This is a genomic window from Methylotenera sp., from assembly GCF_030653755.1.
Taxonomy (GTDB): domain Bacteria; phylum Pseudomonadota; class Gammaproteobacteria; order Burkholderiales; family Methylophilaceae; genus Methylotenera.
Window position 1 is genome coordinate 1 of record NZ_JAURYU010000026.1, and the last position, 45208, is coordinate 45208.

General features: G+C 41.4%; 44 protein-coding genes and 3 pseudogenes. 15 read left to right on the top strand and 32 right to left on the bottom strand.

Translation table 11 applies throughout. From position 1 onward, the window contains the following. From Q7U33_RS04825 to Q7U33_RS04830, 3 genes and pseudogenes are all read left to right on the top strand, one after another. Nucleotides 1-128: pseudogene (locus tag Q7U33_RS04825) on the top strand (IS1595 family transposase); the annotation flags it as partial. A gap of 45 nt (nt 129-173) precedes the next feature. Next, nucleotides 174-434, top strand: a pseudogene (locus Q7U33_RS12060) (glycosyltransferase); the annotation flags it as partial. Nucleotides 435-518: 84 nt separating this feature from the next. Beyond that, complete coding sequence (locus Q7U33_RS04830; protein WP_304858460.1) at nt 519-935, top strand: hypothetical protein; 417 nt, start codon at nt 519-521, stop codon at nt 933-935. A 6-nt stretch (nt 936-941) separates the two neighbouring features. On the opposite strand, the gene Q7U33_RS04835 is transcribed toward Q7U33_RS04830, so the two are convergent. The 11 genes from Q7U33_RS04835 to Q7U33_RS04885 all read right to left on the bottom strand — a co-directional run bounded on the left by Q7U33_RS04835 (nt 942) and on the right by Q7U33_RS04885 (nt 10966). Next, nucleotides 942-1967: an NAD-dependent epimerase gene (locus tag Q7U33_RS04835; RefSeq protein WP_304858461.1), complete on the bottom strand. Its 1026-nt coding sequence runs from the start codon at nt 1965-1967 to the stop codon at nt 942-944. Nucleotides 1968-2101: 134 nt separating this feature from the next. Beyond that, nucleotides 2102-3268 carry a nucleotide sugar dehydrogenase gene (locus Q7U33_RS04840; RefSeq protein ID WP_304858462.1) on the bottom strand — a complete coding sequence of 389 codons (1167 nt, stop codon included), beginning with the start codon at nt 3266-3268 and terminating at the stop codon, nt 2102-2104. 97 nt (nt 3269-3365) lie between these two features. Then, nucleotides 3366-3974, bottom strand: coding sequence for an adenylyl-sulfate kinase (gene cysC / locus Q7U33_RS04845; protein WP_370651985.1), 609 nt, complete (start codon nt 3972-3974; stop codon nt 3366-3368). 73 nt (nt 3975-4047) lie between these two features. Then, nucleotides 4048-4602 (bottom strand): hypothetical protein, encoded by a 555-nt coding sequence (locus Q7U33_RS04850; RefSeq protein ID WP_304858463.1) that lies wholly within the window; start codon nt 4600-4602, stop codon nt 4048-4050. Between the two features lie 242 nt (nt 4603-4844). Further along, nucleotides 4845-5090: a phosphopantetheine-binding protein gene (locus tag Q7U33_RS04855; protein WP_304858465.1), complete on the bottom strand. Its 246-nt coding sequence runs from the start codon at nt 5088-5090 to the stop codon at nt 4845-4847. After that, nucleotides 5083-6132, bottom strand: a complete 1050-nt coding sequence (locus Q7U33_RS04860; RefSeq protein WP_304858467.1) for a hypothetical protein — start codon at nt 6130-6132, stop codon at nt 5083-5085. The genes Q7U33_RS04855 and Q7U33_RS04860 overlap by 8 nt, the downstream gene beginning before the upstream one ends. Nucleotides 6133-6271: 139 nt before the next feature. Beyond that, a complete protein-coding gene (locus Q7U33_RS04865; RefSeq protein ID WP_304858468.1) occupies nt 6272-6670 on the bottom strand; it encodes an RNA-binding S4 domain-containing protein in 399 nt (132 codons plus the stop codon). A 30-nt stretch (nt 6671-6700) separates the two neighbouring features. Further along, complete coding sequence (locus Q7U33_RS04870) at nt 6701-8809, bottom strand: Lon protease family protein (RefSeq protein ID WP_304858471.1); 2109 nt, start codon at nt 8807-8809, stop codon at nt 6701-6703. Nucleotide 8810: 1 nt separating this feature from the next. After that, the gene (moaE, locus tag Q7U33_RS04875; RefSeq protein ID WP_304858472.1) at nt 8811-9269 is read right to left on the bottom strand and encodes a molybdopterin synthase catalytic subunit MoaE; all 459 of its coding nucleotides are present in this window, start codon (nt 9267-9269) and stop codon (nt 8811-8813) included. 115 nt (nt 9270-9384) lie between these two features. Next, nucleotides 9385-9642, bottom strand: a complete 258-nt coding sequence (gene moaD, locus Q7U33_RS04880; RefSeq protein ID WP_304858473.1) for a molybdopterin converting factor subunit 1 — start codon at nt 9640-9642, stop codon at nt 9385-9387. A gap of 4 nt (nt 9643-9646) precedes the next feature. Beyond that, entirely contained in the window at nt 9647-10966 is a 1320-nt protein-coding gene (locus Q7U33_RS04885) for a DNA recombination protein RmuC (protein WP_304858475.1), read from the bottom strand. A gap of 192 nt (nt 10967-11158) precedes the next feature. Between Q7U33_RS04885 and Q7U33_RS04890 the strand changes: the two genes are divergently transcribed. From Q7U33_RS04890 to ppk2, 4 genes are all read left to right on the top strand, one after another. Then, nucleotides 11159-12874 (top strand): CHASE2 domain-containing protein, encoded by a 1716-nt coding sequence (locus Q7U33_RS04890; protein ID WP_304858476.1) that lies wholly within the window; start codon nt 11159-11161, stop codon nt 12872-12874. Beyond that, a complete protein-coding gene (locus tag Q7U33_RS04895) occupies nt 12871-13389 on the top strand; it encodes an SH3 domain-containing protein (protein ID WP_304858477.1) in 519 nt (172 codons plus the stop codon). The genes Q7U33_RS04890 and Q7U33_RS04895 overlap by 4 nt, the downstream gene beginning before the upstream one ends. Further along, complete coding sequence (locus tag Q7U33_RS04900) at nt 13386-14345, top strand: M48 family metallopeptidase (protein WP_304858479.1); 960 nt, start codon at nt 13386-13388, stop codon at nt 14343-14345. The genes Q7U33_RS04895 and Q7U33_RS04900 overlap by 4 nt, the downstream gene beginning before the upstream one ends. A gap of 188 nt (nt 14346-14533) precedes the next feature. Then, nucleotides 14534-15709 (top strand): polyphosphate kinase 2, encoded by a 1176-nt coding sequence (ppk2, locus tag Q7U33_RS04905; RefSeq protein ID WP_304858480.1) that lies wholly within the window; start codon nt 14534-14536, stop codon nt 15707-15709. 97 nt (nt 15710-15806) lie between these two features. Here ppk2 and Q7U33_RS04910 read toward each other — a convergent pair whose 3' ends face one another. The 5 genes from Q7U33_RS04910 to cysB all read right to left on the bottom strand — a co-directional run bounded on the left by Q7U33_RS04910 (nt 15807) and on the right by cysB (nt 20511). Beyond that, on the bottom strand, nt 15807-16841 hold the full coding sequence (locus Q7U33_RS04910; protein ID WP_304858481.1) for an AI-2E family transporter: 1035 nt from the start codon (nt 16839-16841) through the stop codon (nt 15807-15809). Nucleotides 16842-16897: 56 nt separating this feature from the next. Continuing rightward, nucleotides 16898-17470 (bottom strand): YigZ family protein, encoded by a 573-nt coding sequence (locus Q7U33_RS04915; protein WP_304858482.1) that lies wholly within the window; start codon nt 17468-17470, stop codon nt 16898-16900. After that, nucleotides 17471-18925 carry a helicase HerA-like domain-containing protein gene (locus Q7U33_RS04920; protein ID WP_304858483.1) on the bottom strand — a complete coding sequence of 485 codons (1455 nt, stop codon included), beginning with the start codon at nt 18923-18925 and terminating at the stop codon, nt 17471-17473. Nucleotides 18926-18988: 63 nt separating this feature from the next. Next, entirely contained in the window at nt 18989-19564 is a 576-nt protein-coding gene (locus tag Q7U33_RS04925) for a DUF302 domain-containing protein (RefSeq protein ID WP_304858484.1), read from the bottom strand. A gap of 20 nt (nt 19565-19584) precedes the next feature. Beyond that, nucleotides 19585-20511 carry an HTH-type transcriptional regulator CysB gene (cysB, locus tag Q7U33_RS04930; RefSeq protein ID WP_304858485.1) on the bottom strand — a complete coding sequence of 309 codons (927 nt, stop codon included), beginning with the start codon at nt 20509-20511 and terminating at the stop codon, nt 19585-19587. A gap of 190 nt (nt 20512-20701) precedes the next feature. Here cysB and Q7U33_RS04935 point away from each other — a divergent pair, with 190 nt between their 5' ends. The 8 genes from Q7U33_RS04935 to Q7U33_RS04970 all read left to right on the top strand — a co-directional run bounded on the left by Q7U33_RS04935 (nt 20702) and on the right by Q7U33_RS04970 (nt 28069). Then, nucleotides 20702-21496: a sulfite exporter TauE/SafE family protein gene (locus Q7U33_RS04935; RefSeq protein ID WP_304858486.1), complete on the top strand. Its 795-nt coding sequence runs from the start codon at nt 20702-20704 to the stop codon at nt 21494-21496. Between the two features lie 32 nt (nt 21497-21528). Next, the gene (locus Q7U33_RS04940; RefSeq protein WP_304858487.1) at nt 21529-23196 is read left to right on the top strand and encodes a nitrite/sulfite reductase; all 1668 of its coding nucleotides are present in this window, start codon (nt 21529-21531) and stop codon (nt 23194-23196) included. Further along, complete coding sequence (locus Q7U33_RS04945) at nt 23193-23810, top strand: DUF934 domain-containing protein (RefSeq protein WP_304858489.1); 618 nt, start codon at nt 23193-23195, stop codon at nt 23808-23810. Before Q7U33_RS04940 ends, Q7U33_RS04945 begins: the two co-directional genes overlap by 4 nt. Next, nucleotides 23811-24590 (top strand): phosphoadenylyl-sulfate reductase, encoded by a 780-nt coding sequence (locus Q7U33_RS04950; RefSeq protein WP_304858490.1) that lies wholly within the window; start codon nt 23811-23813, stop codon nt 24588-24590. A gap of 69 nt (nt 24591-24659) precedes the next feature. Then, complete coding sequence (gene cysD, locus Q7U33_RS04955) at nt 24660-25592, top strand: sulfate adenylyltransferase subunit CysD (protein WP_304858491.1); 933 nt, start codon at nt 24660-24662, stop codon at nt 25590-25592. A gap of 164 nt (nt 25593-25756) precedes the next feature. Beyond that, nucleotides 25757-27034 (top strand): sulfate adenylyltransferase subunit 1, encoded by a 1278-nt coding sequence (locus tag Q7U33_RS04960; protein WP_304858492.1) that lies wholly within the window; start codon nt 25757-25759, stop codon nt 27032-27034. Nucleotides 27035-27152: 118 nt separating this feature from the next. After that, nucleotides 27153-27476, top strand: a complete 324-nt coding sequence (gene fdxA, locus Q7U33_RS04965) for a ferredoxin FdxA (protein ID WP_304858493.1) — start codon at nt 27153-27155, stop codon at nt 27474-27476. 98 nt (nt 27477-27574) lie between these two features. Then, entirely contained in the window at nt 27575-28069 is a 495-nt protein-coding gene (locus tag Q7U33_RS04970) for a M48 family metallopeptidase (RefSeq protein WP_304858510.1), read from the top strand. Between the two features lie 11 nt (nt 28070-28080). On the opposite strand, the gene Q7U33_RS04975 is transcribed toward Q7U33_RS04970, so the two are convergent. The 16 genes and pseudogenes from Q7U33_RS04975 to Q7U33_RS05050 form a co-directional block, all read right to left on the bottom strand. After that, nucleotides 28081-29265, bottom strand: a complete 1185-nt coding sequence (locus Q7U33_RS04975) for a multidrug effflux MFS transporter (RefSeq protein WP_304858494.1) — start codon at nt 29263-29265, stop codon at nt 28081-28083. A 190-nt stretch (nt 29266-29455) separates the two neighbouring features. Then, a complete protein-coding gene (pqqE, locus tag Q7U33_RS04980) occupies nt 29456-30691 on the bottom strand; it encodes a pyrroloquinoline quinone biosynthesis protein PqqE (RefSeq protein WP_304858495.1) in 1236 nt (411 codons plus the stop codon). A gap of 20 nt (nt 30692-30711) precedes the next feature. Further along, entirely contained in the window at nt 30712-30996 is a 285-nt protein-coding gene (gene pqqD, locus Q7U33_RS04985) for a pyrroloquinoline quinone biosynthesis peptide chaperone PqqD (RefSeq protein ID WP_304858496.1), read from the bottom strand. 8 nt (nt 30997-31004) lie between these two features. Beyond that, entirely contained in the window at nt 31005-31769 is a 765-nt protein-coding gene (gene pqqC, locus Q7U33_RS04990; protein ID WP_304858498.1) for a pyrroloquinoline-quinone synthase PqqC, read from the bottom strand. Nucleotides 31770-31909: 140 nt separating this feature from the next. After that, on the bottom strand, nt 31910-32827 hold the full coding sequence (pqqB, locus tag Q7U33_RS04995) for a pyrroloquinoline quinone biosynthesis protein PqqB (RefSeq protein WP_304858499.1): 918 nt from the start codon (nt 32825-32827) through the stop codon (nt 31910-31912). A gap of 166 nt (nt 32828-32993) precedes the next feature. Next, nucleotides 32994-33065: a pyrroloquinoline quinone precursor peptide PqqA gene (gene pqqA / locus Q7U33_RS05000; RefSeq protein WP_012777389.1), complete on the bottom strand. Its 72-nt coding sequence runs from the start codon at nt 33063-33065 to the stop codon at nt 32994-32996. 149 nt (nt 33066-33214) lie between these two features. Then, entirely contained in the window at nt 33215-34309 is a 1095-nt protein-coding gene (gene hisC / locus Q7U33_RS05005; RefSeq protein ID WP_304858500.1) for a histidinol-phosphate transaminase, read from the bottom strand. Nucleotides 34310-34501: 192 nt separating this feature from the next. After that, nucleotides 34502-35599: a prephenate dehydratase gene (gene pheA, locus Q7U33_RS05010; protein WP_304858501.1), complete on the bottom strand. Its 1098-nt coding sequence runs from the start codon at nt 35597-35599 to the stop codon at nt 34502-34504. A 2-nt stretch (nt 35600-35601) separates the two neighbouring features. Then, on the bottom strand, nt 35602-36678 hold the full coding sequence (serC, locus tag Q7U33_RS05015; RefSeq protein ID WP_304858502.1) for a 3-phosphoserine/phosphohydroxythreonine transaminase: 1077 nt from the start codon (nt 36676-36678) through the stop codon (nt 35602-35604). Between the two features lie 124 nt (nt 36679-36802). Further along, nucleotides 36803-39421: a DNA gyrase subunit A gene (gyrA, locus tag Q7U33_RS05020; RefSeq protein WP_304858503.1), complete on the bottom strand. Its 2619-nt coding sequence runs from the start codon at nt 39419-39421 to the stop codon at nt 36803-36805. 334 nt (nt 39422-39755) lie between these two features. Then, a complete protein-coding gene (locus Q7U33_RS05025) occupies nt 39756-40529 on the bottom strand; it encodes an MBL fold metallo-hydrolase (RefSeq protein ID WP_304858504.1) in 774 nt (257 codons plus the stop codon). 153 nt (nt 40530-40682) lie between these two features. After that, complete coding sequence (locus Q7U33_RS05030; RefSeq protein WP_304858511.1) at nt 40683-41873, bottom strand: O-succinylhomoserine sulfhydrylase; 1191 nt, start codon at nt 41871-41873, stop codon at nt 40683-40685. Between the two features lie 221 nt (nt 41874-42094). Further along, nucleotides 42095-43639, bottom strand: coding sequence for an amidophosphoribosyltransferase (purF, locus tag Q7U33_RS05035; protein ID WP_304858505.1), 1545 nt, complete (start codon nt 43637-43639; stop codon nt 42095-42097). Nucleotides 43640-43684: 45 nt separating this feature from the next. Then, nucleotides 43685-44176, bottom strand: coding sequence for a CvpA family protein (locus tag Q7U33_RS05040; RefSeq protein WP_304858506.1), 492 nt, complete (start codon nt 44174-44176; stop codon nt 43685-43687). A 66-nt stretch (nt 44177-44242) separates the two neighbouring features. Next, entirely contained in the window at nt 44243-44989 is a 747-nt protein-coding gene (locus tag Q7U33_RS05045; RefSeq protein ID WP_304858507.1) for an SPOR domain-containing protein, read from the bottom strand. Further along, nucleotides 44989-45208: pseudogene (locus tag Q7U33_RS05050) on the bottom strand (bifunctional folylpolyglutamate synthase/dihydrofolate synthase); the annotation flags it as partial. The gene Q7U33_RS05045 and the pseudogene Q7U33_RS05050, both read right to left, overlap by 1 nt.

The window sequence follows — 45208 nt, forward strand, 5'->3', positions numbered from 1 at the left end:
CAAAGTTTAACGGTATCCCTAAGCATACGTTCTATCTGCACCTGAAAGAGACTGAATATAGATTTAATCATCGACGTGATAACATTTACCTTGAGATACTTAAACTTTTACGAAATAAACCGCTTTAGCTTCCTAAGACCCTTAATGAAATACAAAAACAAACATGCTTACCTATTCATCTAATTCATGTTCAAGAATGCGGCATACCTTTTGCCAGAAATGCCGCATGTAAAAAAAGTTTAATACTAAATGCGGAATGGATTATCTTTATTGATGACGACGAAGAAGCGCTACCTGGCTGGCTAAGTGCTTATGCAAATGCATTAATTAATTGCAAATCAAACGTACTAACTGGGCCAGTAGAATACATATTCCCCGACAATAATGATAAATGGCTGAAAAATAAAGGATTTCCTCTACATAAAGATGGTCAGTTTATTAAATCAGCAGCAACAAGCAACGTCATGTTCTCGACAAAACTACTTACTTCGGATAACCAATTAAGCTTCGATTGTACTATGGCACTTACAGGTGGAAGTGATGCTGATTTCTTTGCTCGCTATATCCACCAAGGCGGCAAGATTACGGCAGTATCAAATGCTCGAGTAAAAGAGCATGTATCACCTCATAGAGTCACTTTAATCTGGCGATTGAGAAGACAAATGCAAAGTAGCGCGAACAGAGTTTATACTAGCCGAAAACTTTACCCAAGCAAAAAAGTTTATATATCTGTATTGCAAGAGGTTTTAAAAAGATTGATACATGGTTCAATTAGAACACTCACCTCTCCGTTGTGGCTAATAGCTGGATATTATCCATTCAAAAAATCCCTCTATCACGGGCTTAGACACTATGCAAAAGCTATAGGTCTCACTTGCGCTTTATTCAACTTGAAAAAACACATAGAGCTATATCGAACTACAGATGGCTACTAGGATAACTTAAGCCAAAACGTAACTTTTATACCAGTCAACAAATTGAGAAATACCGTACTCAATCTGAACCTGTGGTGTGAATCCAATTTCTTTTAACTTTGAAATATCTGCGTAAGTAGACGCTACATCCCCTGGTTGCATTGGTAATATGTTTTTAATTGCCTGCATCCCACATGCAACCTCAATCGCTTCAATAAAACGATTTAAGGAAACGGGGTTACCACATCCCAAGTTATATATTCTATAAGGTGCTGTCACACCCGGCTCCTTATGGATATGAAAGTTTTCATTGGCAGACTCAATGGATTGATGAACTATACTTATTATCCCATTTATAATATCGTCAATATAAGTAAAGTCACGTTCTAAATTACCATGGTTATAGATATCGATAGCTTTATTTTCTAAAATTGATTTTGTAAATTTATAGTAAGCCATATCTGGTCGCCCCCATGGCCCATATACAGTAAAGAAACGTAATCCTGACGTGGGTAAATTGAATAGATGACTATATGTATGCGCTATCAATTCATTGGATTTTTTTGTGGCCGCATATAAACTGACCGGATGATCAACATTGTCGCTCTCACTGAATGGCTGCTTACTATTATTACCATAGACTGAGCTGGAAGATGCATATAAGAAATGGCTAACCTTTGAATGGCGGCAGCCTTCAATCACATTGAGAAAACCTAAAACATTACTATTGATGTAAGCATGAGGGTTATCGATAGAATATCTCACCCCTGCTTGGGCAGCTAAATGTATCACCACATCAAACGTATAGTTTTCAAATATGCTCTCAACAGCCACCTTATTTGACAAATCCAGCTTCACGAAAGTGTAGCGATCAGCACATTCCAACGCTTTTGCAAACTTATCCAGTTCTTTCAAACGGTCATACTTTAGCTTTGGATCATAATAATCATTCAAGTTATCCACACCTATGACTTGATGCCCCAATTGCAACAGAGCTTTCGCCAAATGAAAGCCTATAAAGCCTGCTGAACCTGTAATTAATATTTTTTTCATACACCCAGTTTAACAACCTTATCCATACTTAACATGATTGGGCTGCACATAATTGCGCAACCCAAGTGCTTTGTCCAAAGAAAGCCGATATGTTTAAAGCAGAAAAAATAAGCATTTTTGATGCTAAGCATTCATCAGTCTTGCCCAAACAGATCCCTGCTATACACTTTGCTTTCTACATCCTTGATGTCATCTGTCACTCTGTTAGCAATAATCACGTCAGACATCTTTTTAAACTGGACCAAATCATTAATAACGCTTGATTGAAAAAACTCGGGCTCTGTTAGCACAGGCTCATATACAACAACTTTTATTCCTTTTGCCTTGATGCGTTTCATAATACCTTGAATAGAAGAGGATCTAAAATTATCAGACCCTGCTTTCATCACTAAACGGTAAATACCTACAGTTTTAGGATTGCGGCTCAGTACGCTTTGGGCAATAAAGTCTTTTCTGGTACTATTGGCCGTGACGATAGCCTCGATCAGTTTCTGGGGTACATCTTTGTAATTTGCCAGTAGTTGCTTGGTGTCTTTAGGCAGGCAGTACCCACCATACCCGAATGACGGGTTGTTATAGTGACTGCCAACCCTAGGGTCTAGACATACGCCGTCAATGATTTGTCGTGTGTCCAAACCATGTGAAAGCGCATAGGTATCCAGCTCATTAAAATAGGCCACCCTCATTGCCAGATAAGTATTCGCAAACAGCTTAATCGCTTCAGCCTCCGAGCTATCTGTATAAAGCACTGGGATATCTTGCTTGATAGCAGCTTGCTGCAGGAGCTTTACAAAAATCGTAGCCCTTTCCGACCGCTCGCCAACAATAATGCGTGACGGATAAAGGTTATCGTGTAAGGCCTTGCCTTCACGCAGGAATTCTGGCGAGAATATAATGCCATCAAAATTAAAGCGTTTTTTAAGCTTATCGGTATATCCAACTGGCACCGTTGATTTGATAATAATGACCGCATTTGGGTTGATGTTAATTACATCGCTGATTACCAACTCAATTGAACTTGTGTCAAAAAAGTTGGTTTGTGTATCGTAGTCAGTTGGCGTGGCAATCACCACATAATCTGCATCGAGATAAGCGTCTTGTGAGTCAAGCGTAGCTCTGAGCCGTAACGTTTTGTTTTTTAGATAAAGCTCAATATCTGTATCTTCAATGGGCGAGTGACGCTGATTGAGCATATCAACCTTTTCGGGGTTGATATCCAGCGCCACAACTTCATTATGCTGCGCTAATAAAACAGCATTGGATAACCCAACGTAACCGCTACCTACTATTGTAATTTTCATTGATTTCCCTGCACTTTTTTTAACTCGCAGACACAAAGCATACTCAACAAATGCTTTTTTGTAAGCCAGTCTTTTCTTTAGTAAATTTTAAGTGCTCTCAAACAGTCTGCAAATTGACCAACTGACGCTCAGCAAGATAAGTCAAAATTTGGCTTAACTCGGCATCAATCGTTTGCTTGTCTGTATGTAATGTAATCTCAGCTTGATTAGGTATCTCATAGGGTGAGTCTATACCAGTAAACTCTTTAATGATGCCTTGCCGTGCTTTTTTATAAAAACCTTTGGGGTCACGCGTCTCACACACCGCTAGAGGTGTATCAACAAATACCTCAATAAACTCCGTATCATCAAACATAGAGCGGACCATGTTGCGATCAGACAAATAGGGAGAAATAAAAGCGGTAATGACAATCAACCCTGCATCTACCATCAGTTTAGACACCTCACCAATACGCCTAATATTTTCAACACGTGATAGCTGATCAAACCCCAGATCTTTATTCAGACCATGCCTGACGTTGTCACCATCCAGCAAATAACTGTGAAAACCATGTTTGTACATATAGGCGTCCAATGCATTGGCTATGGTAGACTTGCCTGAGCCAGACAGGCCAGTCAGCCAAATAACGAAGGGCTTTTGATGGTTTAATGCTGCCCTGTCGTGCTTATTAATTTTTTGAGGATGCCAAACAAGATTAGTGCTCATGAATATATCTTTTATGATTTATTTTATAAAGATAATTATAAGCCAATTGTTGCTTACCTAGCTCTACTCTGAGCTAAAACTTCGCTAAAAGTAGCTCTCTTTTTTGCAGTCTATTTTCGTTAATAAAGTTTATGAACGCGTTTGCACTTTTTTCTGGCGAGCAGATTTTATTAGGCCCAGTAAAAACCACGCTCAATGCCCCCAGCCCAGAAATTTCATATCTGGCAAAGTACATGGGGATTTGTTGTTGACTGGCTAACACAAAAAGCGTTGGGCTAATAAATGTAAACTTATCACTTTTATTTTTTGGAAAATCAATATCACAACAGACTATTTTATTTTGATTGAGCGCTTTAACTAACTTGAGTAAACAATACTGGTCTCTATCTATCAGGGTAATCTCTGCGTTAATGCCTGTTCTTTTAAATACCTTGTTTTTCACGTAGTCCTGATCAGCGACTATCGTAGTTACTTGACGCTGATGACTGCTCATAAATTTAGTGGTAAAAGCGAAGCCGTTATGCACTGTAACCACGATAAAAGTAGCATTATTTTTTATTGCATCTATTAAATCTGGATGATGATTGTGAAGAATCTCTGGAACATAGGGATGCCCAACTTTTGCCATGCGCTTCACTAACACTAACAGAAAGTATTCACGATAGCTCAGCTGGTGCCTGTGTTCACAATATTTCACAACCTTGTTTAATAGCTTGCTACTATCTAACTTTTCAAATGTACGGTGAAATACATCTTTTTTAGCTAATTTTTTTAGCTTTAAAAAATACAAAACTAAGACTGCTACCACGCAATCTATGATTTTTTTTGCTGTGTTTCTACGTTTCTTTAAAAAATAACTAATCATCAAATTCAAATATTAGCGATAGATTGAATTAATCGTTTTACATCTTGTAAGTTTTTACACAGTGCAAATCTCTCAACAGGTAGACTGATTTTGAAATAATTATCTATTTGCATCAGTAGATCTAATGTATCAAGACTGTCTAACGCAAGGTCGTCAATTCTCGTTTCTAAACTTAACACCATATCTTTATGCTTAGTTGAAAACTCTTTAAAAACTTTGAGTATATCTTGCTCTAATTGTGCTTCAGTCATGAAAGCTCACCTTAATTGTGTTGTATATGTTGAATACGTTGTCGAACTCTCTACGGCTTACGTCATGAAGTTGAATTGTACTGTGTGTATTTGCAAACGCAGCAGCGATTAAACTCCATATTTTTTTGCCTATTGGCATACCCAAACACACATGGCGTCCAGCACCGAAATACAGCTGAGAGTATGAGGGCTCATCGCTATCAGCATAACCTGTAGCGTCTAGATACAATCTGAACCTTTGGCCTGCTTGAAAAGCCTGCCCCTCAAGGTTTAGAGGTTGCGTGAGTATCCTTTCAATTACGGGTACACCAGTTACAGAGATATCACTTGGCCAAGACATATTACTCAGAGCCTGCCCTGGATGGGTGAGCAACACATTCACTATTGATTCGGTAAGTGTTCCTAAAAGCGAATCAACACCTAATGCCAACATTGAGACTCGAAAATACTTTTCATCTAAACTTAAATCATCGGGTAACGAGTTAATTAACTCAGCAATAATGTGATTAATTTTGATGCGTTTAGTGAGCGGTAATGTTTCATCTAAAATCTGAGAAATAGAATCCGAAAAGGATAGTTTAGAGAATTCAATATCTAGTAATATTGCAAAAAAATGCTGAATACTAGGCATCAATAAATCGTCATGTAGATTAAAAACAATGCCTGCTTCATCCTGAAGTGCTTGAAGTTTTATTGTAAAGTTTAGATTAAAACTTTCTAGCGCAGCATCTCCATTTAGCATTAATTGGCGAGCATGGCGTTTACGTATCGCCTTATGAGCCTCACCCTCTAGCGCTACAGGAAAATATTTTACCAGCGTAATATTATGCTCAAGATCTACTGGTATTCTTTCAATAATTTTTTCTACTGAGTACGTCGGCACTTCGAACTGTCGGTTAGCCAAGATTGCTTTAATAAGTGCAGCGTCAGTACAAATCCAACGATTTAACTCATTTGACCACCAAAGCTTTTCTTTTTGTTGATAAATACTTAACTTATCTTGTCTTCGATGTATGGTGTAATCAGAATATTCTTTTTGCATATTTTCAAAGACCTTAAACCTGATTTAGTGAATTATTGCTTATTGTACAGGCTAGTATCAATCATATTGATGATAAAGTTGCATCTTATTTCTTTATTAAATATCATTAAAAGAAAATTTAATAAAACCATATAAAGCATTAATAAGCCCCGCCAGTAAACTTCTTAATATCCCTAAGCTGCCGTTTAGTCGGGCGCCCCGTCCCTCGATCTCGTTGCGCAAAATCATGCTCGCCAGTAAGTTTTGCATTTTCACGCTTGGCAATACTTTCTGTAGTTTCGGAATACAGTAGTGCAGCTTCTGGTGCGCCTTTGCGTATATTAGATAATGCTAGAACATTGACTTCAATTTCAAAATCTCGGTTACGGATATGAATCACTTGGCCGATATGCACTTCTTTTGCAGGTTTTACACGGTCGCCATCCACATGGACTTTGCCAGTATCAATGGCAGTGGTAGCTAGGCTACGTGTTTTAAAAAAACGGGCAGCCCAGAGCCATTTATCTAGCCTGCATTTGCTATCAGTTTCATTTGCCATTGGTAATGATTAAACGTTAGTTATGTGATTTTAAGCAGATCTTTTAGGTAGGTTGGTTTCTAGTATTTTCTTGAAATCATGAAGCACAACTTCTGCAAGATCATTTACTTCCTGCAAGCTACGACCTGTTAGATACAAAATACCATCGGCGACATTATTCATGGTGGCGATGTGAAATTGACCATTTTCAACCGCTTGAATCACTTCGTCACTGAGCATGAGATGGCGCATATTGCGCTCTGGCATCAGCACACCTTGCTTACCATCTAAGCCAATTTCTTTACACACTCTGAAATAGCCTTCAATTTTTTCATTAAGGCCTCCGACTGGCAGCACTTCGCCATGCTGATTAAGTGCGCCAGTGACGGCGATACCTTGTTTAATTGGCACTTGTGTGAGCGATGAAAGTAATGCAAATAGCTCTGCACATGAGGCTGAATCACCATCCACACCGCTGTACTCTTGCTCGAATACAAGAGAGGCTGTGAGGTTAAGTGGATTCAACAGTGCAAAGTTAGCATGTAGCCAGCTTTGTAAAATCATGACGCCTTTATCATGTGTAGGGCCACTCATACTCACTTCACGGTCAATGGTCAGCACACCGCGGCTACCAGGATAGCAATTGGCAGAAATGCGCACAGGTGAGCCAAAGCTTGCTTCAGATAAATCGATATGTGTTAGGCCGTTAATTTGGCCGATACATTCGCCATGCACACTAATAATGAGCTCTTTATCTACAATAGAGTCTCGCATATGTGCCTCAATGTAACTGTGGCGTGCATATTTGCGCTGTATGGCTGATTTTACGTCTTCTACTTCTACCAATTCTGCACCACGCAGGTTAGCTGCTGCTGCACTTTCTAAAAGCAGTTTTTCAAGCACTGCAAACTTGGTACTGAGCCTTGTTTGATCTTCAATTAAGCGATGCATTGCTTGTAATAAAACAGCGACCGCTTCTGCGGTGACGTGACAGCAGTTATGTTGGCGGCACTTATGGGCAATAAATGATGCATAAGCCGCATAGTTCTCAGGGCTGGCTTTTACTTGGTCAGCAAACTCTATTTTGATGGGGAAGAAATCAAAAAAGTCTGGCTTTACACTTAATAGCTCATAGTAATCTTCACGGGTGGCTATCAATACAATTTTGACTGAAACTGGTATTGCCGCTTGTGCACTAATCAGGCTACTACCTTGATTACCACTACTGCTTAAGTCTTCAATTTGCAAGGTGCCATTTCGTAAGAATCGGTGCAATTTTTCAAGGATATGTGTGCCATTTTGTTCATCAGCAAGAATGTCACGCAAATGTAGTAATAACGTACCGCCATCAGCGCGCATTAGATTGCCTGCTCGTAAACGCATAAAATCAGGGATATTACTAGCTTCACTTGCGCCTTCTATACCGCCAAATAAAGACTGTAAACTGGGGTCATTATCATAAAGCACTGGTGCATGTTGTGTTGCATGGTGTTCTACCAACACGTTGGCACGATAGCGGCCGAAGAAGCTTTCAGAGATGAGTGCTTCAAGGTTACTTTCACCATCAGCACTTGTCGTGGGCTGTATATTTTCGAGTGTCTCTAATATATCTTTTTGTAGCGCATTAAAATAATGCGTTGGCATTTTGTCTGCATCGATCAAAGTAAGGCTGGCTTTAACTGTGCTCAACTGCCCTTCTAAGAAAATCTGCAAGGGTGCAATCGAGTTTTGCTGCACTTTGGCTTCTAATAAGCTTGCAAGGTCTTTGGCAAAAACGCGTACAAAACTATCCAACGCTTGTTTTAACTGTACACCTGCCCCCGCTGGCAACTTGATAAACAGGGGCTTTCCGTTGCCGTCAAACTGGTATAGTGCGACTAAATCACTTGCTGCTGACCACTTTTTTGCAGCATCATGCATCACGCTGGTCATCAGGGTAGTTCGACCAGACCCAGGTTCACCCAAAGCAAGCAAATTAAAGCCAGATTGCTGAATGCTTAACCCAAACTCAGCCGCCTTTTTAGCCTCTGCTTGGGCTACCCATGCTTGATATTGGGCGTTATCGTGTTTTTCAACAAGCAGTTCTGATGTGTCAGCAAAGTTGAATTGCTCCAATGCCACATTGAGAGTTAGCTGTTGAGGTATTAATGTTTTTTGCATATTATTTTTCTATATTCCAACGGTCACGAGCCATATCATCTGCTGATTTTGCCTCTATCCAATGTTCACCTTTTGAATTAGCTTCTTTTTTCCAGAATGGTGCTTCTGTTTTGAGATAATCCATCATAAATTCACAAGCTGAAAACGCATCTCCGCGATGCGCACTGCTCACTACCACCAGCACTATTTGATCGCTAGGTTGCAATGTGCCAACACGATGCACGACTAAGGCATCGAAAATATTCCATCGTGCTTTTGCTTGATCAATAATCGAACTTAAAGATTTCTCCGTCATGCCTGGATAATGCTCAAGGGTGAGCTGTGATACTTCATCGCCCTCGTTCAAATCGCGCACCAACCCTACAAAGCTGACAACCGCGCCAATATCTTTACGTGATTGACGTAGCTGATTGATTTCTAGACCGACATCAAAATCTTCTGTTTGCACCCTTACTGTCATCTAAGCATCTCTAAAACAAATCATATAAACCCTACATTTGTAGGAGCGGTCATTGACCGCGAAGGGGTTTTATTAGCCAAGTTCGCGGTCAATGACCGCTCCTACTATAAGACAGTTAACCGCCAGTGACTGGTGGGAAAAACGCCACCTCATCACCATCGTTAATCAGCGCTTTATCATCTACAAGCTCATGATTAATGGCTGCACGGACTTTAAGCTTACCCATCAACATTTGCCCCCAAACATCACCACGTTTAGCGAGTAACGCTTTTAATTTCAGAATGGTGAATGATTCATCTGGTAGCTCTAAATCTTCTGTAGAGTACTTCAGTGTTTCTTTAAGTCTTGCAAAGTAAAATAGTTTAATTTTCATTTAGTTAATCTGTTTTATCATCAATAATATCTAATAAATCGGGTATGTTTTTAGTTAACTCTACACGTTCGATTTGTGCAAATCTTTGTGAAATCTTCTGGCTAGAGATATGCACATCCTGCGCATTTTCATGTGCTTGCCTGATGTTATCAGCAAGCTTTTTCATGCGCAGATCAAAACGCCCAAAATCTTTGCTGAGTTTACCCAACTCCTCTTTAATGACATGTACCTGTTTACGCGTTTCAACGTCTTTTAACACGGCACGGGCAGTATTAAGCACTGCCATTAAGGTGGTAGGCGAAACCACCCACACGCGTTTATTCATGGCATATTCAATGACATCGGCATGATAGGCGTGCAGCTCGGCAAATACAGCCTCCGCAGGAATAAACATTACTGCACCATCTGAAGTCACATTAGAAATAATGTATTTAGTTGCAATGTCATCTACATGCTTTTTAACATCGGATTTAAATTGCTTTTCAGCAATAAGTTTTTCTGCATCACTTAGTTTGTTATCTAACATGCGGTGATAGTTTTCCAGCGGAAATTTACTATCTACCGCCACCACGCCAGTAGGCTCAGGTAAAAACAACGCACAATCAGCACGCGTACCATTTTCAAAAGTATGCTGCATTGCAAAAGAATTCACTGGCAATACGTTACGCACTAAGGCTTCTAGCTGCACTTCACCAAAGGCACCTCGTGAGCGTTTATCTCCTAACAACTCCTGCAAACTCACTACATTAGTGGTTAAGCCATCAATTTTCTTTTGCGCTTCATCAATGGTTGCAAGGCGCGCCATGACATCCATAAAGGTTTGATTGGTTTTTTTGAAGCCCTCATCTAAGCGCTCAGATACTTTGCCACCAATTTGCTCTAATCGACCATCTACAGATTTTGTTAAGCCTTCAATACTTGCAGTAAGCTGAAAAGTCGCGTTGCGCATAGTTGACTGGATTAACTCCTGCTCAGCCTTACCCTGCTCTGCCAAAGTCGTGTGTAGCTTTTCCAACACGGTTTCACGTGTTTGAGAAAGACTGTTGTTTTGCGCTAATTGTAGCGTCTGCATCGCATCACGCGTTGCCTGTAACTCAGTGGCCACACTATTGCGCAGACGCTCACTGGTTTCATTGGTCGCACTGCTTAACCTGTCACCAAGTTTATTTAAGCCATCGTTAAAATCAAGCAACATCGCTCTATGCTTTTCTTCTAGCTGTTGCAGTATCAAGATATTGCGATCAATTTTACTTTCTCGCCACATCTGCAATAAAAGCAACAAAAGAATAGCCAATGAAATAATTAATATAATGATTTGTACCATAGGCTAAATTATACCCGATGCTTGTTTAGGCGCCTTATAAAATCACTTATAAAATAGTTTGCGTGCGTAACTTAGTAAGCATTAGAGATTGATACTTAAAGTCAAAATTAGCAAAAGTTTTCAAAAGACCATTTTTAAAATACTTCAGATTATGCCAAACTTAAACCTATTATTAATCTTATTAGGCTTATCGTGCTTAAACTCAAACTACTATTAAACCAGTGGCTAACTTACATAATCCGCAGACTACACAACAGCTTTTACTTGTATTTAAGTGCATTGCTCACTGTGTTGGTTTTATTAGACGCGAGCGTGTTTCACGTAGGTGAAAACATGCGAGACCGCGCGTTTGATATGATGGTAAAGAACCGCATTATGGCGCCAAAGCCAGATGCTGACATAATAATTGTTGATATCAATGAAGCATCATTAAGCGCCATGTCCGCTGAATATGGTCGCTGGCCCTGGCCAAGGCAAGTATTAGGCGAGTTTTTAGAAAACATTGAAGCGCAACAGCCCAAAGCCGTGGTGTTTGACATACTGTTTAGTGACGCAGATGTTTATAACCCTGATAGTGATGCATATTTTGACGAAGTGATTGCCAGTACTCAAAATACCTTTTTCCCGATGCTAAGGCTTTCTGAAGCGAATGACCACTTAAGCCAGGTCACACCTGACATGATTCCAGGTATTAAACGCACTGGGCTAATCGCAGACTTAGACACTGCCACTAAACCCATTGCAATCGTTCTACCGCATTTTGAAGCCGCGCTAAACTCAAATCACTTAGGCACCCACAACATATACCCAGATAAAGACGGCATTGTGCGTGAATACAGGCTCTGGCATGATGAAAATGGTTGGGTCCTGCCATCCTTACCTTTAGCTGTCGGGAATTTTGTAGAGAATAGCTCAGACAGTCTTCCACAAAACATGCTCATTAATTGGCGTGGCAAACCCTTTACCTACCAGTTTGCAACCTTCAGTGATGTTTACGCAGATATGGCGAGCAAAGTGAAAAAACGCCCACCTAATGAGTTTAAAGACAAAATTGTGATTATCGGCTCTACAGCACCTTCGTTGTTTGACCTTAAAGCAACAGCCATGGCAAAAGCCCACCCTGGGGTAGAAATACTGGCAACTGCGATTGATAACGTTAAACACAATGATTATTTAAAAGTTTGGCGCGGGAAAACACCTTATATACTCATGAGTCTGACATTGGTTTGGCTAACTGCACTGGCGTTTTTCCGCAATGTAGACCGAGACAAAGTAACAACCATTTTCGGTAGTAGCCAAATTATACTGATTACGCTTTCTTACCTTGCGATTAACTTTACAAACACTTACTTAGATTTAACTGGCCCGATTGCTTGGGCAATTATGTATTTTAGTGTGGCAAAAATATATGCACTAGCGAACGACCGCGCTATGCAACGGCTATTAGCAAATGACGTTGAATCAGGCAAAAAAGGTGCGGCGATTCTGCTCATGCCAATTGTGTTTGAAACACAAGAACCACTAAGTGATAGCATACTCAAAAAACTACAACATAAAATTGAGCATGAACTGCATCAACAAGGTACTGCACACCAACAAGGTACTGTAGAAATTTTAAAAGGTACACAAAGTGGAATATGGGGTCTATTTAGCGACATGATTATCGTCAACTGGGCTTATCGTCATGATGATGAGGTTGCTGCGACTAAAGCTGAACAAAACGCCAAAAAGCTTGGGGAGCAACTCAATCAACTCGTACAGAATACAGGTATACCTAGTAATACAACTGTGCGTTATATACTGCATGCTGGCACACTCAACACAGCAAAACCGATGGCAAACCAATGGCGAGGTTTGTTTGCTCAAGCCATTATCAAATTAGATATATTAGAAGGTGAAAACCAATGAAACATTACCTAAAACACGCGTTAATCACGACCAGCTTAATCCCTTTACTTTACGTAGGCATGAGCACTGCCGCTGAAAAAGGCAGTGCGCTTAAAAATGATAGTTTGCGCACGGAGCCATATGCCGATGCAAAAATCACTGGTAGCTTTGTACGTGGCGAAAGTTTAGACATCATTAAAAAACAAGGCGCCTGGCTACAAGTCAAAGCAAAAAAAAGCTCAGGCTGGGTGCGCTTACTTTCAGTGAAACGTGGTGCGGCAACAAGTAGCAACCAAACTGCTGGCGTACTAGCTGTGGCTAGCGGTCGCGCAGGTACAGGACAGGTAGTATCAACAACAGGCGTACGAGGCCTGAGTGAACAAGAATTAAAAGCAGCTAAATTTAATGAAGAAGAAATTAAAACATTAGAAAGCTACACATTAAGTGCAGAAAAAGGCCGCGCCTTCGCCAAGGCGGGTAATTTAAACAGTATAGCTTTTAAGAACTTAAAAGAAGTGAAAGGTGGTGCTCAATGAGCCCGAACCAAACAATCAAAAACATCACTACAACACACCAACACCGCCTCATTTCATTCTTAGTCGCAGGCTTATTAGGCCTTGCTAGCCTACAAAGCGCGGCATTTGATTTAAAAGGTGCGCTCAAAGATGCTGTAGAAAAAGAAATTGGCCAAAAATCAGAAAGCCAAGCAAGCCCCACTGAGGCTAATAGCAACACTGAAAGTGCTAAACCTAATCATACAACAACCAGCTCAGAAGCAGCGTTCAACTGGAAAAATCCCAGCACCGCAGAAGAAATCAGCCTTGGACGCGAAATTGCAGGTAATTTACTAGGTGCAGCGCCACTAGTAAAAGATGCAGCACTACAAAAATATGTAAACTCGGTAGGTCGCTGGGTTGCATCACAATCTGAACGTCCAGAGTTACCTTGGCGCTTTGGTGTGATTGAGAGTGACGATTTAAATGCGTTCGCAGCACCTGGTGGCTACATTATGCTCACCAAAGGCCTGTATCGAAAACTGCAAAATGAAGCACAACTTGCTGGTGTATTAGGACACGAAATTGCCCATGTAGTCAAAAAACACCAGCTCAAAGTATTACAAAAACAACAGCTTTTGAATATTGGCGCTGGATTTTTAAGTGACAAATATGCAAAAGATAATGCCGTCATTAGCAAAGCGATTGGCAGTGGCGCAGAAATCAGTGCTAGAAGCTTAGACAAAACGGCCGAATACGAAGCTGATCGATTGGGTTTAAGTTACGCAACACGCGCAGGTTACGAACCGTATGGCTTGACTGATGTATTGCAAACGTTGGGGCAATCAAGCAATGGTGACTCAAGCGTTGCTTTGTTATTTAAAACCCATCCACACCCAGATGAAAGGCTCACTGCTTTAAGTGAATCAGTTGGTGGACAACTCGACAAAATTAACAACGGAAAAACACTGGAAAAACGATTCTATCTACTTAAATAAATAGACTATGGTGAATATAGCCACGTCTCCACCTAATGATCAAGAGTATTGATTATTAGATGGGGTTTAAGTAAAGATAAAAGTGCTTTGTTTGATTATGCTCAAACAAAGCACTTTTATTGGTTTAGCCGTTTGACATATGAATATATAGGGATAAGAATATCCTTAATATGGTTGAGGATTATTTTATGGCAACGAAGCAAAAAGAGAGTAACCCAAGTAACGCTTTAAAAGAAGCGACCACAAAGCCAGCTAGTGGCTTCTCAAAGAAGAGTAAAGTGTCATCAGGTGACACTGCGCCAGATAATAATGTCGACAGTATTGAAAACTTCGCCGTCAATGAAAACATAGTTGCGGCTCAAGAGGGTAAATTCGAGGCAGTGCAGGATATTATTCAACGCATTTCTAGCAATGATTTATCAACGCTCCCCGACGCATTGCATACCATTTTAGAAGGCGCATCACCCGACGATGCGGCCGCGCTAAGTAAAGCGCTAAGTGTGATTAAAGACGCCAATACGATCAAATCAAGGTTACGTAATGATCAAGCATTAGCTAAAGACTGGCGAGATGGTGGGTACCCATACCAAAACCTGCTCTCACGAAAATCTTACGAAAAACAAAAATACCACCTACAAGTAGAATTACTAAAGCTACAGGCTTGGGTCAAAGAAACAGGTCAGCGTGTTGTGATTTTATTTGAGGGACGTGATGCGGCAGGCAAAGGTGGCACAATCAGGCGATTTATGGAACATCTAAACCCTCGTGGTGCGCGCGTAGTTGCGCTTGAAAAGCCTAGCGAAGTCGAACGAGGTCAATGGTACTTTCAGCGCTACGTTTCTGAACTGCCAACCGCTGGTGAAATTGTATTATTTGACCGCTCTTGGTATAACCGTGCTGGTGTAGAACGTGTCATGGGCTTTTGTAACAATGATGAGTATCTCGAGTTTATGCGTCAAGCGCCAGACTTTGAACGTAACCTCACGCGGTGTGGTATTCATGTGATTAAATTTTGGTTCTCTGTCAGCCGTTCAGAGCAACGCAGACGTTTTAAAGAGCGAGAAATGCATCCACTCAAACAGTGGAAGCTCAGCCCCATCGACTTAGCCTCACTCGACAAATGGGACGACTACACTAAAGCAAAAGAAGCGATGTTCTTTCATACAGATACCGCTGATTCACCTTGGACCGTGATTAAGTCTGATTGTAAAAAACGGGCACGCCTTAATGCGATGCGCTATGTATTACACAAACTGCCCTACACAAATAAAGATATTGACGCAATTGGATCATTAGACCCATTACTAGTAGGTAGAGCTCACATTGTTTATGAGCGTGGCGAGCACAATCATATTATTCTCTAATGTTTTATAATTTAGGAAGCGCTACTAAGTGTTAATACAACATTAACGCTTAGTAGCGCTGTCAACACTGGTAATCAAGATAATCAAAGGAGTTAATTTAAATCAGATCGCGTGCACGAAGCTCAGCCTTAATATACGCATAATAAATAGGTGCGGCTACAATTCCTATTAAGCCAAAAGCAGCCTCCATACACAACATTGCAATCAATAACTCCCATGCATTGGCACGAATCTGATTCCCAACAATACGTGCATTTAAGAAGTATTCAAACTTATGAATAATCACTAAATAGAACAAAGAGCCAAGTGCGACAGCAAGGGACTGACTCAAACTCACCACTACAATGACAGCATTTGAAATTAAATTACCAATCACTGGAATTAAGCCAACCACAAAAGTAATGGCAATCATCGTTTTAACCAAGGGCAAATGTACGCCCATTAAAGGTAGTACCACTGCTAAATAAATGGCCGTAAAAAACGTATTAATCGCTGATATCCGTATCTGAGCAAATACCACACGTTTAAAAGCATCACTCAGCAAAGCACAACGGGCATACAATGCTCCAGAAAATGGCTTAAAGTGCTCAACCGATACAGCCTCACGTAGCGCCAACATACCACCCACAATCATACCAATTAGAATATGTGCAGTGACACGCCCCGCTTCTTTACCTACCACTTGCAACTCATCGGCATGGCTACGTAGCCATGTAGTTAACATCTCTTTAAAAGTAATGGCATCAGCAGGTAAATGCGTTAATAGCCAAGCAGGTAGTATTTTTCGTGAATCTTCTAGTATTTGTGCCATTTTAGCCAACAACACAGTCAAACTGCCCGCATCAGATCTCAAAAACGCTATTAAACCTGCACCTGCCAGTGAAAGTAAGCTCACAATAATAAATACTAAAATACCTACTGCCCAAAGTTTAGAATAATTACTTGGCCGCTTACTAGGAAATTTACGTGAAATATAGGGCGTAATCATGTGTACCAACTGATACACCAGTAGACCTGCCATCAATGCTGGCAACAGGCTAAATTTCAGCACACAGAACAAGGCAAATCCAGTCAACACCCATGCTGATATTTCATAACTAGTTGCTGCTTGCACTTGCGCTGATTTGACCATATTTACCTTAAGAATTGATTATATTTTGATACTAAGTATCAACAAAAATATGCTGTTTAATAGCTTTTAAGTGAAAATCTACTGATGAAATCACCTACATCATTTGCTGGTAACGAAACAATCAAATCTACATGCTCATTAAATACTTTATCAACAATCGCACCATTACACTTTGATAATGCCCTTGTCACAAAATCCATTTGATTATAAGCAATAGTGAGATTAATAGTTTTCATTTCCACATAATCTGCCACGTCTGCTGAATCCAGCGCAAGTTTAGCCGTACCACCATAAGCACGTGCCAAACCGCCTGTACCTAGATTAATGCCACCATAATATCTAATTACACCAACACATACATTAATCAGATTGCGACCTTCCAATAGTTTCAACACAGGCATACCTGCTGTGCCTGAAGGCTCGCCTGCATCTGAAAAACGCTGAACAATACCCTCTTCTGTTTTTAGCCTGAAAGCATAAGCAAGATGATGTGCATTTTGGTGCTTGGCAGCTAAAGCACGTAAGGCTTGTCCGACTTCTCGCTCTGAAGCACATGACACAGCCATTGCAATAAAACGTGATTTGGTAATGGTTTGCTCAGCAAACCCTGCTTGTACAATAATTTGCAATTACTTACGCCCACCTAAAATACTACCCAATATGCCACGGATAATTTGTCTACCTAATTGCGAGCCAATCGCTCGCGCAGCACTTTTTGCAGCGGCCTCTAATATGCCATCAGAACGGCTTACAGGTTGTTTTTTACTTGAGGATGCAGCGAGTTCTGCATCTGCAGCTGCAGTTGCATCAACATGGGCCTTTAAAATCTCATAAGCAGACTCACGATCCACTTGTTTCTCGTATACGTTATTCAACACTGAAGTCCTGATAGACTCAATACGTTCAGCATCAGTTGCTGGGCCAATACGGCTACCTGGCGGACAAACAAATGTGCGTTCAACAGGTGTCGGAATCCCTTTTTCATCCAAGAATGAAACCAGCGCCTCGCCTACTCCAAGCTCTGTAATCACACTAGCCACATCTAACTTTGGGTTAGACCTAAATGTCGTTGCGGCAGATTTCACGGCTTTTTGGTCTCGTGGTGTAAAAGCACGTAATGCATGCTGAACACGGTTCCCTAATTGCCCTAAAACGGCATCAGGGATATCTAGCGGATTTTGGCTCACAAAATACACACCAACCCCTTTAGAGCGAATCAGACGAACTACTTGCTCAACTTTTTCTAGCAATACGGATGGCGCATCATTAAATAACAAATGTGCTTCATCAAAAAAGAACACTAATTTAGGTTTATCTAAATCCCCTGCTTCAGGTAGCTTTTCAAACAGTTCGGACAACAGCCACAATAGCAGCGTGGCGTAAATGCGCGGCGAATTAAATAACTTGTCACTCATTAAGATATTAACGATCCCACGACCTTGCTCATCCGTTTGCATCAAATCATCTAAGTTAAGTGCTGGCTCACCAAATAGTTTATCGGCTCCTTGCGTTTCAAGTTGCAATAACGCACGCTGCACCGCGCCTACACTTGCCGCAGAAATATTGCCATATTGAGCTTGATACGCTGATGAGTTCTCAGAAGCATGCTGCATCATTGCGCGCAGATCCTTCAAATCCAACAGTAACCAGCCTTTATCATCGGCAATTTTAAAAATTGCGTTAAGTACACCAGCCTGCACATCATTTAAATTCAATAAACGTGCGAGTAACAATGGCCCCATTTCGGCAATTGTCGTGCGAACAGGATGGCCTTTTTCTCCAAACATATCCCAAAATGTAACTGGGCATTTCGCATAACTAAAGTCAGAAATTGCCAACTGCTGAACTCTAGCTTCAACTCGCGCATTACCACCGCCTTGCTGAGACATACCAGACAAGTCGCCTTTAACGTCAGCCATAAATACGGGCACACCAATTTTTGAGAAGCCCTCTGCCAGCGTCTGCAATGTGACAGTTTTACCTGTACCCGTTGCGCCAGCAATTAGGCCATGACGGTTTGCCATTCTAGGCAAGATAACACTTGATATTTCATTATTTTTTGCGATTAAAATGGGGTTAGCCATGAAGTGATTACCTAATTTTAGTCATAAACGTTAATAAATAGTGATAGCCAATACAGCAAGTCATTAGAAGTCACCCTTACGCGCTCTATCCATGATTTCAAGAAGCTTGGTTTCTAACTCTTGTGCAGATTTCTTTGCACGTTCAGTTGGCGATTTGATGCTTTGTAAATCAAAAGTCGGCCTATCCATCGCGATATAAAGCTGGCGTTTTTTATGTTCATCTAGCTTTTCGTAAATCGCAATTCTACAAGGTGCAAATACCAAAAACTCAGGATGATCTACAATGATTTCCGTCCCCATGCTCAAATTACAAAATGAGCGCACTTCTTTAATCCCTTGCGGATCTTCCCCACGCAACTTCATATGCTCACCTATAGGAAAGTTAGCGGGGTTAACAAAGTTCATCCCCTCTGAAATACTTTTCAAGCTTTCTACAACATCTTGGTAACTTACCCCTGCATTTACTGGCAACTCGTAAATGGCAGTAGCAGGATCAATAGCAGGCATGCCAGGCCTAACTTGACCAATCAGCACAATGTCTTTAGAAGCTAAATTCGGCTTACTAACACTACACGAAGCCATGAAGAATACGATGACCGATAAAAAAATAAGGTCAAATCTAAATTTCACCGTACGCATAGCGTTCACCCGTTCTAAATTTAGTCAGCGATCTTAAGCGCCTGATTTACCTCCGCACGATTAAAATGCGGCGCAATCAGCTCAATAAAACCATACATGTACGCACGTAAAAACGCATCTTTACGCACACCTAAGTATGTCGTGCTATCAGCAAACAAATGATCAACATCTATTTTTGCTAAATGCGTGTCACGCTCAGGATCATAAGCCATATTTGCCAGCAAACCTACCCCCAAGCCCAACGTCACATAGGTCTTAATTACATCAGCATCAATCGCAGTCAGCACTACATTAGGGGTTAATCCTGCATCAGAAAACGTTTTTGACACTAAAGTGCCACCAGTAAACGCAAAGTCATAAGTAATGAGTGGGTAGCTCGCTAGTTTCTCTAATGTTAAAGGTCCATCTGTGAGCAAAGGGTGTCCGTGTGGCACGACCACACATCGATTCCAGTGATAACAAGGCAAGCACAGCAAACTTTCTCTATCGCTGATAGACTCAGTCGCAATCCCAATATCAGCCTCCCCATTTTCAACCTGCTCGGCAACCTGACTTGGATTACCCTGATGAATATTAAGCTTAACTCGAGGATAGTTAGTCATAAAGGCTTTAACCGCAGCGGGTAGCTTATAGCGTGCTTGAGTATGCGTTGTGGCAATCGTTAATGTGCCAGTCTCAACATCACTAAACTCTTCCCCTACACGCTTAATATTTTCAATATCACGCATCACTTTATCAGCTAAGGCAATAATTTGCTGGCCTGGCTCAGTTAAGCCCGTTAAACGCTTACCATTACGTTTAAATATTTGCAGTCCAAGCTCTTCTTCAATTAATTGGATTTGCTTGCTAACACCAGGTTGTGATGTGTATAAAGCATCGGCTGCACTGGTAATATTTAACCCTTGCTTCACTACTTCATGCAAATACCGTAACTGATGTAATTTCATTTGGATTAATTTCTTTTTTTTAGCTCATCTTTAAAATAAATATTGAGTTTAAAGCCCGTAACTTCGACCCCAAACCATCACGCTATATAACTAAATAATATATCCATAGAATAACATATTCTTAAAAGAATAAGCTATTCACTGCTATAGTGCGCGACTAAATTAAGTTTATGATGATCAGGTACTCCACATGGAATTGGGTTATATTATTTCGGGCTTTGCAGTCGGCATGCTGGTTGGCATCACTGGCGTTGGTGGCGGTTCACTGATGACGCCCCTATTAGTATTTTTATTTGGATTCAAAGCAACAGTTGCTGTAGGCACAGACTTACTATATGCCGCAATTACTAAGACTGGCGGCGTATTTGTACACCACAACACACACAAATCTGTAGATTGGCGTGTTGTCACTTGGATGTCAGTGGGTAGCTTACCTTCTGCGGTAATCACCATTTTTGTGATTAAGCATCTCATTCAAATTGAAAAAGACATTTCAGGCATTATCACCTTTACATTGGGTGTTGCCCTGATTTTGACCTCTATCGCATTGATTATTCGTAGCTATTTAACGAGAAAAAAAATACGCGAAATCGAAGATAGTGTCATTAGTAGTGGTCGTTTTAACAAAATTCAAATCCCAGCGACCATATTTACTGGCATAATACTGGGTGCGCTAGTGACAATTTCTTCAGTAGGTGCTGGTGTACTTGGAACACTGGCACTGCTCTTTCTTTACCCTAAGATGAGCACGCTCAAAGTGGTAGGGACAGATTTAGCGCATGCAATCCCGTTAACCGCAGTTGCTGGTTTCGGTCATTGGACGCTTGGGCACGTCAACTTTGAACTGTTAGGCACATTACTCATTGGATCCTTACCTGGAATATGGGTCGGAAGCCACTTAAGTGTAAGAATTCCAGAGAAAATATTACGTCTAATTTTAGCCACACTCTTACTGGTGATTGGCTTGAAGTTCGTTTTAGTTTAATTTAAAAGTTAGTTTAAAAAGCACTATATATTATGTATAAATACGATGAAATAGATCAACAGATTGTTGATGAACGCGTTACCCAATATCGCGACCAAACTCGCCGCTATTTGGCTGGTGAATTATCAGAAGACGAATTCCGTCCACTACGCTTACAAAATGGGCTATATATTCAACGTCAGGCGCCGATGCTTCGCATCGCGGTGCCTTATGGCATGTTATCAAGCAAGCAATTGCGCAAACTTGGTGATATTTCAAAAAAATATGACAAAGGTTATGGTCACTTTAGTACACGCCAAAACTTGCAATTAAACTGGCCTAAACTAGAAGATGTACCTGAAATCTTGGCTGATTTAGCCACAGTTGAAATGCATGCGATTCAAACATCTGGCAACTGCATTCGTAACATCACAACGGATCAATTCGTAGGTGTAGCACCTGATGAAGTCATCGACCCACGTGCCATTGCTGAGATTATGCGCCAATGGAGCACCTTTCATCCTGAGTTCGCTTTATTACCACGTAAATTCAAAATTGCAGTTTCTGGTACTAAAAACGATCGTGCTTTGGTGCAAGCCCACGACATTGGTTTAGAATTCTACCGTGACAGCAACAACCAAGTAGCGATCAAGGTATGGGTTGGCGGTGGCTTAGGTCGCACCCCTATCTTAGGCACAGTCATTCGTGAACATCTTGAGTGGCAACATGCCCTCACATACTGCGAAGCAGTGATCCGCGTGTACAACTTACATGGCCGTCGTGACAATATATACAAAGCGCGTATCAAGATTTTAGTCAAAGCCTTAGGCATCGATGAATTCCGTCAACAAGTTGAAGCCGAGTGGGCGCACCTTAAAGACACAGATAACACGATTACCGAAGCTGAATTAGCACGCGTTGCGCAGCATTTTGATGCAATGCCTTATGAAAACGTACCAGCTCATGATGCCAGCTTTGATGCGGCGATTGCAAGCAATCCAGCATTTGCTGCATGGGTTAAACGTTGCGTACATGCGCACAAACAAGCAGGCTACCGTGCTGTTACCCTTTCGCTCAAGCCACATGGTCAAGCGCCTGGCGATATCTCATCTGAGCAAATGTGGGCTGTGGCAGACCTCGCTGACGAGTATAGCTTTGGTGAGTTACGTTCATCTCATGAGCAAAACTTGATATTGGCTGATGTCAAATTAAGCGATTTATTTGCATTATGGGAAAAAGCACGCGCTAACGGTTTAGCAAGCCCAAACATTGGTTTGCTGACAGATATCATTTGCTGCCCAGGCGGAGACTTCTGCTCGCTTGCAAACGCAAAGAGCATTCCTATCGCCAAAGCGATTCAAATGCAGTTTGATAACTTGGACTATCTACACGATATCGGTGATATTGAGCTTAACATCTCAGGCTGTATGAACGCTTGTGGTCATCACCATGTAGGTCATATCGGTATTCTTGGTGTAGATAAAGATGGCTCTGAGTGGTATCAAGTTACTATCGGTGGCAAACAAGGCAACGATGCAAGCATTGGTACTGTGATTGGGCCTTCATTCTCTGCGGATGAAATGCCTAGTGTCGTGCAAAAACTAATTGAGGTTTACATTCAAGAACGTACACCTGAAGAAAGATTTATTGATACTGTGCGCCGCTTGGGTGTTGCCCCATTCAAAGCACATGTCTATGCAAAAAATGAGGTTGTAGCATGAGTAATTTAATTAAACTGAACAATGGCGTTGCTAGCTTGGTAGAGGATGACTGGACATTGATTCAGTTACCAGCCACTCAAGTAGAAGAGCGCAAACAAGCAGGTAAAGTTGTTTTATTTAAACTCACTGGGGAAGCCACAGTGACTGATGCACAAATTGCGGATACAGTGATTCCAGCCACTGGCAAAATTATTCTGCCGTTAAGTGTATTTATTGCACGCAGCGATGAGTTTAAAAACCGTATTGCGCAAGGTGAAATTGGTGTTTGGTTAGCGACACATGAAATTTTAGAAAACTTGACTCAACATCAAGCAGACTTGAACACGCTACCTATCATCGCGATATTTGTTGAGCGCTTTGCCGATGGCCGTATTTTTTCATTAGGTAACTTGCTACGTACGCGCTTTGGCTTTAAAAATGAATTACGTGCATTTGGTGATGTATTACGCGATCAACTATATTTCTTGAAACGTAGTGGCTTTACTAGCTACTTAGTACGTGCTGACCGCTCAGCACAAGAAGCGATTGCCAGTTTGAATGATTTTACTAAACCATACCAAGGTGCGGTTGATGAACCACGCCCTGTATTTAAGCGTTACAACAGAGGCGCGTAAATGAGCACTGATGTAGATTTAGGCTCAGTTGTGATGCTCAAACCAAGTGCAAACAACCCAGCTACTAGACCAACACTCACTGATGCACTAGTAGCAAGTGTTAATCAAAAAGCGAGTGAAGTGATTGTATTACTAAGCAATGCCGCTAGCGAGCTTGGTGCCAATGAAGTCACTTTTGCTAATAGTTTTGGTGCTGAAGATATGGTGTTAACAGACATCATTCAGCGCCAAAAAATTGCGATTGAGATTTTCTCACTAGACACTGGCCGTTTACCTGTTGAAACTTACGACTTAATTGCCAAAACAGAGCAAACTTACAATACCAAGCTTAAAATCTTTTTCCCGCAATCAGATGCGGTAGAAAGCTATGTTAGAACCAATGGCATCAATGCGTTCTATGAGTCCATCGATTTACGCAAAGCTTGTTGTTTTATGCGTAAAGTTGAGCCCTTACAACGTGCTTTAAAAGGTAAAAAAGCATGGGTCACAGGCATGCGTGCAGAGCAATCAACCACGCGTGTTAATTTGCCATTTCGCGAGTTTGACAGTGGCAATCAGTTAGAAAAGTTTAACCCGCTTAGCAACTGGACAGAGCAAGAAGTGTGGGCATATATCCGCATGTTTGATGTGCCATACAATAAACTGCATGACCAATTTTACCCAAGCATAGGCTGTGCGCCATGCACGCGAGCGATTGCAATGGGTGAAGATGTCCGTGCTGGCCGCTGGTGGTGGGAAGACCCCAATAGCAAAGAGTGTGGATTACATGTAAAGAAATAATTTTATAGCATTCAGCTACTTTTGATAGCTGCGTCTCATGTAGTAATTTTGATTTTGAAACCTAAGAATATGACAACGACTAAACAACCTTTATCTCATTTAGACTGGCTAGAGTCAGAGGCCATTTACATTCTGCGTGAAGTCGCAGGGCAATGTAGCAACCCTGTATTGCTATTCTCAGGTGGCAAAGATTCTCTGTGTATTTTGCGTTTAGCTGAAAAAGCTTTTCGCCCAGGTAAGTTCCCGTTTCCACTCATGCATATTGATACAGGCCACAACTATCAAGAAGTATTGGACTTCCGCGACCAACGCGCAGCAGAGTTAGGTGAGCGCCTGATCGTACGTTCAGTTGAAGACTCAATGAAACGTGGTACGGTGGTACTTAAGTCACCTGATGAACCGCGCAATAAGCACCAATCAGTCACATTGCTTGAAGCAATTGAAGAGTTTGGCTTTGACTGCTGTATTGGTGGCGCACGCCGTGATGAAGAAAAAGCGCGTGCAAAAGAACGCATCATGAGTTTCCGTGATGAGTTTGGCCAGTGGGATCCTAAAAACCAACGCCCTGAGTTATGGAATTTGTATAACGCACGTTCACATAAAGGTGAAAATATTCGTGCATTCCCTATTTCTAACTGGACAGAAATGGACGTTTGGCAATACATCGAGCGTGAGAACTTAGGCTTACCAAGCATCTATTTCTCTCATAACCGCGACATTATTATGCGCGGTGGTGCAATGATGCCTGCAAACGTACCACTAGCTAACGGCGAAGTAATCAACCAACCTAAAGCAGGTGAAGAAGTCATTAACATGCAAGTTCGTTTTAGAACTGTAGGTGATATCACATGTACAGCGCCAGTGCTATCAGATGCAGACAATGTGAGCAAAATTGTGATTGAAACTGCGACCACCACCATTACAGAACGTGGCGCTACCCGCCTAGATGACCAAACCTCAGACGCTTCAATGGAACAGCGCAAAAAAGAGGGATATTTCTAAAAAATGCAACCTAAATCAATTTATTGAACCTATTGCTGCGTTGCTAGGTACTCGAAATCCTCATGTACTGCTTGTACACTCTGGATTCTGCGTTCCATGCGCCTTGCACTATTATTCAATAAACCGCTTTATCTAGCATTTTTGATAACTTGAAAACTAAACTTATGAATACACTACACAACGATTCTCTATTACGCTTTATGACATGCGGTAGCGTAGATGACGGCAAAAGCACACTAATTGGCCGTTTGCTATACGATACTAAAACCATTTTGGCTGATACGCTGACACAAATTTCAAATACCTCTAAAAAACGCGGTATGGAAGCTGTTGACTTATCACTGCTGACTGATGGTTTACAAGCAGAGCGTGAGCAAGGTATCACCATTGATGTTGCTTACCGCTATTTCAGCACTGGTACACGTAAATATATTATTGCAGATGCGCCTGGCCATGAGCAATATACACGTAACATGGTAACGGCAGCATCAACCGCAAATCTTGCGATTATTTTAATTGATGCACGTAGAGGCGTATTGACGCAAACACGCCGCCATAGCTATTTAGCGCACTTGGTAGGTATTCCACACATTGTGGTTGCCGTGAACAAAATGGACTTAGTCAATTATGACCAAGCGGTTTACGATAAAATTTGTGCAGATTATTTAGCATTTGCCACTGAAATTGGCTTACAACGTGATAACCATGACATCCGCTTTATTCCAATGTCTGCATTAAATGGCGACATGTTGGTAGACCGTCTGGAAAACATGCCTTGGTACACTGGCGAGACATTAATTGAAATGCTAGAAAAAGCACCTGCTGCACATACAGAACAATCAGAAGCATTCCGCTTCCCTGTTCAATTTGTATGCCGCCCGCATGCCTCTGACGACCCTGAGTTACATGACTTCCGTGGATTCATGGGGCGTATTGAGTCTGGTGAAATTACAGTAGGTGACGCAGTGACTGTGCTACCTAATGGCTACCAATCAAAAGTAAAAGCCATTCAGCTTGGCGCAGACCAGTTACAATCTGCATCCACAGAGCAAAGTGTTACCTTGCTGTTAGAAGATGAAATCGACACATCACGTGGCGACATGATCATTAAAAGTGCTGAAGCCATTGAGCCAGTAAAACAAATAGAAGCTTTTGTGTGCTGGCTATCAGAAACACCTCTGTCCACTGCACGCACTTACATCATTCGTCACACCACGCGTGAATCTAAAGCTAAAGTTGGCACCATCAGCTATAAAGTGGATGTGAATACATTAGAACAACAAGCGACTACGGACTTGAAAATGAATGACATTGCACGTATTAGTTTTAAACTTGCACAACCGCTCATGATAGATAGCTATAAAAACAATCGTGCGACTGGCGCGTTCATCATTATTGATGAGTCAACCAATAACACGGTTGGTGCAGGGATGATTGTGTAAATTCCAACAAAGTTACTGTGTACATATATGCGGTAACTTTGTAGCGTTAGTCATCGCAAATTAATCGAATTTCTAATAAAATAACGTTTTAGCTTTTAAGCTGTAAAGGACTTTAAAAATGACTTATGTCGTTACCGAAAATTGTATTCAATGTAAATTCACAGACTGTGTAGATGTTTGCCCAGTAGATTGCTTTGTAGAAGGTCCTAACTTCCTTGCAATTAACCCAGATGAATGTATTGATTGCACATTATGCGTTGCAGAATGCCCAGCTGAAGCCATTTTTGCTGAAGATGATGTCCCTGCAGACCAACAAGAATATATTGCATTGAATGCTAGACTTGCTCAATTATGGCCTGTGATTACTTCTCGTAAAGAAGCACTTGAAGATGCAGAGGCAATGAACGGCGTGCCTGGCAAACGTGATTTACTGATTGAGTAATCTTAGTATCAAATTTAGACATCAATCAAATACAGAAAAGGAGGCATATGCCTCCTTTTCTGTATTTACTAAGACATATAACACACTACATTGCTGCAATGACTAAACCACTAAGATTCCTTCAGCACTACTCACCTACCCTGCAAGATAAAATCAGGCAATTACAGGCGCAGAGCTTATTAGGCGACTATATTACACAACGCTACCCGCAACACCACTCCATCCAAACAGACAAAGCACTGTACCAATACAGTAACGAGATTAAACAAGCCTTCTTACGAAATGCTCCTGTTCTAGACAGAGTGCAATATGACAATAAATTAGGGATAGAGCATCATGCACTCGGTTTGAACACCGCCATCTCGCGTGTGCAAGGCGGAAAGCTTAAAGCAAAAAAAGAAATCAGAATTTCCTCATTCTTTAAAGAGTCACCTGTTGAGTTCTTACGCATGATTGTAGTTCATGAGCTGGCCCATTTGAAAGAACGCGATCATGACAAAGCTTTCTACCAACTCTGCCAACACATGGAACCAAACTACCATCAGCTAGAGTTCGATTGCCGTGTTTACCTCACATGGAAAAGTGAAAAGTAGTCGCTAGCATGCTAGTTACGCCAAACTTTAGCGCGACAAATCATCACCCAACTAAACATTAAATAAACAGCCATAGCAATTGCCAAACCCGATGGTGCATACCAAACAAGGGGAACAACTAGACCTGCTGATACAGTAGATAACAACATCTGAATAAATGCCTGTCCAGATGCAGCAGTTCCGCGGATTTTAGGGTACCGATCCAAAGCGGCTAATGACAATATCGGCATCGCCAAAGCCATACCAATATTAAACAAGGCAATTGGCACAATGTTATAAATAATATTGGTAGGTAGAAACAAGCAAACGCCGATATTAAGTATGACCATTGCGGACATCCAAATATACGCCACTTTAATTACTTTTCTTTGCGTGTATTTACCAGCGGCACGTTTAGCCAAATAAGAGCCTAACACCATGCCGCAGACTGTAGGCACAAACATATAAGCAAACTGATGCTCAGTTAAGCCTAAATGCTTTACTAAAAATACGGGACTAGCTAACACATAGAGGAAAAAACCTGCAAAATTTGCCCCAAGTGCAAATACGACATAATTAAATTCTTTATCACTAAAAATAATGCGGTAGTCTTTCATAACCTGCTTCGCTGAGAGCGGCAAACGCTTTGCTTTAGGCATTGTCTCAGGTAAATATTTGACTGCTGCCCATAGGCTGAGCGCTGCATATAGCGCCAAGAAGATAAATATAGCCTGCCAATGAATACCTAATAGCAAGCCGCCTATAATAGGTGCAACTGCTGGCGCAATGCCAAACAACATTTGCACGGTTGCCATCACACGTTGCGCTTGCGGACCGTCAAACAGGTCACGTACCATTGCACGTGCTACAACATTACCAGCGCCCCCAGATAGGCCCTGTAAAATACGAAAGAACCATAATGTTTCTACATTAGGTGCAAATGCACAGCCGATTGATGCCAATACAAAAATGCCTAACCCCCATTTAATGGTAGTAATACGTCCAATTGAGTCAGATATGGCACCATGCCACAGTGTCATCAGTGCGTATGGTAGTAAATAAAATGTAAGGCTTTGTTGAAGCTCTAATGAAGTGCCATGTAGCTCACGCTCTAGTGACGGGAATGCAGGCAAGTAGGTATCAATTGCAAATGGTGCAAGTGCGGCTAGACTTGCAAGTACAATCGACAATACCAATGGGGATGATGAATGCTTCAAATGAAAACTTTCAATAAATATTTCTACTGGCAATAAAAAACGCGCTACTGATAATGACAGTAGCGCGCTAGATTAAATCACAATAACGCTATTAATGCACCTATGAGAGATACAAGCTAGTGAGATACTAGTGACATTAAGGCAAGCTAAATACCAGTGAGATAAGACCAGCTAGTTATCTAAATACAAGTTATGGCAATGCGTGAAACTCATCTACACGGTCTTTAAGTTCACCAGCGATAATTTTCTTAGAGTTCTTATCATTTCTAAATACGATAGGCTGTGCTGCAATCGTAGGATTTCTTGAATCTAATATCGCCTGCTCAATTAAGTGATGATGCGGTGATTTACTACATACTGGGTCAGCCGCTTCAGCATCACCAGTAAGCAAGAATGATTGACAGCGACAACCGCCCAAATCGTTTTCTTTTTCGCTACATGTACGGCATGGCTCTTTCATCCAACTATCACCACGATACTTATTGAATGCTGGTGAATCTTTCCAGCTCCAACCTAAATCTGTATCTTTAACATTCGGGAATTGCATATTAGGTAGTACGCGTGCTGAATGACAAGGCAATACATCACCGTTAGCAGTCACAATCATGAACACCTCACCCCAACCATTCATACATTTTTTAGGACGATCAGAGAAGTAATCCGGTACTACAAAGAAAATCTTCATTTTACTACCAGACTTTTCTCTGAATTCGTTAGTAATTCGTTCAGCTTCATCTACCTGCTCTTTCGTAGGCATTAATTGGCTACGATTCACTAAAGACCAGCCGTAGTATTGGGTATTAGCAAGCTCGATGTACTCCGCTCCAAGTGCATCGGCCATCTCTAAAATTTCCTTCATGTGGCCTATGTTATAACGGTGAATCACAACATTAAGCACCATTGGGTAGCCATGACCTTTAATCATGGCGGCAACTTTTTTCTTGAGCTCAAAAGTTTTGGTATTCGTAATGAAGTTGTTAATTTCCTCAGTAATGTCATGCATCGATAACTGAATATGGTCTAAACCACCATCTTTGAACGCTTGAATGCGTTTTTCTGTTAAACCAACACCCGAGGTAATTAAATTACTGTAGTAGCCTAGCTTTTTAGCTTCAACAACAATGTCTTCAATATCATCACGCAACAGTGGCTCACCACCAGAAATACCTAACTGAATAGCGCCTAATTTACGTGCATCACGTAACGCTTGTATCCATTGCTCGGTTGTTAATTCATTTTGCGTATGTTTGTCATAATCAGTAGGGTTATAGCAAAATGCACAATGCAATGGACAGCGGTATGTTACCTCAGCTAACAACCATAATGGCTGTGTCTGTGTAACGCTGGCTGCAACACCATTATTTTGAGTTTGAGTGGCATGAATGGTCTTTTGAACCACTGACTCACCTAAGGATGCTTGTGTCATTTTGCTACTCCTAAATTAATCTAAACTTTACGTATCCAAGTTTTGCTTAGCGCAAGCTCATACATACCAATAATATCTTTTTCGATGTTTTCAGCATCTGGAAATGTAGCTTTTAAATCAGCGACTACATCCCCTACCGTTGCTTTACCATCTAGACGTTTAATCACTTCACCAGCACCGCCATGTAGTTTGACCATGCCTTCAGGAAAAAGTATCACATAGCTGCTTTGTGCCTCTTCCCACTGAAAGCGGTGGTGAGGTGAAAGTGTATAAATATCTGCGTTTTGAATCTGGTTATCCATCATCTGCTTTCTTAACTTACATTCATCACAGGTTGGCGCAGATAATCGCGACCTTCAACCTTAATGTCTGCTGATTGCAACATAATCGCATCCGCCATTACCCACAAGACATCAAGTTTAAATTGCAATATATCTAATGCACGCATCTGCATTTCACGAGTTTGGCTAAAGTAATCCAATGTCACTTCAAGACCCTGCTCTACATCACGACGTGCTTGAGTCAATCTATTTTTAAAATATTGCATACCCTCTGCATTAATCCATGGATACATCTCAGGCCATGAGTCTATACGTTGTTGGTGAATATGTGGTGCAAATAGTTCAGTTAAACTGGAGCAAACAGACTCCTGCCATGGTCGTTGTTTCGCAAAATTAATGTATGCATCAACAGCAAATTTTGTGCCTGGAGCTACCAATTTCAACGATGTCACTTCTTCACGACTTAGACCTACTGCTGCACCTAAATGAATCCAAGCCTCGATACCACCTTCACCACCCTCTGCAATTTGGCCGCTACCATCATGGTCGAAAATACGTTGTATCCAACCACGGCGCAGTTCACGATCTGGGCAGTTTGATAAAATTGCAGCATCTTTCATTGGAATCGCAATTTGGTAGTAATAGCGATTAGCCACCCATGCCTGCATTTGTTGCTGCGTAAGTTTACCCTCATACATCAACACGTGAATTGGATGATAGATGTGATAGCCTTTACCTTTTTCACGTAATTTAGCTTCAAACTCTTCTTTAGACCAGGGTGCTAATTTTTCAGCCATTTCTTTCTCCAAATATTTAAAGTGATTAAGTCAATTAAGACGCTTTTACTTTTAGGTTTTATCATCTTAGGTTGATCAACTAAGTATGCTGCCAACAATATTTCCTAATTAATAATTAAGCGTCTAAGCACTTTGTATTCTTACAAAATAATATCCATGCCATCATAAGCGACTTCAATTTTGTGTTCGTTCAATACAGCGCGCTCGGCGGAATCTTCACGCAAAATCGGGTTAGTGTTGTTGATATGAATCAACACTTTTCTTACATCACCAAATTTATCTAACTCTTCAATCATGCCATTAGGGCCAGATTGTGGATTATGACCAATGCTACGTGCAGTCTTAGTCATTAAACCCAAATCCAACATCTCCGTATCGGTCCAGAACGTACCATCGACCATAATGCAGTCTGCTTGATTCATTAACGCTGGTAAATGTGGCTCAATTTCAGCTAACCCTGGTGAATACCAACATTTTTTACCTGAGCTAATTTCTTCAATCAAAACACCAATCGTATCGCCTGGATGTGGGTCATTGCGGTGCGGTGAATATGGAGGTGCCGCACTCTTAAGCGCAACCGCTGTAAACTTCAAGTTAGGCACATTGGGCATAGTAAAACTGGTTTTACCATCAATCGGCACGTTGTGATGATTGATGCCACAATAATGCCCAAGAATATTTAAAATCTGATTCCCTGAAGTTAAATCACCATACACCATATCAGTACAGTAAATTTCACGTTTTACAGAGCCTTCACGCAACATATAAAGACCAGTTGTATGATCGATTTGCGCATCAATCAGCACAATCGCCTGAATACCTGTATCTCTGACAGCACGACCTGGTTGCAATGGAGCAAAGTCTTGAATCTGTTGCAACACATCTGGAGAAGCATTGAATAGCACCCAGTTCACACCATCACCACTTACACAAATCGATGATTGTGTACGCTTAGTCGCTTTAATGGTGCCTTTACGCAAGCCATCACAGTTAAAACAATTACAATTCCACTGTGGAAAACCACCCCCAGCACCAGCCCCTAATACATGTATATGCATGAATCTCTACAATTCTATTTAAATTAAACTTCAATCATTAAAAAATGTGCTTTTAAACACCACAGTTTTTTTGTAAAAAAATGAAAACACAACAATATAAAGTCCATTCTTTTACAAAAAAAGGCTGTCTCTCGGCAGCCTTTTTTTAATATTACGTCAACAATAATTACTTGTTCATTACGTACATTGTCACTTCAAAGCCAAAACGCATTTCTGTAGCTGCTGGTGTTGTCCACATGATAATTTCCTTTTTTTAATTTAGATAATTTCGCTACGCGCTTATTGCTGTAACGTGAGAAGCATTGTGCGCCCTAATTCATATGTACAACACTGCAAACTTACCCAATATCTACTAAGTAAATTCATGATGCACTGGTTAAAAAGCACTTAGCCCTTAATTATCCCAGCCAAGACTTCTAAAAACTTTGCGTTCTCTGAAAACAAACCAATACTTACCCTTAGATATTCAGGCATTTCATAGTTAGCCACAGGCCTGACAATCACACCTTGTTGCAACAGTTTTTGATTAACACTAGCAGCATCACCTACTTTGACACTAATGAAGTTTGCAAAAGATGGAATGTAGGTCAAACCTAATTGATCGAATCCCTGTTTTAGTTGTGCCATACCCGCTTGATTTAACGCGTAGCTACGCTCAACAAAGTCATCATCTGCCAATGAAGCAACAGCCGCAGCCTGCGCTACGCTGTTCACATTAAAAGGCTGGCGCACACGGTTCATCATATCTGCAACTTGCGCATGACATAAACCAAAACCAATACGTAATCCAGCTAAGCCATATGCTTTTGAAAAAGTACGTGAAATCACTAAATTTTCAAACTCGCTCAGCCAACCAATTGCTTCAGATTTGTACTCAGCTGATAAATATTCATCATATGCTTCATCCAGCACCACTAACACATGTTGCGGCACTTGTTTTAAGAATCTATATAAAGCTGCTTTTCCTAACAAAGTACCTGTTGGGTTATTAGGGTTGGCAATAAAAATCAAGCGCGTTTTATCTGTGATCGCTGCCAGCATTGCTGATAGGTCGTGTCCAAAATCTTTAGCTGGTACGACAACACCTTTAGCACCCATCGCCTGAGTCACTAATGGATAAACCGCAAAAGCATGTTGCGAGTAAATCACTTCACTATCACTACTCAAATAAGCACGCGCAACCAACTCTAAAATATCGTTTGATCCGTTACCAAACACAATCTGATCATGTGCAACGCCGAACTTAGTACTAACAGCTTCACGTAAGGCAAAACTATTGCCATCTGGATACCTTGCAATCTCTAGAATTGCATCTTGAATCGCGTAATCCGCCTTAGGACTAATGCCTAGCGGATTTTCATTCGAAGCAAGTTTTACAATATCTTCAATCTTCAAATTCATTTCCCGAGCAAGCTCTGTGATTGGCTTTCCACCCTGGTATGGTGCTATATTTTGAATATGTTGAGGTGCTTGAATGGTCATAATGTAGTGAGATTCAGAAAATGAAAAATATAAGAAGGAAAACTCATAAAAAAGTTGCAGGTGATGACATGCAACTTTTTACTTTATGGTGACAATAGTCGTCTTAATACGTTAAAAAGCAGAATTATGTAGCCTTTGCGCAAAAATCTGTACTTAATTTAACCTAAAAACAAAACCAGTCTTGATATAAGGTTAAATAACAGCCTGCGGGTAAGAGCCTAAAAGTTTAAGATAAGAAGCTCTAGATATAATTTCATTGATTGCTGAAGCAACATTGGCATCTTGCACATGCCCTTCAATATCAACATAAAACACATACTCCCACATACCACCTTTTGCAGGTCTTGATTCAAGCTTAGTCATGCTGACATTATGATTAGCCAATGGCTCCAATAAACCTAAAATTGCACCTGGTTGATTTTTAGTCGCAGTGACAAAAGAGGTTTTATCTTCACCTGATGGCGCAACATCATGTGCTGACAACACTAAAAAACGTGTGGTATTTTTAGGATCATCTTCAATATTTTCAGCAAGAATATTCAAATTAAACAACTCAGCTGCGCGCTTACTTGCAATTGCTGCAGCAAAAGTACCATCAGCCGCGATCAAGTCATGAATCATCTGCGCTGCACGCGCGTTACTTGTGACTGGCTCTCGCTCTGCTTTTGGTAGCATCTTATTTAACCACTCATGGCATTGCGATAAAGACTGCGAATGCGAGAATACATGTGATATTTGATGTATATCGGTCTGTTGCGAGAGCAAACAATGATGGATTGGTATTGTTACCTCACCACAAATTTTGAGTGGGCTACTTAATAGTAAATCTAAGGTTAATCCAACAGCACCTTCATTGGAGTTTTCTACAGGCACAACACCATAATCAGCCTGACCAGATTCTACGGTACGAAAAACCTCATCAATAGAACCGCATACTACCGCATGCTTGCCTTCACCAAATTGCTTCAGAGCCGCTTCTTCACTATAGGTACCAAGTGGGCCCAAAAAGGCAACGGTCATTTCCTTTTCTAATGCACGGCAATTAGACATAATGCTACGGAATATATTGGTCACAGCTTCCGCAGGTAGTGGCCCTGGATTAAGCTCTGTTAAGCGCCTTAATACCTGCGCTTCGCGCTCAGGGCGGTAAATCACCCCGTCATCTTTAAGCTCACCAATATGGCGTGCGTGGCTAGCTCGCTCATTAGCAAGTTTAAGTATCTGTTCATCAATCGCATCAATTTGGTCACGATGCTGCTTTAACAGGCTTGATAATTGTTCTTTAGACATATTTAGTGCGCTTTTTCAAATTCCTGCATATAACTCACCAAGGCCTGAACACCTTCAATTGGCATCGCATTATAAATTGACGCACGCATTCCACCGACCATACGATGACCTTTCAACTGCAAAAGACCCTTAGCCTCTGCACCCTTCAAAAAGGCATCATTTAAAGACTCATCAGCTAAGAAAAATGGAATATTCATGCGTGAACGATTATGTACAGCCACCTTATTGATATAAAAGTCAGTACTATCAATGTAATCATAAAGCATATTGGCTTTTTTAATGTTCACTTGTTCTATCGCACTCACACCACCCTGCGCTAACAGCCATTCAAACACCAAGCCTGCAATGTAAATGCTATAAGTGGGCGGCGTATTAATCATGGATTGATTTTCAGACTGCGTTTTCCAATTAAACACGGCTGGGGTTAAAGGTGAAGCGCGATCAAGTAGATCTTCACGCACAATCACAATGCATAAGCCAGCAGGACCAATATTTTTTTGCGCCCCACCGTAAATCACACCATACTGACTCACATCAATCGGGCGGGAAAGGATATGTGAAGACATATCAGCCACAATAGGCACATTACCAGCATCTGGCAAACCATCAAACTCCACGCCATTGATTGTTTCATTAGTACAGATATGCAGATATGCCGCATTTTTATTAAGCTGCCAAGTTGAAAATGCAGGCACACTGGTAAAACCATCAGCCTCACTCGTTGCGACCACATTGATTTTTCCATAAGCATTGGCATCTTCTACACTACGTTTAGACCATGCGCCTGTGACTACGTAATCAGCTTCGCCACCATTCAGCAAATTCATTGGAATAATGGCATTTTCTGCAATCGCGCCACCTTGCAAAAACAACACTTTATAGTTTTGTGGAACACTAAGAAGCTTACGTAAATCCGCTTCAGTTTTGGCCAAAATACTAGTGAACTCTTTACCACGGTGCGACATTTCCATCACACTCATGCCTGAGCCATGCCAATCCAACATTTCGGCTTGTGCACGTTCCAGTACTGGCTTAGGTAAAACTGCAGGTCCTGCTGAAAAGTTATAAATTTTAGTCATTAATTAAGTGATAGATCAAAAAATATTATTTTAAAATTAAATAGTTACATCAAAAGTGCATTTATTGAGTTGCTAACAACACACGGATTAAGCGCGTGCATTAGCAGCTGTACCTCTCTAAAGATTATTCGACTTCTTTATCGATTTCGATATCACCGTCAGTTTCACCATCGATTTCAATGTCGCTTTCGATCTCACCGTCTTCGTCGTCATCTGTTTCAACGATTTTCTCGATTCCAGAAAGTTTTTCGCCTTCGCCAAGGTTAATCAAGGTAACACCTTGTGTTGCACGGCCTAGCTCACGAATCTCACTCACGCGTGTGCGAATCAATACGCCACCAGTAGTAATTAGCATAATTTCATCTTCATCATTCACTAGTTTTGCCGCAACCACAAGACCATTACGCTCGCTCACCGCAATTGCTTTCACACCTTGTGTACCACGGCCTGAACGACGGAAGTCTGCTAGTACAGTGCGCTTACCATAACCGTTCTCAGTAGCCACCATCACCGTCTGTTGGTCATCCGATGCAATCAGTAATGATAAAACTTGCTGGCCTTCGGCAAGCCTCATGCCTCGAACGCCACGTGTTGCACGACCCATTTGACGCACTTCATCTTCATCAAACCACACCGCTTTACCACCGTTGGACACTAGCACGATATCATTACTACCATTGGTGATTTCAGCACCAATTAAGTAATCGCCATCATCCAAGTTAATCGCAATAATGCCTGATTTACGTGGATTAGCGAACTCTGTTAATGCTGTTTTCTTCACAGTACCAAGTGAGGTTGCCATGAAAATAAAATGATTTTCATCAAAGCTTTTCACTGAAAGAATCGCGTTGATTTTTTCATTTTCCTCTAGCGGGAACAGATTAACGATAGGCTTACCACGGCTTGTACGGCTACCTTGTGGTACTTCATACACTTTAAGCCAATAAACACGACCACGGTTTGAGAAACATAAAATGTAATCATGCGTATTCGCCACGAACATTTTATCGATAAAGTCATCCTCTTTTGTTGCCGCAGCCTGCTTACCACGACCACCACGTTTTTGCGCACGATACTCATCTAAAGGCTGTGATTTAATATAGCCAGTATGAGATAACGTCACCACTACGTCTTGAGGTGCTATCAAATCTTCTAGTGATAAATCTTGTGCATTTTCAACAATCTCACTACGACGTTTATCACCAAACTGCCTTCTGATTTCATTTAACTCATCGGTAATAATAGTCGTCACACGTGAAGCTGTTGCTAGAATATCAAGCAAATCAGCAATCACGTCCATGACTTCTTTATATTCATTGACGATTTTGTCTTGCTCAAGGCCTGTTAAACGTTGTAAGCGCATTTGCAAGATTTCTTGCGCTTGCACATCGCTTAGTTTGTAGCCATCAGGTGTTAAGCCAAAGTTAACAGCCAATCCATCTGGACGCGCAGCTTCCATCGCCGCACGCTTTAACATCTCTTCAACCACTGGCGACTGCCAAATTTTGGCCATTAAGTCTTTTTTAGCTTCAGGTGGCGTTGGTGCAGCTTTGATGATGGCAATCATTTCATCTACGTTTGCTAACGCAACGGCCAAGCCTTCTAACACGTGACCACGCTCACGTGCTTTACGCAATTCAAACACGGTACGACGTGTAACCACTTCACGGCGGTGACGTAAGAACGCCTCTAGCATCTGCTTCAAGTTAAGCAAACGTGGTTGACCATCTAACAGCGCCACCATGTTCATACCAAAGGTATCTTGGAGTTGCGTCTGTTTGTATAAGTTATTTAGTACAACCTCAGGAATTTCACCTCGCTTCAGCTCAATGACGACGCGCATGCCTGATTTATCAGACTCATCACGCAAATCAGAGATACCTTCTATTTTCTTTTCGTTCACAAGCTCAGCGATTTTTTCAATCAGCGTTTTCTTGTTCACTTGATAAGGCAACTCATCAATAATAATGGACTGACGACCGCCTTTATCCATATCCTCAAAGTGAGTACGTCCGCGCATCACAACGCGACCACGGCCAGTGCGATAACCCTCTTTCACCCCTACCGTACCGTAAATAATACCTGCTGTTGGGAAGTCAGGTGCAGGCACTAATTCAATTAACTCTTCAACCGTTGTTTCTGGGTTTTTAAGCAGCGCAAAACAAGCATCGAGCACTTCGTTAATATTGTGTGGTGGAATGTTTGTTGCCATACCTACCGCGATGCCTGAGCTACCATTAATGAGCAGGTTAGGAATACGTGCAGGCATAATTAATGGCTCATGTTCAGAGCCATCATAGTTAGGGCCAAAATCGACAGTTTCTTTATCAATATCCGCTAACAACTCATGTGCAATTTTAGCCATACGAATTTCCGTATAACGCATCGCAGCCGCATTATCACCATCCACTGAGCCAAAGTTACCCTGACCATCTACCAACATATAGCGCAATGAGAAGTCTTGCGCCATACGAACGATGGTGTCATAAACCGCTGTATCACCATGAGGATGGTACTTACCGATCACATCACCTACGATACGTGCTGATTTTTTATATGGTTTATTGTAATCGTTAGATAACTCATGCATCGCGAATAAAACGCGTCTATGTACAGGTTTCAAACCATCACGAACATCGGGTAAAGCACGCCCCACAATCACGCTCATTGCGTAATCGAGGTAAGATCGACGCATCTCATCTTCTAAACTAATTGGGAGGGTTTCTTTAGCGAATTGATCCATATTTTGACTGTCTTATAATGGTTTTTATATGACACAAATTTTAACATGATTAGCGCGCAAAATAACGCTTACAACCATACTTTTAACACAGTTTTTCAACGCCAAAAATGGGGATTAAGCCTTATTCAAATCAAATCAGCCAACAAGGTCGATATCACCTCGCTCTAACCGTTGGTAGCGTCCTCAAAAGCACTGAGAAGCACGGAGAGGCAATAGCAAAGACTCAAGTAACAAACTCTGAATTTACATCATGATTATTGAGTACATTTTGACGGCTGATGAAACCTGATGAAGATTGGAAAGATGTTTTAACCAAAACATTAAATGACAGTAACTAAGGCACTTTATAGTGCTCCTGCGTCATTAAATCTATCCCACACTCTAGATTTTCAACCCAAGCAATAAATCGATTAACCATCTCTTTACCAACAAATGCTCGCCCATGCTGCGGCACAATAGAATCAATCTCCAAATTACGCACCATAGCAGCCCACAAGCGACAAGCTTTATTTGAGGTCATATATCGACGGTGAAAAGGCAACATTGTAGGCAAATGCTCATCAAAATTAGTGACAGGCTCAATGGCTAGGTCATGATGCACTAAAGAAGCGCCTAAATCCCCTGAGAACAAAATCTTACTTGTCACATCGTAAAACTGAAAGTTACCTTCGGAATGTAGAAAGTGTGCAGGGATCGCTTTAATGATTGCACTACCTAACGTGATATTCATGCCTCGGTCAGGAATACCAATAATACGGTTTTTGGTATTTCCAACACTGCAAAAATGCGGCAAAAATCGCTCCCAAATCGCTGGAGCGAGCACCTTACACCCAGTGCCTACCAGCCACTTATTGATGGAGGCTACGATATCTGGATCCTGATGAGAGGCGAAAATATAATCCAAGTCACGAAAATGAAAATACTTACCCATCCCCATGACCAAAGCACTATAGGTCATATTACCACCTGGGTCGATAAGCGCGCCATGACCATCATTGACAATCAAAAACTGGTTTGATTGAACTGCCTCATCTGATGAGTCAGTGTCTGATAGGTCGCTGAATTTTACACAAATGTGCTGTCCATTGTTAAATAGTTCTGATGCCACGCTTTGCTAACCTTTGACGAAAATCACATCCACAGATCACAAAATTAAAAGTGATATACAGCATGCTGATTGATTGGTAAAAAGACAACATTAAGGTTGCTTTTTACCTCAAACAAACATTTTAAGTAATGATTCACATCAAAGCAGTACGCATTAGCATGTCAATAGTGCTAAATCCGCTTTCAAATCCTCAATATGCTCTAGGCCCACTGCAATACGCACCAACCCATCACTAATCCCTGCGGCTGCACGCGCCTCAGGTGTTACTCGACTATGCGTAGTGGTTGCTGGGTGCGTAATCGTGCTTTTTGCATCACCTAAATTCGCAGTAATTGATATCAATTGCGTAGAGTCAATTAAAGCCCAAGCGGACTCTTGTGCTGTTTTACCAGAAACTGGCTTCACCTCAAAAGTTACAATACCTCCACCACTAAGTTGCTGGCTCATTGCTAACGCATGCTGCGGATGAGACTTCAAGCCAGGATAATGTACGCGACCAACCTGAGGCTGTGCTTCTAGCCATGTAGCTAATGCCAACGCATTTTTGGCATGTGCTTCCATACGTACATGCAGTGTTTCTAACCCTTTTAAAAACACCCATGCGTTAAAAGCACTCATGGTAACGCCTGCTGTGCGCAAAAACCCATAAACTGGCTCCATCAGCGCCTTAGACCCTAATACGGCGCCGCCTAAACACCTACCCTGCCCATCAATATATTTTGTTGCAGAGTGAATCACAATATCCGCACCCAACGCTAGTGGGCGCTGTATTGCTGGTGTACAGAAACAATTATCAACCACCAAATGTGCGCCTGCGGCATGTGCAATGTCCGCTAGCAAACGAATATCGCATACCTCAGTCAATGGATTGGATGGAGTTTCGACAAAAAACAGCTTAGTTTTTGCTGTTGCCGCAGTTTTCCATTCATCAGGCTCAGTGAGCGAAACAAACGTGACATCTAAGCCCCAACGTTTAAGGATATTGCCAAACAACTGTACGCTTGTGCCAAATATACTGCGAGATGCGACGATATGATCACCAGCCGAACACAAACCCATGACACATGCCAAAATTGCTGACATGCCGCTAGAGGTTGCAACACACTGCTCCGCGCCTTCCAAAGCTGCTAGCTTGTTTTGGAACATCGTGACCGTTGGGTTAGTAAAGCGCGAATAAATATTGCCAGGTTCCGTGCCACCAAATCGGGCAGCGGCTTGTGCCGCACTTTTAAATCTGAAGCTAGAATTTAAGAACAAAGCTTCAGAGTTTTCTCCGTATTCAGTCGACTCACTACCAGCACGTACACTCAGCGTTTCTGGGTGAAATTGTAAATTATTATTCATCATTTCCTCTAAGTTCTCGGGACATAAAAAAACCCGCTCAAGCATTGCGCTAAAACGGGTTCTTTTTTACTCGCTTTAGCTGTATTTATAATGCGCCCGCAAGCTGAGTATGGCCTTGATTAATGTTGGCAAACTCAAATCAGCGCAGTTTCATGTTAGTCCTAAGTGTAAACACAGTCAAGCATTTAACAGGAGCAACGACATATTTTAAATGGCCTCATTTAAGCGCCCTCTTCTATCTCGAGTCCATCAGCGTTGATTAAATTCAAATCTAACTGTGTGCTTGAATTCGCTGGTTTAGCACCTTTTTGTCCATCACCACGCGCAGATTCAATTTTTGACAAATATGCCTCACTAATATCACCAGTCACATATTTACCATCAAAACATGAACAATCAAAGTCTTTGATTTTAGGGTTGCTTTGCTTGATACCATCCACTAAAGCGTCAAGATCTTGATAGATTAGCGCGTCAGCACCAATTTCTTTGCAGATCTCTTCATCGCTACGTCCAGTTGCCAACAGTTCATCGCGACTTGGCATATCTATACCATAAACATTGGGGAAGCGAACTGGAGGCGCCGCTGAAGCAAAATACACTTTAGTTGCGCCTGCGTCACGTGCCATTTGCACGATCTGCTGAGAAGTTGTACCGCGCACAATAGAGTCATCTACCAATAAAACATTTTTACCTTTAAACTCAATGCCAATTGGATTTAGTTTTTGACGGACTGATTTTTTACGTAATGCTTGGCCTGGCATAATAAATGTGCGTCCAATATAACGATTCTTAATAAATCCTTCGCGATAATCTAGCCCTAACGCCAAGCCAACTTGCAACGCACTTGGACGGCTAGTATCAGGAATCGGAATCACGACATCAATCTTTTTATCAGCCCATTCGCGCTTGATTTTTTCAGCTAAGGTTTTACCCATATCCAAACGCGTTTGATAAACAGACACGCCATCAATCACTGAATCTGGACGCGCTAAATATACATACTCAAAAATACATGGATTTAACTTCGCTTCATCAGAACACTGACGTGAATAGAAGTTGCCTTCCATATCAATGAATACCGCTTCACCAGGCTCAACGTCACGTACAACTTGAAATCCCAATACATCTAAAGCCACACTTTCAGAGGCAACAACGTACTCGGTACCTTTATCTGTTTCGCTTTTACCAATCACCAATGGACGAATACCATTAGGATCACGGAATGCGAGCAAACCAAAATTAGCAATCATCGCCACAACCGCATAAGCCCCTTTACAGCGTTTGTGGACTCCAGCAACTGCATCAAAAGCCATGTCAGTGTTTAATACGGCATTACGAGACGTTTTTTCAATCTCATGTGCGAGTACGTTTAGCAATACTTCAGAATCTGAACTTGTATTAATGTGGCGTAAGTCCTGACGGAACATCTCTGATTTCAATTGTTCAGAGTTCGTCAAATTACCGTTATGTCCTAATACAATCCCAAATGGAGAGTTCACATAAAATGGCTGCGCTTCTGCGGCATTAGAAGATCCCGCTGTTGGATAGCGCACGTGTGCAATACCCGCATTGCCAACAAGACTACGCATATGACGTGTTTGAAACACATCTTTCACTAGTCCGTTATTTTTATGCATAAAGAATGTATTGCCATCACAGGTCACAATGCCAGCCGCATCTTGCCCCCTATGCTGAAGTACCAGTAATCCATCATACAACAACTGATTAACTGGGTTTTTACCAACAATGCCTATAATTCCACACATGTATCGAGCCTTAACTGATGAGTTCTATTTATTTAAATGATGATTCTAGTCGTATTTAACGTGCTTAGCGATGCTCTCTGGAACCCATGGCAATGAACTAAGTACGAGTGCTTCAATTGGGGCGCTAAACATAGCGTTGCGCCACCTAGCGTCTTTAGGCATATCGGTTAATCCTGCCAGAAAAACAATCACACAGACAATTAACAGGCCACGGGCAACACCAAATAAAGCACCTAAGAAGCGATTTAACCAGCCTAATCCAGCTTTCTTAAAAATTGCAGATAGTGCGATGCCCAGTAACGTAGCAAGCAATAAAGTGGCTAAAAAAAGTACCAAAAAGGCCGCTAACACACGGAGTGCGTCGTTAGGGATATCTACTGGCATCATAGGAAGAAGTTGATTTGTATAAGTAATGCCTACATAAAACGCTGCGACCAAGCCAACTATCGCAAGCACTTCTCTTATCATGCCACGCATGACGCTTAATATTACAGACAACCCTATTATGATTAATACAATATAGTCAAAAATCGTCATTTTAAATCTCTACCAATTCCATCAAATTGCATCGTTGTGTTAAAGTTAGTGCGAAGTAGTATCAAACTAATCATTACTAATAACGATACCTGGTAGCCCAATCTCTTTTATCTTCACCAATGCACTCATCGCATCCTGACGAGATGTAAATTTACCTGCCTTGAGACGAAGGCCATCACCTTTTGGTGTGGTCGCTTTCTCAGTAGTCGTTGTAAATCCAGCCTGCTTAAGCTGATCTTGTAAACGTTTTACATTTGCCGCATCTGAATACACACCCACCTGAACAGTAAAATTACCTTCAGATTTAGATGGTGTTTGATTTTCAACTGATTTTACTGGTGTTGAAGTAGCTTCAACTTGTGTTTCTTCAGCAGATTTAACAACCTTTACAGGGTCTGCCTTTTTGACTTCAGCTTTCGGCATAACCACTGCTTCAGTTTTAGCCTCAGCAGCTTTTGCCAAAGATTTTCTACGCTCAATCTCTTTTGCTTCTGCTTCTTTTAGTGCAGCAAGACTATCCACACTTGGCGTATTCAATAGCTCAGATTCAACTACATATTCATTCTCTGTTGCCTGCTGATCAACCTCTAAGGAAGCTGACGGTTGTGGCACATTTTGCGCATAAGCTAGCTCATGAGCTACCTCAGGCATTGTAATTTTTATAGATTCTGGCTTTGTCTGCGCGGAACGATCTTGAAGTATCTGCGGCAATATAATGAGCATCAAAAGCACAAGCGCAACTGCACCAACCAAGCGCCTACGTGCTCTCTTTTTAAGAATTAATGCTTGATCAACTGGCAAATCTACAGACATTACTGCTTCCTTAAGGATGTGTTAACACGTTCGTTTAAATATTGCATAACACTAGAAACAGTAAAAAACGAACCGAACACCGCGATTTTATCATTTTCACTCTGTTCTATACAGCTTTCTCTATCGATATAAGCTTGATAATAAGCATCTCCTAAATTATCAAAAACTTTCACCGATGCATTCGGAATGATTTCAATAATCGCATCTATTAGCGCACTA

Bases quoted from the DNA above. Each gene is read 5' to 3' on its own strand.
- Q7U33_RS04950 (WP_304858490.1), top strand. From the start codon at position 23,811: ATGAGCACTGATGTAGATTTAGGCTCAGTTGTGATGCTCAAACCAAGT.
- Q7U33_RS04830 (WP_304858460.1), top strand. From the start codon at position 519: ATGGCACTTACAGGTGGAAGTGATGCTGATTTCTTTGCTCGCTATATC.
- pheA (WP_304858501.1), bottom strand. From the start codon at position 35,599: ATGTCTAAAGAACAATTATCAAGCCTGTTAAAGCAGCATCGTGACCAA.
- hisC (WP_304858500.1), bottom strand. From the start codon at position 34,309: ATGACCATTCAAGCACCTCAACATATTCAAAATATAGCACCATACCAG.
- Q7U33_RS04910 (WP_304858481.1), bottom strand. From the start codon at position 16,841: ATGGTCAAATCAGCGCAAGTGCAAGCAGCAACTAGTTATGAAATATCA.
- fdxA (WP_304858493.1), top strand. From the start codon at position 27,153: ATGACTTATGTCGTTACCGAAAATTGTATTCAATGTAAATTCACAGAC.
- Q7U33_RS05040 (WP_304858506.1), bottom strand. From the start codon at position 44,176: ATGACGATTTTTGACTATATTGTATTAATCATAATAGGGTTGTCTGTA.
- purF (WP_304858505.1), bottom strand. From the start codon at position 43,639: ATGTGTGGAATTATAGGCATTGTTGGTAAAAACCCAGTTAATCAGTTG.
- Q7U33_RS04925 (WP_304858484.1), bottom strand. From the start codon at position 19,564: ATGCGTACGGTGAAATTTAGATTTGACCTTATTTTTTTATCGGTCATC.
- Q7U33_RS04960 (WP_304858492.1), top strand. From the start codon at position 25,757: ATGAATACACTACACAACGATTCTCTATTACGCTTTATGACATGCGGT.
- Q7U33_RS04855 (WP_304858465.1), bottom strand. From the start codon at position 5,090: ATGACTGAAGCACAATTAGAGCAAGATATACTCAAAGTTTTTAAAGAG.
- moaD (WP_304858473.1), bottom strand. From the start codon at position 9,642: ATGAAAATTAAACTATTTTACTTTGCAAGACTTAAAGAAACACTGAAG.
- moaE (WP_304858472.1), bottom strand. From the start codon at position 9,269: ATGACAGTAAGGGTGCAAACAGAAGATTTTGATGTCGGTCTAGAAATC.
- Q7U33_RS04850 (WP_304858463.1), bottom strand. From the start codon at position 4,602: ATGGCAAAAGTTGGGCATCCCTATGTTCCAGAGATTCTTCACAATCAT.
- pqqB (WP_304858499.1), bottom strand. From the start codon at position 32,827: ATGCATATACATGTATTAGGGGCTGGTGCTGGGGGTGGTTTTCCACAG.
- Q7U33_RS04865 (WP_304858468.1), bottom strand. From the start codon at position 6,670: ATGGCAAATGAAACTGATAGCAAATGCAGGCTAGATAAATGGCTCTGG.
- Q7U33_RS04970 (WP_304858510.1), top strand. From the start codon at position 27,575: ATGACTAAACCACTAAGATTCCTTCAGCACTACTCACCTACCCTGCAA.
- Q7U33_RS05030 (WP_304858511.1), bottom strand. From the start codon at position 41,873: ATGAATAATAATTTACAATTTCACCCAGAAACGCTGAGTGTACGTGCT.
- Q7U33_RS04920 (WP_304858483.1), bottom strand. From the start codon at position 18,925: ATGGCTAACCCCATTTTAATCGCAAAAAATAATGAAATATCAAGTGTT.
- Q7U33_RS04835 (WP_304858461.1), bottom strand. From the start codon at position 1,967: ATGAAAAAAATATTAATTACAGGTTCAGCAGGCTTTATAGGCTTTCAT.
- Q7U33_RS04895 (WP_304858477.1), top strand. From the start codon at position 12,871: ATGAAACATTACCTAAAACACGCGTTAATCACGACCAGCTTAATCCCT.
- ppk2 (WP_304858480.1), top strand. From the start codon at position 14,534: ATGGCAACGAAGCAAAAAGAGAGTAACCCAAGTAACGCTTTAAAAGAA.
- Q7U33_RS04935 (WP_304858486.1), top strand. From the start codon at position 20,702: ATGGAATTGGGTTATATTATTTCGGGCTTTGCAGTCGGCATGCTGGTT.
- Q7U33_RS04860 (WP_304858467.1), bottom strand. From the start codon at position 6,132: ATGCAAAAAGAATATTCTGATTACACCATACATCGAAGACAAGATAAG.
- pqqD (WP_304858496.1), bottom strand. From the start codon at position 30,996: ATGATGGATAACCAGATTCAAAACGCAGATATTTATACACTTTCACCT.
- Q7U33_RS04870 (WP_304858471.1), bottom strand. From the start codon at position 8,809: ATGCAAAAAACATTAATACCTCAACAGCTAACTCTCAATGTGGCATTG.
- Q7U33_RS04945 (WP_304858489.1), top strand. From the start codon at position 23,193: ATGAGTAATTTAATTAAACTGAACAATGGCGTTGCTAGCTTGGTAGAG.
- Q7U33_RS05045 (WP_304858507.1), bottom strand. From the start codon at position 44,989: ATGTCTGTAGATTTGCCAGTTGATCAAGCATTAATTCTTAAAAAGAGA.
- pqqC (WP_304858498.1), bottom strand. From the start codon at position 31,769: ATGGCTGAAAAATTAGCACCCTGGTCTAAAGAAGAGTTTGAAGCTAAA.
- Q7U33_RS04885 (WP_304858475.1), bottom strand. From the start codon at position 10,966: ATGGTACAAATCATTATATTAATTATTTCATTGGCTATTCTTTTGTTG.
- pqqE (WP_304858495.1), bottom strand. From the start codon at position 30,691: ATGACACAAGCATCCTTAGGTGAGTCAGTGGTTCAAAAGACCATTCAT.
- Q7U33_RS04900 (WP_304858479.1), top strand. From the start codon at position 13,386: ATGAGCCCGAACCAAACAATCAAAAACATCACTACAACACACCAACAC.
- cysD (WP_304858491.1), top strand. From the start codon at position 24,660: ATGACAACGACTAAACAACCTTTATCTCATTTAGACTGGCTAGAGTCA.
- Q7U33_RS04940 (WP_304858487.1), top strand. From the start codon at position 21,529: ATGTATAAATACGATGAAATAGATCAACAGATTGTTGATGAACGCGTT.
- gyrA (WP_304858503.1), bottom strand. From the start codon at position 39,421: ATGGATCAATTCGCTAAAGAAACCCTCCCAATTAGTTTAGAAGATGAG.
- cysB (WP_304858485.1), bottom strand. From the start codon at position 20,511: ATGAAATTACATCAGTTACGGTATTTGCATGAAGTAGTGAAGCAAGGG.
- cysC (WP_370651985.1), bottom strand. From the start codon at position 3,974: ATGAGCACTAATCTTGTTTGGCATCCTCAAAAAATTAATAAGCACGAC.
- serC (WP_304858502.1), bottom strand. From the start codon at position 36,678: ATGACTAAAATTTATAACTTTTCAGCAGGACCTGCAGTTTTACCTAAG.
- Q7U33_RS04840 (WP_304858462.1), bottom strand. From the start codon at position 3,268: ATGAAAATTACAATAGTAGGTAGCGGTTACGTTGGGTTATCCAATGCT.